Raw genomic sequence first — 47,001 nt, 5'->3', positions numbered from 1 at the left:
ATCCGTAGCCTCATCCGCCAGGCCTGGACCCTCTACCGCTGGAACACCCGCCCCACCCGCCGCCCATGAAACCACCTACTTGCGCGATCTCTAAGGAAGGGCCCCTTCTTATCGCTTTTGGTAGAGGAAGGGCCCCTTCCTAACCGCGGGGCTGAGGACTGTCGGACCGGCCGGCTACCGTGCGGGGGTAGCGAGACGGAGGTCAGGTGTCCGAAGAAGCCATTTCTCAGCAGGTCAGCCCGGCGCAAGAGGCTGCCGCCGGTGCCGAGCCGACGGTCGGGGCGCGGGAGCGGCACGCCACCCTGAGTCAGGAGCTGACCGACCACCAGTACCGCTACTACGTACTGGACGCTCCGGTGATCTCCGACGCCGAGTTCGACAAGCTGCTGCGTGAGCTGGAGGCGCTGGAGGAGGAGTTCCCCGCCCTGCGCACCCCCGACTCACCCACCCAGCGGGTCGGTGGGACGTTCTCCACGCTCTTCACCCCGGTCACCCACGCCGAGCGGATGATGTCGCTGGACAACGCCTTCGACGACGAGGAGTTGGCCGGCTGGGCCGAGCGGGTGGAGCGCGAGGCGGGCGGCCCGGTGTCGTACCTCTGCGAGCCCAAGGTCGACGGCCTGGCCATCAACCTCACCTACGAGCGGGGGCGGCTGGTCCGGGCGGCGACCCGGGGTGACGGCCGCACCGGCGAGGACGTCACCGGGAACGTCCGCACCATCCGCGAGGTGCCGCACGAGTTGACCCCGGCGGACGGGTTCGGCGTGCTGCCGGACCTGCTGGAGGTACGGGGCGAGGTCTACTTCCCGGTCGAGGCGTTCGCCGATCTCAACGCCTCCCTGGTCGAGCAGGGCAAGGCGCCGTTCGCCAACCCGCGCAACGCCGCCGCCGGCAGCCTCCGGCAGAAGGACCCCCGGGTGACCGCCTCCCGTCCGCTGCGGATGGTGGTGCACGGCATCGGCGCCCGGGACGGATTCCGCCCGGTGGCGCAGTCCGAGGCGTACGCGGCGTTGACGGCGTGGGGTCTGCCGACCAGCGAGCGTTGGCGGGTGGTCCCTGACCTGGCCGGTGTCCGGGAGTACATCGCCTACTACGCCGAGCACCGGCACGACGTCGAGCACGAGATCGACGGTGTGGTGGTCAAGGTCGACCCGGTCGCCATCCAGGGCCGGCTCGGCTCGACCAGTCGCGCGCCGCGCTGGGCGATCGCCTTCAAGTACCCGCCGGAGGAGGTCACCACCAAGCTGCTCGACATCCAGGTCAACGTCGGGCGGACCGGCCGGGTGACCCCGTTCGCGGTGCTGGAGCCGGTCCGGGTGGCCGGCTCCACCGTCGCGTTGGCCACCTTGCACAACGCGCGGGAGGTGGCCCGCAAGGGGGTGTGGATCGGCGACACGGTGGTGCTGCGCAAGGCCGGTGACGTGATCCCCGAGGTGCTCGGGCCGGTCATCGACCTGCGGCCGGACGAAGCGTATCCGTTCGAGATGCCGACCACCTGCCCGGACTGCGGTTCGCCGCTGGCGCCGGCAAAGGAGGGCGACATCGACATTCGGTGCCCCAACTCACGTACCTGCCCGGCGCAACTCCGGGAACGACTTAGCCATCTGGCCGGTCGGGGAGCGCTGGACATCGAGGTAATGGGGGAGAAGGCCGCCGCGGCGCTGCTCGACTCCCAAGTGATCACCGACGAGGGCGATCTCTTCTTCCTCGACGCCGAGCGGCTGACCCAGGTGCCGTTCTTCGTCAACAAGGACGGCAGCCTGGGCAGCAACGCCGGCCGGTTCCTGGACAGCCTCGCCGAGGCCCGGCAGCGTCCCCTGTGGCGGGTGCTGGTCGCCCTGTCGATCCGGCACGTCGGTCCGACCGCCGCGCAGGCGCTGGCCCGGCACTTCGGCTCGATCCCGGCGATCGAGGCGGCCACCGAGGAGGAGCTCTCCTCGGTGGACGGGGTCGGCCCGACGATCGCGGCGAGCCTCAAGGAGTGGTTCGCCGTCGACTGGCACCGCGACGTGGTGGAGAAGTGGGCCAGGGCCGGCGTACGGATGGCCGAGGAGCGGGCCGACGAGGGGCCCCGACCGTTGGAGGGGGCGACGGTCGTGGTCACCGGCACCCTCGCCGGCTTCTCCCGGGACCAGGCGGCCGAGGCGGTGCAGTCGCGTGGCGGTAAGGTCAGCGGCTCGGTCTCCAAGAAGACTTCGTTCGTGGTGGTGGGGGAGAACCCCGGTTCCAAGGCGGACAAGGCAGTCAGCCTGAAGCTGCCGGTGCTGGACGAGGCGGGGTTCCGGGTGCTGCTGGAGGAAGGGCCCGAGGCGGCCCGTGCAGTCGCCCAGAGTGACCAGGATGCTGCGGAAAGCGACGCCGGATAAATATGGATCTTGTCGGGAAGTCGCCGCGTATACCAAGTTAATTACGACTACGTCCTATTCGCGGCTGTCGTACCGCACAAGGCGCCGTTCGCAGCGTTTGATGGGGGCAACACGGCGCGGCACCCGCCGCGCCCCGGACCGCTGCGTCGGGAGGTCGGATGGAGCCGGCGGCCGTGCGGAACGTCGTGCCCCGAGGTCGGGTCATGTCGTTCTTCGGCTTCGTCAGCGCGGTGGTCGCGGTGGCCGCCATCTCGGCCGGCGGGCCGCTCGCCGCGCTGCCCGACCGACTGCCCGACCTGCCACCGGCATTCTGGACGATGGCCGCCCTGGCCGCCATCTGCGACATCCGGCCCTTCGCCGCGCCCGGGCGGCGGCAGAGCGCGGCGGTCCTTCCGTCGATCTGCTTCACCTTCGCGATCATGCTGGCCTGGGGCCCCGGCCCGGCCATCGCCGTGCAGGCGCTCACCGTCGGAGTCTCGGGATGGCGGCTACGGCACGCCCCGGGGCGGATCGGCTTCACCATCGCCCAGTACGCCTGCGCGTTCGCCGCCGCCGACCTGGTGCTCCGGCTCGCCCCCGGTGGCCCGTTCCGGGTCGACGGCCGTCCCGGCTGGCAGGACGTGGCGGTGATGACCGGCGCCGCGGTCACCTGGTTCGTGGTCCGGTACGGCACGGCGAGTGTCGCGGGGCGACTGCGGTTCGGCGGTCCATGGTGGCCGGAGTTCCGCCAGGGGCTGCCGTTCGAACTCTTCTCCACCGGCTCACTGCTGCTGCTCGGCCCGGTGCTGGTGGCTGCCGCGCAGGTCAGTGCCGCGCTCATCCCGTTGATGCTGGTCCCCCTCGTCGCGGTCTACCGGATGATGCGGCTCTCCACCGAGCAGGCCCGACTGGCGGCGCTGGACCCGCTCACCGGCCTGCCGAACCGCAAGGCGCTGCTGCAGGAGGTCGCCGAGCAGGTACGCCGGCACGCGGCCCTGGCGGCGAAAGGGCTGCCCGACGCCCACCTGGCCCTGCTGCTGATCGACCTGGACCGCTTCAAGCACGTCAACGACGCACTCGGACACGCGGTCGGTGACCGGCTGCTGATCGAGGTCTCCGGCCGGCTGACCAGCGTGGTACGCCCCGGTGACCTGGTCGCCCGGCTCGGCGGCGACGAGTTCGCCATCGTTGTGCCCCGGTTGCGCGGCACCGGGGACGCCCGGCGCCTCGCCGACGAGGTGGTCGCCGGGCTGGCCGAGCCGGTCGCCCTGGACGGGTTGCCGCTCGACGTGGGCGGCTCGATCGGGGTGGCCCTCTACCCCTGGCACGGCGAGGACTTCGAGACCCTGATGCGCCATGCCGACGTGGCGATGTACGAGGCGAAGCACCGGGGGGACACGGTGGCCGTGTACGCGGCCGAGTCCGACCACAACTCCCCGGAGCGGTTGAGCCTCCTGGCCGACCTGCGCCGGGTCCTGGAGCAGGGGCAACCGGCCGACGCGGTGACGCTGCCCGGCGCCGCCCCGGTCCCGAGCCCGGCCGGCGCCGGGCAGCGGGGCGGACGCAGCGGGAACCGGCGGTACTGGTCCGGGTGGCGCCGGTCGCCCGCCGGGCCGGACGTGCCGGCCGACGAGCTGATCAGCAGGATCATCGCCGGTGCCGACCCGACCGGGCGGGGCGCGGCGCACCGGCGGTTCGCCGCTGTGGGCGGCACGGCCGCGCCACCGGCTCCGGCATCGCCGGAGGGGCCGCCGACCCTGTCCGACCGGCGGGGCGAGGATTCGCCAGCGGGCCCGGGTGCCCCGCCCGCCCCGGGCGTACCGGTCCGGGACGCGTCGCCGGACGGGCCGTCGGCCCGGGACCGGTCGCCGGGTCCGGCAGGCCGGCCGGTACCGGCCCGAACCGGGCGGTCCGTCCACGCCGAGCCCGGCTCCGTCGCGGACGTCGGCGAGATCACCATGTACTACCAGCCGCAGGTCGCCGTGGCGACCGGTGAGGTGGTCGGGGTGGAGGCGCTGCTGCGCTGGCGTCACCCGGTCCGGGGCATGGTCGACCCGGGGGAGCTGATCCGGGTCGCCGAGCAGAGCGCGGTGATGCGGCTGCTCACCCGGCGGGTGGTCGACGACGTGCTGGCGCAGCTGGCCCGCTGGGACATGGCCGGCATCACCCTGCGGGCGGCACTCAATGTCAGCGTCCGGGACCTGCACACCGGTGAGATCGCCGACCGGATCGCCGAGCTGCTGGACCGGTACGGCGTACCGCCCGGCCGGCTGCAGCTGGAGATCACCGAGGGTGCCCTGATGGCCGACCCCCGGCGGGTGCTGGCCACCATCTCCCGGCTGCACCAGATCGGGGTGGCGATCGCCCTCGACGACTTCGGTACCGGGTACTCCTCGATGCAGCACCTGCGCCGGCTGCCGCTGTCCGAGGTGAAGGTCGACCGGTCGTTCGTACTCGGAATGGCCGACGACCCCGACGACGCCGCGATCGTCCGGTCGATGATCGAGCTGGCCGGCGCCCTGGGTCTGCGGGTGGTCGCCGAGGGGGTGGAGGACGAGCGCACCTGGCGGCTGCTGCACGCGGCCGGCTGCGAGGTGGCCCAGGGGTGGTTCTACGCCCGGCCGATGCCGGCCGGGGAGCTGACCGCCTGGCTGGCCCGGTACCGGCCGCTGCGCCCCGCCCCGGCGCCCGGGGTGCGGGGCTGACGCCAGCCCGGCACCGGGTCACAAATAGACTCGCTCGGGTCACCGGCCGCACCGCATGCGACGGTTGACACGCAGACGACGCACGAGGCACGCCAGTCATGAAGGGGGCACCGATGGCCGCCATCTCCCGCGAGGAGGTCGCGCACCTGGCGCGACTGTCGCGGCTCGCCGTGACGGAGGAGGAGCTGGATACCTTCGCCGGCCAGCTCGACGTGATTCTCCAGGCGGTCGCGCAGGTCGGCGAGATCACCGCCGCCGACATCCCGCCCACCTCACACTCCGTGCCGCTGACCAACGTGCTCCGCGAGGACGTGGTGGTACCCGGCCTGACGCCGGCCGAGGCGCTCTCCGGTGCGCCGGACGCCGAGGAGCAGCGCTTCCGCGTACCGCGGATCCTGGATGAGGATGTGGCTTCATGAGCGACTCGACTGACCTGACCAGAATGACCGCGACCCGGATCGCGGCGCTGGTGGCCAGCGGTGAGACCTCGGCGGTCGAGGTGACCCGGGCCCACCTGGACCGGATCGCCGCCGTGGACGACCGGGTCAACGCATTCCTGCACGTCGACACCGAGGGCGCGCTCGCGGCGGCCGGCGAGGTGGACGCCCGCCGCGCGGCCGGCGAGGAACTGGGGCCGCTGGCCGGCGTGCCGGTCGCGGTCAAGGACGTGCTCACCACCAAGGGCGTGCCGACCACCGTCGGGTCGAAGATCCTCGAAGGTTGGCGTCCGCCGTACGACTCGACGATCGTCGAGCGGCTGCGCGCGGCCGGCACGGTGATGCTCGGCAAGACCAACATGGACGAGTTCGCCATGGGCTCCTCCACGGAGTACTCCGCGTACGGCCCCACCCACAACCCGTGGGACCTGGGCCGGATCCCGGGCGGCTCGGGTGGTGGCAGCGCCGCCGCGCTCGCCGCGTACGAGGCTCCGCTCTCCATCGGCTCGGACACCGGCGGCTCGATCCGCCAGCCCGCCGCGGTCACCGGCACGGTCGGCGCGAAGCCGACCTACGGCGGTACCTCCCGGTACGGCCTGGTGGCGTTCTCCTCGTCGCTGGACACCCCCGGCCCGTGCGCCCGTACCGTGCTCGACGCGGCGCTGCTGCACGCGGTGATCGGCGGGCACGACCCGCGTGACTCGACCTCCATCCCGGCCCCGGTGCCGGACGTGGTGGCCGCCGCGAAGATCGGCGCGACCGGTGACCTGACCGGGGTGAAGCTCGGTGTGGTCACCGAGTTCTCCGGCGACGGCGGTGAGCCGGGCGTGCAGGCCGCGTTCCGTGAGGCGGTGGAGGCGCTGACCAAGATGGGCGCCGAGATCGTCGAGGTCTCCTGCCCGAACTTCAGGTACGCGCTGCCGGCCTACTACCTCATCGCGCCGAGCGAGTGCTCCTCCAACCTGGCCCGCTTCGACGGCGTGCGGTTCGGTCTGCGGGTCGGCGACGACGGCAACCGGTCGCTGGAGGAGGTCATGTCGATGACCCGGGAGGCCGGCTTCGGTCCCGAGGTCAAGCGGCGGATCATGATCGGCACGTACGCCCTCTCCTCGGGCTACTACGACGCCTACTACGGGCAGGCGCAGAAGGTCCGGACCCTGATCACCCGGGACTTCACCGCCGCGTTCGAGCAGGTCGACGCGCTGATCTCGCCGACCACCCCGTTCGTGGCGTTCCCGATCGGCTCGCGTACCTCCGACCCGTACCAGATGTACCTGGCCGACCTCTACACCATCCCGACCAACCTGTACGGCGGGCCGGGCATCTCGGTGCCCTGCGGGCTCTCCGACGGGCTGCCGGTCGGTCTGCAGATCATGGCGCCGACGATGGCGGACGACCGGATGTACCGGGTCGCCGCCGCGCTGGAGAGCGCCGTCGGCACCCTCACCCCGCCGGCCCTGTGAGGTAGGAGCTACCGATGACCACGACACTGCCCGCGTACGACGAGGTGGTCGCGCGCTACGAGCCGGTGATCGGCCTGGAGACCCACGTCGAGCTGGGTACGAACACCAAGATGTTCTGCGGCTGCCCGACCGACTTCGGTGGCGACCCGAACACCCGGGTCTGCCCGGTCTGCCTCGGCCTGCCCGGCTCGCTGCCGGTGGCCAACAAGGCGGCCATCGAGGCGACCATCCGGATCGGCCTGGCGCTGAACTGCTCCATCGCGCAGTGGTGCCGGTTCGCCCGGAAGAACTACTTCTACCCGGACATGCCGAAGAACTTCCAGATCAGCCAGTACGACGAGCCGCTCTGCGTGGACGGTTACCTGGACGTCGAGGTCAACGGCGAGCTGGTCCGGATCGGCATCGAGCGGGTGCACCTGGAGGAGGACACCGGCAAGACGCTGCACGTCGGTGGCGCCACCGGCCGGATCCACGGCGCGACCGAGTCGCTGGTGGACTACAACCGGGCCGGCATTCCGCTGGTGGAGATCGTCACCAAGCCGGTGCCGGGCACCGGGGCGCTCGCCCCGGACGTGGCCCGCGCGTACGTCACCGAGCTGCGGGACGTGATCCGCTCGCTGGGCGTGTCCGACGTCCGGATGGAGGAGGGTTCGCTGCGCTGCGACGTGAACACGTCGCTGAACCCGGTGGGCTCGTCCGAGTGGGGCACCCGGACCGAGACCAAGAACGTCAACTCGCTGCGCTCGGTGGAGCGGGCGGTCCGCTCGGAGATGCTCCGCCAGGCGATGGTGCTCGACGCCGGTGGTCGGATCACCCAGGAGACCCGGCACTTCCACGAGGACACCGGGGAGACCACGTCCGGCCGGTCCAAGGAGACCGCCACCGACTACCGGTACTTCCCGGAGCCGGACCTGGTGCCGCTGGCGCCGGACCCGGCCTGGGTCGCCGAGCTGAAGGCGGCCCTGCCGGAGCTGCCCCGGCTGCACCGCCGTCGGCTCCAGCAGCAGTGGGGCCTGTCCGACCAGGACATGCAGTCCGTGCTCAACGCGGGTGCGGTCGAGCTGATCGAGCAGACCGTGGCGGCGGGCGCCAGCCCGGCTGCGGCCCGTAAGTGGTGGCTCGGTGAGCTGTCCCGGCGGGCCAACGAGACCGGCATGGAACTGGCCGACATCGGCGCCACCCCGCATCAGGTCGCCGAGCTTCAGGGTCTGGTCGACGCGGGCAAACTCAACGACAAGCTGGCCCGTACGGTGCTGGAGGGCGTGATCGCGGGCGAGGGTACGCCCACCGAGATCATGACCAACCGGGGTCTGGAGGTGGTCTCGGACACCGGTGCGCTGACCGCCGCCGTGGACGAGGCGATCGCCGCGAACCCGGACATCGCCGAGAAGATCCGTAGCGGCAAGGTGGCGGCGGCCGGTGCGCTGGTCGGCGCGGTCATGAAGACGACCCGTGGCCAGGCCGACGCCAAGACGGTCCGCGAGCTGATCCTGGCCCGCCTCGGCTCCCAGGACTGAGATGTAAGGAAGGGCCCCTTCTTAACGCTTTCGGTATAGGAAGGGGCCCTTCTTAACACCGCCCCGCCGCACCCCGCACCCCGCCCCGCCGTACCCCGCACCGCCCCGCCGCATCGCACCCCCGCACTCGTACCCCCACCCCCACCCCCTACCGGTACCACCGCTGCGCCACTCGCCCCTTCGACGGGCCGTCAACGGCGACGGTCCGGCCCTTGGAGTCCGACGTGACCGAACACCCGCCCCGCCCCGACCTCAACCTCGACGTACTCGACGAGATCCAGCGGCGGGTGCTCTGGCTCGCCACCCGGATCGTCGACGCGGCCAACCACGGCCGGGTCACCGGTGACGGGGTCAAGGTCGGTGGGCACCAGGCGTCCAGCGCGTCCCTGGCCACCGCGATGACCGCGCTGTGGTTCGCGCACCTCGACCAGGCCGACCGGGTCGCGGTCAAGCCGCACGCCTCGCCGGTCTACCACGCGGTGCAGTACCTGCTCGGCAATCTGGACCGGTCCTACCTGCCCCGGTTGCGCGCCCGGGGCGGCCTCCAGTCGTACCCGTCCCGGACGAAGGACCCGGACGGGGTGGACTTCTCCACCGGCTCGGTGGGGCTGGGTGCGGCGGCGCCGCTCTTCGCCGCCGTGACCCGCCGGTACGTCGACGCGCACTTCGGCGAACGGCCCCGGTCCCGGTTCGTCGCCATCATCGGCGACGCCGAGCTGGACGAGGGCAACATCTGGGAGGCCGTCGCCGACCCGGCCACCACCGGTCTGGGCAACGTCATGTGGCTGGTCGACTTCAACCGGCAGTCGCTGGACCGGGTGGTGCCCGGGGTCCGGATCAACCAGTGGCGCCGGCAGTTCGAGGCGGCCGGCTGGCACGTGGTCGAGGTCAAGTACGGCAGGAAGCTGGCTGTGGCGTACACCCGGCCGGGCGGGGAGCACCTGCGGGCCTGGATCGACCGGATGCCCAACGAGCAGTACCAGTCGCTGTTCGGGTTGACCGGTGCTGCGCTGCGCCGACAGTTCCTCGACGGGGCACCGGCCGAGGTGGCGGAGTTCGTCGCCGACATCAACGACGACGAACTCGGGCCGCTCGTCACCGACCTGGGCGGGCACGACCTGACCGCCATGCTCGACGCGTACGCCCAGTGTGACGCGGTCACCGACCGGCCCAGTGTGGTCTTCGCGTACACGGTCAAGGGGTGGGGCCTGCCCATCGCCGGCAACCCACGCAACCACTCCGCGCTGCTCAGCGTCGAGCAGATCGACGCCCTGCGCGCCGTGCACGGGCTGACCCCCGACACCGAGTGGGACCGGCTCGACCCCGCCTCGCCCGCCGGGGTCTGGGCGGCGTCGCGCCGCGAGACCCTGACCCGGCCGCCGCGCGAGCAGGCACTGCCGATCGCGGTGCCGGAGACCACCCGGGTACGCGCCAACAAGCCGATCTCCACCCAGGAGGTCTTCGGACGGGTACTGGTCGACCTGGCCCGGGACGAGCAGGTCGCGCCGTACCTGGTGACCACCGCGCCGGACGTGGCCACCTCGACGAACCTGGCCGGGTTCATCAACAAGACCGGCGTCTTCGCCCCCAGCGCGCAGCGCTCCTGGTCCGAGGACCGGATGCTGCGCTGGACGGAGGGTCCGTCGGGCCAGCACATCGAGCTGGGCATCTCGGAGATGAACCTCTTCCTGCTGCTCGGTCAGCTCGGTCTGTCCTGGGACCTGTCCGGTCAGCCGCTGCTGCCGGTCGGCACGGTCTACGACCCGTTCGTGCTGCGCGGTCTGGACGCGTTCCTCTACGGCACCTACTCCGGATCCCGGTTCGTGGTGGCCGGTACCCCGTCGGGTGTCACGCTCGCCCCGGAGGGCGGCGCCCACCAGTCGACCATCACCGCGTCGGTGGGGCTGGAACTGCCCGGCGTGACCTTCATCGAGCCGGCGTACGCCACCGCGCTGGACTGGCTGCTCTGTGACGCGCTCGGGCAGATCGCCGGCGGCCCGGCCCGGACCACCACGGCCGCGCCGACCGAGGACGGGGCGTACTACTTCCGGCTGACCACCCGGCCGATCGACCAGGCGCCGTTCGAGGCGGCCCGCGCCCGGATCGGGGACGCGGTGCTGCGCCGGCAGGCGGTCGCCGGGGCGTACCGGCTGGTGGACGCGCATCAGGCGTACCCGGAACTGGTGGACGCCCCGGTGGTGCACCTGGCCGCCTCCGGCGCGGTGCTGCCGGAGGTGCTGGCGGCGGCGGCCGAACTCGCGGACGAGGGTATCGCCGCGCACGTCGTTGACGTGACCTCGCTGGACCGGCTCTACCGGGCCTGGCAGCGGACCCTGCGCCAGGGGGTACGGACGGCGACCGTGCCGAGCGTGCCCGGGGTACTGCGCGCGGCGTTCGCCGAGCGGGCGCCGGTGGTGACCGTGCACGACGCCGCGTCGCACGCGATGGCCTGGCTCGGGTCGGCCCTCGGGGTGCCTGCGGTACCGCTCGGGGTGGACGAATTCGGCCAGTCCGGCACCGTGCACGAGCTGTACGAGTTGCACGACCTGCTGCCCGGCAGCATCGTCAACGCCGCTCTGGCGGCGCTGTCGCTGCGCTGACCTGGTTGCCGGTGCGCTGACCTGGTTGCCGCTGCGCTGACTTGTTTGCCGCTGCGCTGACCTGGTTGCCGCTGCGGGCCTCGCTGCGTCGGCCGGCAGACCCTTACCACGCCCCTTTGCTCTGCTTCAGTCACGGCAACACTTCAGGCAGCTGAGTGTGTTGCCTTCACTGAAGCAGAGCAAAGGGCGCAGGCGAACCCCTCGCCGTCGGCCGCTGCCCGGTTGCGTCATGACCCAGCCATCGCGCCAGCCCCGTTGATCATGAAGTTGTTGTCATCACGACCGGCGTGTCGCGACAACAACTTCATGATCAACGGAACGGGGCGGAACGGAACGGCAACGGAACGGAACGGGGCGGAACGGAACGGGCGGGGCGGGGCTCAGCGGGTCGGGGTCGGGGTGACCGGTGCCGGCGCGCCGGCCTTCGGGTCACGGACCAGGTGCCGTTCCAGGTTGACCTGGGACTGGCCGGTGCCGCCGACGGTAATGTCGTCGTACGCCTGGAGCAGCTTCTGCTGGTCGAAGTAGAGCACCGTCATGCTGAGCGGGGTCGGCTGCTCGCCCTCCAGACCACGTAACCCGGCGCCACCGGTGGAGCCCTGTGTCATCAGCAGGGTGGGGGTCTTCCCGGGCACCTCGGGCAGCTTCGACACCTGCCGGTTGTGGGTGTGCCCGGAGAGCACCAGCGGGCAGGCGCCGGAGAGCGGTCCGGCCGACGAGGGGTCGTGCACGAGCGCGATGTTCACCGGTACCGCCGAACCCCTGGCCGTGGTGGCCAACCGGTCACCGGCCCCGATCAGCTGGTCGGCACCCTCGCGGGTCAGCCCGGAGCCGTTCGGTGAGGTGCTCTTGTCCGGGGTGAACCGGGGATCACCGATGCCGGCAATGGTCAGCCCGGCGACCGAGGTGACCTGGTTGTCCAGCACGATCGCGTTCTGCTGCCGGGCGACGGCGGCGGCCGTCGCCGGTGAGTCGTGGTTGCCCCGGATGAACACGTACGGCTTCTTGAGCAGCCCGATCGAGCTGGTGAAGGAGGCCTCCGGCTCGCTGCCCCAGTCGGTCATGTCGCCAGTGTCGATCACCACGTCGATGTTGAACTGTTCCACCACGGTCCGGATCAGCTGCCAGCCGGTGGGGTTGAGGTGCATGTCGGAGACGTGCAAAACCCGCGTGGTGCCCGGGGTCGGCTCGTACACCGGCAGCGCGGAGACCGTGGTGTAGAGCTTGCCGACGTTGCCGACCAGCCGCTGGAGCTGTTCGGAGTACTTGCCGAAGTCGGTGGCGATCTTCCGGGCGTCACCGACGATCGCCGGGGCGTTGACCAGCAGCCCTTCGTACCGGGGTTCCTCGATGGACTGGGGTCGGACGGTGAGCGCGGCCCAGCCGAGACTGCCGGCGGTGATCAGCAGGGCCAGACCGCCGGACCAGGCGACCGGGCGGCTGTCCCGGAACGCCAGGGCGGCCAGCAGCAGCGCGGTGAGGACCGCGACGCCGACCGTGCGCAGACCCAGCCGGAGTACCCCGGCGCGGACGTCGGAGACCGCCGACTGGCTGGCCTGGGCCAGCCCGGCCGGGTTGTCGATCAGCGCCTCGGTGCGGCGCTGGTCGAGGGCGCCGAGCCGGACCGTCAGGTGGGTCGGCCCGGAGTGGCTGTCGAGCAGGAGGGCGCCCAGTGGGGGAATGGCGACGGTGGTGCCGCCGTGGGTTGCCGGGGTGATCGACAACTCCGCCCGGAACGGCCCGATGTCGGTCTCGGTGTGCCCGGCCAGCAGCACCCCGACGACGATGCCGGTGAGGCTGACCACGAGTACCCCGAGGACGCGTAGCACCCACCGGAGCCGACGGCGGACGGCACCGGCCCCGGGGGTCCGTCCGACCCGCGGGGTGCACTCCTCGTCCGCCTGCCCGTCCATACTCAGATTCTCACCTGCCCGATCGGGGATCTTGGTAAACCTGCCGGAAACGCGCGTCGTGCGCTCAGCTCCGGCCGGCACCACCGCCGGAGAAGACCAGCCGCAGGATGCGGTCGTCCTCCGGCTTCGCGTTGCCCCGCCCGTCGTGGTTGGAGGTGGTCAGCCAGACCGAGCCGTCCGGCGCGGCGACGACGGTACGCAGCCGACCGTACTGACCGTTGAGCAGGGCACTGGGCTGGCCGAGTACCCCGCCGTTGGCGGTCAGCTCGACGAGCCAGAGCCGTTGGCCACGCAGGCAGGCGGTGACCAGTACCCGTTCGACCATCGCCGCCCCTGAGCAGGACGCGTCGGAGGTCTTCCACTGCACGATCGGATCGGTGAACCGGTCGTTGTTGCCGCCGGCCTGTCCCTCCACCGTCGGCCAGCCGTAGTTCTTGCCGGGCTGGATCAGGTTGATCTCGTCCCAGGTGTTCTGCCCGAACTCGGTGGCGTACATCCGCTTGTCGGCGTCCCAGGCGAAGCCCTGGACGTTGCGGTGGCCCAGCGACCAGACGGGGGAGTCCTTGACCGGGTTTCCGGGGGCCGGATTCCCGTCGGCGGTGATCCGCAGGATCTTGCCACCCAGGTTCTTCGGATCCTGGGACAGACCCCGGTCCGAGGCGTCACCCGTGCTCGCGTAGAGGAACCCGTCCGGGCCGAAGCCGAGCCGGCCGCCGTTGTGGATGCCGGAGCGTGGGATGCCGGTGACGATCGGGGTCGGCTCGCCGCCGAGGGTCAACCGGGCGATGCGGTTGTCCTGCTCCGTGGAGTAGTAGACGAAGACCGACCTGTCCTTGTCGTAGGTGGGGGAGACCGCGATGCCGAGCAGCCCGCCCTCGCCTGCGGCGTCGACCTCGTCGAGGGTCTGCACGGTGGTGACCTTGAGCCCGGAGGTGTCCGACTCCGGGCCGACCTGCAGGATCTTCGCGCTGTCCCGCTCGGTGACCAGGGCGCCCCCGTCCGGCAGGAACGCCAGCCCCCAGGGCACCCGTAGCCCCTTGGCCAGCACCGTCGCGGCGACCTGCTGGCCGCCGCCACCGCTGGCCGACGCCGACGGGGTCGGCAGGTTGGGCGGCTGACCGGCCGGGTCCGGCTCCGGGGGACCGAAGCTGCATCCGGCGGTGCCGAGCAGGGCCGCCGCGCAGAGCACGGCCACCGCGCGGTGGCGGGTGGTCCGGGGGTACCGGGGACGCACGTTCATCCCACCCAGCCTAGTCGGGTACGCCCCACCGACCGATATCGTCGACATCCGTGAAGGTGTGGATTCCGCACGAGCGGGGCCGGGCGCTGCTCGGCGAGTTGCCGACCGGGTTGACCGTGCAGGTCGCCGAGGCCCTGGACCGGATCCCGTCGGATTCGGCGGGGGTGGCGTTCTGGGTACCGCCGTTCCTGTCCAAGGGGACCACCGCGCGTCTCGCGGGCGAGATGCCGGACCTGCGGGTGGTGCAGCTCCTCTCCGCCGGGGCGGACGCCTGGATCGGCCGGCTGCCCGACCGGGTGGTGCTCTGTGACGCCCGGGGGGTGCACGACTCGGCGACCGCCGAGTGGGTGCTCACCGCGATCCTGGCCCATCTGCGGGCCTTTCCGGCGTTCGCCCGGGCCCAGTCCCGCGGCGAGTGGGCGTACGACGGGTTCACCCCGACCGACGAACTGGCCGGCAAGCGGGTGCTCATCGTGGGTGCCGGGTCGATCGGCGCGGCGGTGGCGGCCCGGCTCGCCCCGTTCGAGGTGACCGTGACCCTGGTGGCCCGCACCGCCCGGCCGGAGCAGGGGGTCCGGCCGGTGGAGAAGCTGCTGGAGCTGCTGCCGACCGCCGATGTGGTGGTGGTGCTGGTTCCGCTGACCGACGCGACCCGGGGGCTGATCGACGCCCGGTTCCTGGCCGCCATGCCGGACGGCGCGTTGCTGGTGAACGCGGCGCGCGGGCCGGTGGCCCGGATGCCGGAGCTGACCGAGGCGCTGGCCGGCGGGCGGATCTGTGCGGCGATGGACGTCACCGACCCCGAACCGTTGCCGGCCGACCATCCGCTCTGGGCGATGCCGAATGTGTTGATCACCCCGCACGTCGCCGCCTCGGTACGTGGGCTGCTGCCCCGCGCCTACCGGCTGGTCGGCGCCCAGTTGCGCCGGTTCCTGGCCGGTGAGCCGCTGGTCAACCAGGTGATCGACGGCTACTGACGGGGCTACCGTCCGGCGCTCACCGTCCGGCGCTTACCGGTCGGTGCCGGACAGCGGTCGGCCGCTCGCGGCGACCAGCCGGGGCAGGTCGGTGGTGCGTACCGCGGGCAGGACGGCGACCTGACCGTCGTCGAGCCGGGCCACGGCCCGGCCCCGGTCGTCCCCGGCCAGCTCGACGATCTGCGGCCAGGCGATGCGGCGTTGCCCGGTGAGCGCCCGCAGGCGCAGCCCACTGCGGTCGGCGTCGGTGCCGGCCCGCCAGGCCCAGACGCCGACCGCGAGGGGGACGAGCAGTACCGGTGCGAGGTACCAGCGGGCGGAGGCCAGCGGCAGGGCGCCGATGAAGGCGATCACCGCGGCGACCAGGATCGCCTGGTTGTGCCGGAAGTGGACGGTGTCGGCGGGACTCATCCGCAGATTTTCGCACCCCAGGGGCGGTGGACGGGCGGTGGGCGGCGGGCGTCGTCCGAGCCGGTGTGCGAGCCTTGTCCGTGACGGCCTGCAAGTGATCCAGATCACTGTGTGATCATCGATCGGGGCGTAACCGAAGGGGTGGCCGGTCGTTTCCGGGATAGGCGTCACCGGCCCCTCATCCGGGACACCCGACCACCGCCCCAGTGCCCCCTCACGAAGGCGAACCGCCGTGTCCGTCGCGCACCCCGCCCGCGATCCCGCCCGCCGACGTCCCGCCCCCGTCGACCTCGCTGTCGGCGCGACCGGACTCGGCCTGCTGCTGGCCGGGGTCTCCGGGATCCTGCCCCCGGTGGCCGCTCTCGCGCTCGCGGTCGGGGTCTCCGCAGCGGTCGCTGCCACCCGGCTGGTGCTGGCCTCCCGGTGCCGGGCCGCCGGTCGGGGCGGCGGCACCAGTCGCAGCGCCGAGCGGTTGGACGCCCGAGCCTTCGGGCGGGCGGCCAACCTGCTCGACCTGGCGGTCTTCACCACCGGGCTGAGCGTCGCCGTGCTTCCGCTGGTGCCACCGGCCGACCGGCCCGCCCCGGCCCTCGCGGGTCTGCTGCTGGCCACCGGACTCCATCTCGGCGGCCTGCTGCTGCTACCCGGTGCGGCCCCGCCGGGCCCGGCCCGGCTGCGTCAGGTCGTGGACGCGACGAGTCTCGGGGTCAGCCTGGCCTTCGCCGGCTGGGTGGCCCTCCCCGTCGGGCCGGTGCCGCCCTCGGCCCGGGCTGCCGCCCTGCTCGGTGCCGCCGCGCTGGCGGTGGCCACGGTGACCGCCCTGGCGAACTGGGGGCCACGGCGGGGTGCCGCGCTCTGCGGCCTCGGCGCGGCGGCGACCCTGTTCGGGCTCACCGTGCTCGCCGTGCTGGTCGACTACGACCGGTCCGGTGTCGTCCTGCTGGTGCTGCTGCCGCCGCTGGTTGTCGGGCCGCTGCTCACCGCGGCCGGCGCGGAGGTGGCCTCCCGGGCGGTCCGGTCGGGCCTGGTCGAGCGGCCGGCGCCAGCGTACCCGTTGCTGACCGTGCCGGCCGTGGTGGCCACCCTCGCCGCGGTGTACCACCTGCTGGTGGTGGGGCGTTTCGACACCGGAGCGGCGCTGCTCGGGCTGGCGGTGATCCCGCCGCTGGTCCTCCGCGAGGTGCTCGCCGCCCGGGACATCCGCCGGTACGCGCGCCGACTCGCCACCCAGGAGGCGTACTTCCGGTCACTGGTGTCCGGCGCGAACGACCTGACCCTGGTGGTGGGGGAGGACCTGTTGGTCCGTTGGCAGTCACCGGGTGCGGCCCGGCTGTTCGGGCTGACCGACGCCGAGGTGCTCGGCCGGCCGTTCGGAGAGCTGATGCACCCGGACGACGCGTCCCGGGTGGTCGGGGTACTCGGTGCGGTGCTTGCCGGGCAGCGGCCCCCGCTGGTCGCCGCCCGGCTCCGGGACGGGCGGGGTACCTGGCGGGACACCGAGTCCACCGTGACCGACCAGCGCAGCGTGCCCGAGGTCGGGGCGCTGGTGATCCACGTTCGGGACGTCTCCGAGCGCCGCCGGCTGGAGCGGACCGTGCAGCAGCTCGCCGTCACCGACCAGCTCACCGGGCTGGCCAACCGCCGGGAACTGATGCGGGCGATCGCGGTCCGGCGGGTGGCCCGGGGTCGGGGTGCGCTGCTGGTGATCGATCTGCACGGCATGGCCGGGGTCAACGACGACCACGGGCGGACGGCCGGTGACGAGGTACTGGCCGAGGCGGGGCGCCGGCTACGGACCGCCGCCGGACCGGACGACGTGGTGGCCCGGTTGGCCGGTGACGAGTTCGCGGTGGCCGCGGTGCAGGGGCCGGTGCTCGCGTACGCCCTCGGTACCCGGCTGCTCGGCGTGCTCACCGAGCCCTTTCCGCTGCCCGGCGGTGCGGCCCGGCTCCAGGTCAGCATGGGGTTGGCCGAGTTCTCTGGCGGCACCGACGTCGATGACGTGCTCCGTCAGGCCGACCTGGCCCGCCGCCGGGCCCGGCAGCTCGGGCGCAACCGGGTCGAGTGGTACGACGCGGGTCTGGAGGAGCAGCTGGTACGGCGGCTCGACCTCGAACGGGAGCTACCCGGCGCGGCGGCCCGAGGTGAGTTCGACCTGGTCTTCCAGCCCGTGCTGGGGCTGGCCGATCGGTTCCCGGTCGGCACCGAGGCGCTGCTGCGCTGGCGCAGCCCGGTGCTCGGCACCGTGCTACCGGCGGAACTGCTGCCGGTGGCCGAGGATCTCGGGCTGATGGAGGAGGTGGGGCAGTGGGTGCTGCACCGGGCCTGCCGTCAGCTCACCGTCTGGTCGGAGCACAGCCGGGAGCTGTGGATGTCGGTCAACGTCTCGCCCCGGGAACTGGCCGCGCCCGACTTCACCCACCGCGCGTCGGGCATCCTCGCCGAGCTCGGCCTGGCCGCAGACCGGCTGGTGCTGGAGGTGTCCGAGCCCCGGTTGGGGGCGGATGTCTCCCCGCTGGCCGGCCCGCTCGCCGGCCTGCGAGCCCTCGGGGTACGGATCGCGTTGGACGACTTCGGTGGCGCGCAGACATCCCTCGCCCAACTCCGGCGGCTGCCGCTGGATCTGCTCAAGGTCGACCCCCGGCTGCTCAGGGAAACATCGGGTGACGGCGGTCGGCTGATCGACGTGGTGGTGGGTCTCGGTCGGCGGCTCGGGGTGGAGATCGTCGCCGAAGGGCTGGAGTCGCCGGACCAGGTCGACCAGGCCGACCGGGCGGGTTGCCGGTTCGGGCAGGGCTTCGCGATCTCCCGGCCGGCCATCGCCGAGCGGGTCGAGGCGTACCTTGAGGACTTCCCGTCGGCGCCGCGCTGATTGAGGTCTGGCCCTGGTGGACGGTCAGCCTGTCGAGCTGCTCCGTCTGCGCTAGCGCAGACAGGTTGGCCGATGCTGCGGCCCGTTGGCCCGTTGGCCCGTTGGCCCGTTGGCCCGTTGGCCCGTTGGCCCGTTGGCCCGTTGGTCCGTTGGCCCGTTGGCCCGTTGGTCGGCCACGGCTGCGGCCACCCCGTGATCCGCTCGTTTTCCTGAAAGTCGCGGTGTCCTCCCGGCCCGATAGCCCCGACTTCCTGAGAACCGAGTGGATCAAGGCGCGGCCCCGATCAGGAAGTGGGCAGGCACCCGCCCACCTGATGAGCTGCCGGCGGCGGTGTGGGCAGCCCGATCAGCCGAGGGTAGACCGGCCAGCGCCTCGACGCTGATCGCTTGACCGGCTTACCTGATCCGGGGCGGCGCCGTGCTGCCACGCGGCGTGAGGTGTGCGGTCTCGGCCTGGAAGGCGCTCATCTTCTCGCCGGTGATGGCGGACAGCAGGTGGCGGGCGGCATGTGCACCGTAGGCCGGGATGTCCCGGCCCAGCGCGGTCAGCGGTGGGTGCACCAACTGGCAGAGCGGTGAGTCGTCCCAGGCCACAATGGACAGGTCAGCCGGTATGGCGAGTCCCATCTCCTGGGCCACCGAGAGGCCGGCGATCGCCATCACGTCGTTGTCGTAGATCACCGCGGTCGGCCGCTGTGCCGAACTGAGCAGCCGGCGGGTGGCCCGGGCGCCCTCCTCGCCGGTGTAGTCGGACGGCACGGTGATCGCCCCGGGCAGCCCGAGCCGGTCGCAGACCTCGGCGAAGGCCCGGGTACGGATCTCGGTGTGCAACAGCCCCGGTAGCCCGCCCACCCGGGCGACCCGGCGGTGCCCGAGCGCCACCAGGTACTCCACCGTCTCCACCAGCGCGGCCGCGTCGTCCGACCAGATGCTGGGCAGGTTGCCGGTGTGGCCCGGGCCGCCGATCACCACGGCCGGCAGTTGCAACTCCTCGAGGACCGGGATCCGGCGGTCGTCGATCCGGAGGTCGCAGATGAAGACGCCGTCCACCCGGCGTTCTCCCCACCAGCGCCGGTAGACCGCGATCTCGGCGTCCTGGTCGGCGACCACCTGGAGGGTCAACGCGTACGACCGGGCGGCGAGTTCCCCCTCCACCCCGCTGATCAGCTCCATGAAGAACGGCTCGATGCCGAGTATCCGGGCCGGGCGGCAGAGTGCCAGGCCGACCGCCTTGGCGGTGGCGCCGGAGAGCGCGCGGGCCGCGCTGCTCGGGCTGAACCCGATCTCGGCGGCGATGGCCAGGATGCGCTGTCGGGTGGCCTCGGAGACCCCCGGCTGACCGTTGAGGGCGTACGAGACCGCCCCCTTGGACACTCCGGCCCGCCGGGCCACGTCGGCGATCGTCGGCCGTTTCACCGGCGCTCCTCATCCTGCTCGGCCCTGGCGGGCGTTCCACCTGCCGTCGTCCGGAGTTGTCGGCGACGGCGCACACGCTACCCGGCACTGTCCCGGGCGCCGGGACGCCCTGTCAGGGTGTGAACCCCGATCAGGCAGCACGCTTGTGCGGTTAAGCGTACGCGCCGTAGTGCCGCCGCGACCCGACCGGGTGAGGCGTTGACGCGGACTTCTGCGTCAGAGAGCGGTCTACCCCGCGCTATACGCGTGCGGGGCGACAGGTGATGACGGGATGGCGTCAGCGTCAACCCGCCATTGACACTGCCTGGGGTCAACCGTGCCGTGGCTGCACTTACCCGGTTCAGTCAACGTTCCTCGATCTCGGGAGCGGGATCCAGCGGTGCTGGCCGACGCCGGGGCATCCTGATCTGGGTCAGCCCGGGTACCAATGACCTGGACTACCTCCGCGCCGAATGAGGTGTAAGGAAGGGCCCCTTCTTAACACCGGTCCACCTGACGCGGACAAGGTCCGCCGCGCCAGGTGGACCGGTCCCGACCGGTCGTCGGCCGGCCGGGGCTGGCGACGTCCGCCGGAGGGCGCGCCGGCCCTGTTAATAAGGGGCCCTTCCTCTACCGGAAACGTTAAGCGGGGGCCCTTCCTTACATCTGGGCGGCGGCGAGGACCTGACCGACCAGGGCCGCCGAGGTGCCGGAGCGTTCGTACTCGGGGCGGTGCAGCACCCCGCCCATCAGCGGGGCCGGGTTGCGGTGTACGGCCGGGCTGTTTGACTTCACCAGCGCGGCGAAGTGGTACTCCTCGGCGTTGGTCGCCTCGATGATCCGCGCGATGTTGCGCGGGGTGATGCCACCGCCCGGCATGACGATGATCCGGCGGTCGGCGCGCCGGACCAGTTCGGCGATCAGGGGCGCCCCCTCCAGCACGCTCACCTCCTGTCCGGAGGTGAGGACCCGGTCCACGCCCAGTTCGATGAGCTGCTCCAGCGCGGCGAACGGGTCGCGCACCATGTCGAACGCCCGGTGGAAGGTGATGCTCGCCCCGCCGGCCGCCTCGATGAGCCGCCGGGTGGTCGGTACGTCGATGTCGCCCGCGGCGGTCAACGCGCCGATCACCACGCCGTGCGCGCCGGCTGCCACGGCCGCCGTGACGTCCCGCACCATGGCGTCGATCTCGGCGGGCGAGTAGATGAAGTCACCGGCGCGGGGCCGGACGATGACGTGCACCCGGATCCGGGTGACGGTACGCAGCGCCGTCTCGATGGTGCCGATGCTGGGCGTCAACCCGCCTTCGAAGAGCGCGGAGCAGAGTTCCACGCGGTCGGCGCCGGCCTCCTCGGCGGCGACCGCGCCCTCCACGCTGTCGATGCAGATCTCGAATGTGGTCATCAGTCTGTCCTCTGGGTCGATCGGGGTGTGGTCCAGTCGATGGCGGCGGTGACGACACCGATCGGCTCTCCGCCGCCCAGCACCGGTACCTGCCGTAGCGTGTCGGCGCCGTCGACGGGCACGCCGGCCGCGTCGAGCGCGGCCAGGGCGATCACCGTGGTGGCCCGGGGGCTGCCGTCGATGACCTTCACCGCGACCGCGTGGCCGTCCGGGGTCGCCACCCCGAGTACGCCTTCGGCGCCGCCCTTGGCGAGCACGCCGGGCCGGGCCCGCATCAGGTCGGTGTTGGGGTGTCCGTGCCAGCCGCCGACGTACTCCGGGTGGGCGCGCATCGCGTCGGCCACCTGCGCCTCAGGGCTGCCCTGCGGGGCCAGCACCAGGGCCTGGAAGGTACGGGCCAGCCCGGTCAGTGGCAGCCCGAGCAGCGGGGCGCCGCAGCCGTCGACGGTGACCGGGCCGACCGGCGTACCGGCCAGCCGGGTGACGGTGTCGGCGATGTGTTGCTGCAACGGGTGCGCCGGGTCGAGGTAGCCCTGTGTGGGCCAGGACCGGGCGACGCAGGCGACCAGCATCGCCGCGTGCTTGCCGGAGCAGTTCATCCGGACCCGTTCCCGCTGCGCACCGGCCCGGATCAGCCGCTCCCGGGTCGGCTCGTCCTCCGGCCAGTCCACCGGGCAGCCCAGCGCCTCGTCGGTGAGCGAGGCGGTGGCCAGCAGTTCGCGTACCAGGTCGACGTGCCGGTCGTCGCCGGTGTGGCTGCCGGCCGCGATGGCCAGCGCCGGCCCGTACCGCAGTGCGTCGGACAGGCTCGCCGCACCGGTACCGGCCGGATCGCCGTCGGCGGAGGCGGCGGCCAGGCAGGCGAGCGCCTGGACCGGCTTGAGGGTGGAGCGCAGCAGTACCGGCTCATCGGGTACCCCGGCGGCGAGCCGGACCGCCCCGGTCGGGTCGAGGACGACCACGCTGCCGAGGTGCCGGCTCTCGATGAAACCGCCCCGGGTGACCCGGGCGAGTTCGGCGTAGCGGGAAGCGGTCACCGGGCGGTGCTCCCTTCGGTCGAAGATGGCGACGTGGGGTCGGGCGATGTGGATGGCGACGTGGGGTCGGGCGACGATGCGGTGGACGTCGACGTGGCAGATGTCGACGGGGCGGACGTCGCCGGGGTGGGCGCGTCCGGGCCGGCGGCGACCCGGCCCCGGCCGGTGAGCCGGCCGTTGCGGGCCTGGAGTACCCGGGCGAACTTCGACAGCGAGGCGTTGACCGCCAGGTAGATCAGCGACACCACCAGGAAGGTCTGGATCAGCAACTGGGTGTACGTGGAGAGCACCTGGCCGCTGTAGAGCAGTTCGGTGTAGCTGACCACGAAGCCCAGCGAGGTGTCCTTGAGCAGCCCGACGAGCTGGCTGACCAGGGACGGGGCGAGCTGAAGAAGGGCCTGCGGCAGTACCACCAGCCGCATCACCTGACTCCGGCGCAGCCCGACCGCGAGCCCCGCCTCGGTCTGTCCCCGGTCGAGGGCCTGGATGCCGGCCCGGAAGATCTCCGCGAAGGCGGCCGCGTTGGAGACCACCAGCGGTACCACGAGTTTCCAGAACAGCGGGAAGTTCAGCCCGTACGCGGGCAGCGCGAAGAGCGTCACGTAGATCAGCAGCAGGGCCGGTACGGTCCGGAAGATCTCCACGTAGGCGCCGGCCAGCCAGCGAAGCGGCCGGTTGGGGGAGAGTCGGCCGAGCGCCAGCAGCAGCCCGAACGCGCCGCTGAGTACGGCGGTCGCGGCGGCGGCCTTCAGGGTGGCCCAGAGGCCGTTGAGCAGGTACCGCCAGATCGGCCAGGTGGTGAAGGGCTCCCAGCGGGACCAGGCCAGCTCGCCGTGGCTGGCGAACTGCTGCACCGCCGCGATCAGCGCGCCGACCAGGGCGACCGCACCGATCACGGTGGCGATCCGGATGCGGCGCCGGGCCCGGGGGCCCGGTTCGTCGAAGAGGATCTGTTGGGTCTGGTTCATCGGACGATCGCCAGCCTTCGTTCCAGCAGGCCGGTGAACTGGCCGATGATCAGTGCCAGCAGCATGTAGGCGAGGCCGGCGCCGGTGAAGATGAGGATCGGCTGGGCCTCGACGAGGTTCACGTTGTTGGCGGCCTGGGTGAGTTCGACCACCCCGACGGCGGCGGCCAGCGAGGTGTTCATCAGCAGCGCGATACAGATGTTGCCGATCGGCTGGATCACCGCGCGCAGTCCCTGCGGCAGGATGACGTACCGCAGGGACTGGCTGAAGGTGAGTCCGATGGCGCGCGCCGCCTCGGCCTGCCCCTTGCCGACGGTGTTGATCCCGGCCCGGATCGCCTCGGCCAGGTACGCCCCCTGGTAGGCGGCGATCACGATGGCGGCCGAGGTGAAGAGTGGGAACTGGATGCCGATCTGTGGCAGTGCGAAGACGAAGAGCACCAGCAGGGCGAGCAGTGGCAGGTTCTGCAGCACCTCGACGTAGAGGGTGCCGATGGTGCGCAGCAGCGGGACCGGACTGATCCGCAGGGTCGCCACGACGATGCCCAGCAGCATCGCGCCGATGGTGGTCACGACGGTCAACTGGACCGTCGTGACCAGCCCGTGGCCGAGTACGCTCAGGTGTGCGGTGAGGGCGTCCATCGGTGCGTACAGATCCTCAGGAGCCTTCGACGGAGCCGATCACCGGCGGGGTGGGGGCGTCGCCCTCCACGACCGAGCCGAGGGTGGCCTTCCACACCTTGGCCCAGGTGCCGTCGGCCTGGATCTTCTTGAGCCAGTTGTTGACGAACTCCTTGAACTGGGCGTCCTCGCGGTTGATCCCGATCCCGTAGGGCTCGCTGGTGAACGGCTCGCCGACCACCTTCATCCCCGGGTTGGACTTGGCGCCCGAGGCGAGCAGCGTGAGGTCCTGCACGTACGCGTCACCGCGGTTCTGCAACAGGGCCTGGATGGCCTGCGGGTCGGTGGCGAAGGCGACCTGCTTGGCGTCGGGGGCGACCTGCGGCAGCGCGGTGACCGCAGGGGTGTTCGCGCCGACGATGACCGTCTTGCCGTTCAGGTCCTTGGCGCTCTTGATCGAGGTCTCGTCCTTGCGGACCGCGACCGCCAGGCCGGAGGTGAGGTACGGGCCGGCGAAGGCGACCTGGGTGGCCCGCTGCGGGGTGATCGTGTAGGTCTGGAACACCGCGTCCACCGACTTGGCCTGGAGTATCGCCTCCCGGGTCTGGGTGCCGATGGTCACCGTCTTCACCTCGGGCTTGCCGATGATGTACTTGGCCAGCAGCTTGGCCAGGTCGGCGTCGAAGCCCTCGATCTGGCCGCTGACCGGGTTCTGCTGGGCGAGCAGCGGGGCGTCCAGCGAGCCACCGATGATCAGCTCACCGCGCTTGCGGATCGCCTCCATCGTCGAGCCGGCCGGGATCTCCGCGTCCGTGGCGACCGGCGCCGCGTCGATGACCGCCTGGACCGAGTCGCCGCCAGCGGCCGGCTTGCCGGGCAGGGCGGGCGCGGACGTGCTGTCGCCGCCGCAGGCGGTCGCGCCGAGCGCGACGGCCAGCGCACCGGCGGCCAGCGCCAGCGAGCGCCGCCGGGTCAGGTTGTTGTGCAGGATTGACATGCCACCCTCCGTCGGGGGTCGAAGCTGAACGATCTCGGGGTCGTGCGGAGGTTCTCGGGTACTGCGTTTCAGTGCTGGAGGAGCTTGGTTCAGTGCTGGAGGAGCGTGGTTCAGTGCTGGAGGATCTTGGAAAGGAAGTTCCGCGCCCGCTCGGTGCGGGGCGCGGCGAAGAACTCGTCCGGGGGAGCGGTCTCGACGATCCGGCCGTCGTCCATGAAGACGACCCGGTCGGCGGCCCGGCGGGCGAAGCCCATCTCGTGGGTGACCACGATCATGGTCATCCCCTCCGCGGCCAGCGAGACCATCACGTCGAGCACCTCGTTGACCATCTCCGGGTCGAGTGCCGAGGTCGGCTCGTCGAAGAGCATCACCTTGGGCCGCATGGCCAGCGCCCGGGCGATCGCGGCCCGTTGCTGCTGGCCACCGGAGAGCTGGGCCGGGTACCGGTCGGCCTTGTCGGCGATGCCGACCCGGTCGAGCAGGGCCAGGGCCTGTTCGCGGGCCTCGGCCCTGGCGATCCGGCGGACCTTGACCGGGCCGAGGGTGACGTTGTCCAGGATCGTCCGGTGCCCGAAGAGGTTGAACGACTGGAACACCATGCCGACGTCGGCCCGGAGCCGGGCCAGTTGACGCCCCTCGGCGGGGAGCGGCTCCCCGTCGATCTCGATCTGGCCCGCGCTGGCCACCTCCAGCCGGTTGAGGCAGCGGCACAGCGTCGACTTGCCGGACCCGGAGGGACCGACGACCACCACCACCTCACCTGCCGCCACGGTGAGGTCGATGTCCTTGAGCACGTGCAGTGGACCGAACCGTTTGTGCAGGCCCTGGACGGTGACCATCGGCCGCTCGGGCCGCGACGGCCCGGTCCGGCCGACGCGATCGGGTGCCGTTGTCGGTGCCACCACTCTCCTCACTTTCTGCGATACTCGAACTAAGTCGGCTATCCAGCGAAGCAACGACGCCATCTAAAGCTAGCCCAAAAATTAAGTCAACGGCTTGCCGGGACAAAGTTGGGATGCTAAGAACCACCCGTGACGATTGACGACGCGCAGCGCGACACCCTCCGGGGCAGCCCCCGCGACCTGCTCCGGCTGGTGGCCAGCGGAGCGGCGGTCAGCCGCGCGGACCTGGCCCGGCTCTCTGGGCTCTCCCCGTCGACCGTCTCCCAGCGCGTCGAGGTGCTGATCAGCCAGGGGCTGCTCCAGGAGACCGGCGCCGGCAAGTCCCGAGGCGGCCGCCGGCCCCGGCAACTCGCGGTGCCCACCGGTGGCGCCGTGATCGGTGCGATCGACCTCGGCGCCCACCACGCCCGGATCGGCACCCTCGACCTCGCCGGCCAGGTCGTCGCGGTGCGCTCCCGACCGGTACGCATCGACGACGGTCCAGAGGTGGTGCTCGGTGAACTCCTCGCCGAGGTGACCGACCTGGCCGCAGCGGACGCCGGCACAGCCGGTAGCGCGCTGCGCGGGATCGGCCTCGGCATCCCCGGCCCGGTCCAGCACCCCACCGGCCGGATCGTCAGCCCGTCCCGGATGCCCGGCTGGAACGGCTTCGACGTCGCCACGTTCTGCCGGAACCACACCGACGTGCCGGTCATCGTGGACAACGACGCCAACCTGATGGCCCTCGGCACCCACCGCGCCGTGCACTCCGAACTGGACCACGCCGTCTACATCAAGGCCGGTACCGGAATCGGGGCCGGGGTGATCTCCGGTGGACAGTTGCACCGGGGCGCCCAGGGCTCTGCCGGGGACATCAGCCACTGCCGGGTCGTCGCCACCGACCCCGCACCCCTGTGCAGCTGCGGCAACACCGGCTGCCTGGAGGCGGTGGCCAGCGGCGCGGCACTCGTCCGGGCCCTCGGCGAGCAGGGCGTACCCGTCGACGACCTGACCGGGGTGATGCGCCTCATCGACGACGGCGACCGGCACGCCACCGCCCTGGCCCGGCAGGCCGGCCGCTCGATCGGGGAGATCCTGGCCGTGGTGGTCAACTTCTTCAACCCACAGGTCGTCGCGATCGGCGGCCGGCTCGCCGAGTGCGAGCCGCTGCTGGCCAGCATGCGGGCCACCCTCTACGAGCGCTGCCTGCCGCTGGCCACCCAGACCCTGCTCATCGAGCGGGTCACCGTCGGCCCCGACGTCGGCATCATGGGCGCCGCGCAACTGGTCATCGACCGGGTCGTCAACCCGGCCTGACGGTAAGGAAGGGCCCCTTCTTATCGCTTTCGGTATAGGAAGGGCCCCTTCCTAACACCTGCGTCAACCGGGACCCCCGCCGCTATCGTCGGTCGGCATGGACAACCGACCGGACCAGGGCCCGCATCCGCGCCAGCCGGGCGTCGCTGCCGCGCCCGTCCGACGCGACGAGATGGTGGACCGGGAGCGCGCCGTACCAGCCAGCCTCGCCGAGTACGCCGACCAGCTCCGCGCCTTTGCCGACGAACGGGACTGGCACCCGTTCCACACGCCGAAGAACCTGGCCATGGCGCTCGCCGGGGAAGCCGGTGAACTGCTCGCCGAGTTCCAGTGGCTCACTCCGGAGGAGTCGGCGCAGGTGATGGCCGATCCGGTGGCCGGTGCGCGGGTACGCGCCGAGATGGCCGACGTGCTGAGTTACCTGGTCCGGTTGGCCGACGTACTCGGAATCGATCTTCTGGCGGCGGCGAGCGAGAAGATGGTGGAGGTCGCCCGCCGCTACCCGGTGCCGACGGACCGGGTGTGGACGGACCCGGTGCCGACGGACCCGGCATCGACCGACCCGTCGGTGACCGACGGGTAGAGCCGGCGATCCGCGTTCAGGCTGCCTTGAACACCTCGTCGAGATGCCATTCCAGGAACTCGCGGTTCGGTCTGTCGTGCCGTGCTGCCGGCACCGAGATCTCCGTCCCGGCCCGCGAGTAGAACTGCTCCCCGTTGCCGAACTCAGCCCGCAACCGGGGACTGACCAGCAACCGGTGCTTCGGGTCGACCGCCAGGTACCCGTGGTCGTAGAGGGTGTGCACATCCGACCGGAGCAGGAGACCGTTGTCGAGGCGGTGTTCACCGCCGGCCGGTAGCGGTCTGATGTGTGCGGCCTGCAGGACCGGCTGGATCCGGTCTCCGGTGATGGCACAGCGACGGCCGTACGCGCTCAGCACGACCGCCTTGAACGACTGCTGTCCCAGCCGGTACGGCGCCAGGCGCGGATCGCCGAACGCCGGTCCTGGCCGGTGCCACGGTTCGGTGGTGTCGATGTCGACTGCGGCTCCCAGCAGGCGGCCGACCAGGATCTCGAAATACGCCGCCGTCGACCTGTCGGCCATGTCGTAGCCCTTGCCCTGCACCACGTTCGGCGCGAAGCCGGGTGGTGGCGCCGAGGGTTCGTCGTATGGGAAGAACACCGTGTCCCGGATGAGGACGCAGCCGATCGTCGGGTCCTCCGCAACGGGGATGGGCGACAGGCGGTAACGGCCGACGATCCGACGCATGGCGGCCAGGCCGGGCACGCCGTTGCCCTCGCCGAACATCTCCCACGCCTCAGAGATGCGGAGCTGGACGAAGCCACTGAAGAAACCGCCGCCGACCACCCTGTTGTGCGGGTGGTGGGTCTTGAAGAAGAAGGGTTCGCCGGGAGTCAGCGCGCGGAAGGCGCGGTCTCCGGCCGGGCGCCAGAAGTTCACTTCGGACAGGTCCGGACGCTCGGCGAGGAAGCGGAACCAGTCGCCGTCCGTCACTCCGACGTACGCCTTCACACCGGGATTCTGCATTCCCCGTGCCGATCCCGCCATCCCGGCCCATGCCGGCTCGGTCGGGCCAGGTCCGCCGCGGTGGGCGGAACGCGACGTGTCCCCGGCGGCGGGTCCGCCGGGGACACGCTCCTTTGCGGGTACGCGGTCAGCGGCGCCCGGTCGACCGGATGAAGTCGGCCCAGGCGGCCGGGGTGAAGGTGAGCACAGGGCTGGCGGCGTCCTTGCTGTCCCGCACGGCGACCACGCCGATCACGTCAGCCATGATGAACCTCCCCAATGCTCGGCGTCGGCCAGGAGCTTCCGGAGCTGGTCGGCCATCGTGGCCGTCATCCGGAGCAGGGCGGCCTCGGCGAGGACGACGTCCAGTTGCGGGGCCGGTGGCAACCGCCGGTCCAACAGCCCCTGGCGCGGCAACCGCACCTCGACCAGCCGTTGCCGTTCGGCCCCGGTCACCTCCGCGCGGTGCCGGTGCACCGCGTTGGCCTGGCCCCGGCTCTGTAGCAGGCCAGGAATCAGCGCTTCGTCGAATCGGCTGAAGTGAAGCATCCGCATCTGTGAATATCTATTTTACGAACCGGCTCCGGGCGGCCGGGGGTGGCGGGCGCATCGGGGTCGGTCGGCGGCCCTCGCCGGAGCGTGGTGAGCAGAAGCCCTGTTCCATCCTGGCCCGGCCGGTGCGTGACCCCTGTGCCCCGGTCGGGCCGGTGCGTCGGCGGCGTACCCAGCCGCAGCGGAGGCACCGGCCGGCAGGCGTTAAGAAGGGCCCCTTCCTCTACCGAAAGCGATAAGAAGGGGCCCTTCCTTACACCTCAGTCGGGGACGCGGCGGTAGGCGCCGTCGCTGGCCGAGGTGGCCATCGAGGCGTACGCACGCAGCGCGGCGGACACCGGCCGCTCCCGGTCCAGCGGGGTGTACGGCTTGTCGCGCTTCTCCTGGGCGACCCGGCGGGCGTCGAGCACGTCGGCCGGCACGTTCAGCTCGATGGACCGGCCGGGGATGTCGATGACGACCTCGTCGCCGTCCGCCACCAGGGCGATCAGCCCACCCGAGGCGGCCTCCGGGGAGACGTGCCCGATGGAGAGTCCGGAGGTGCCACCGGAGAACCGGCCGTCGGTGAGCAGGGCGCAGGCCTTGCCCAGCCCCCGGCCCTTGAGGAACGAGGTCGGGTAGAGCATCTCCTGCATGCCCGGCCCGCCCTTCGGCCCCTCGTACCGGATCACCACCACGTCTCCGGCGACGACCTGCTTGGCCAGGATCGCCTCGACGGCGGCGTCCTGCGACTCGTACACCTTGGCCGGGCCACGGAAGGTCAGGCATTCCTCGGATACTCCGGCGGTCTTCACCACGCAGCCGGCCGGGGCCAGGTTGCCGTGCAGGATGGCCAGCCCACCGTCGGCGGAGTAGGCGTGCTTCCGGTCCCGGATGCACCCGCCGGCCGCGTCGGTGTCCAGCGTCGACCAGCGGTTGGTGGTGGAGAACGGCTCGGTGGTGCGTACTCCGCCGGGCGCGGCGTGGAACAGTTCGACCGCCTCCGGCCGGGCGGAACCGCCCCGGACGTCCCAGTCGGCCAGCCACTGCGTCAGGTTCGGCGCGTGCACGGCGTGTACGTCCCGGTTGAGCAGCCCGGCCCGGTCCAGTTCACCGAGGATGGCCGGGATGCCACCGGCCCGGTGCACGTCCTCCATGTGGTAGTTCGGCGAGTTGGGCGCCACCTTGGCCAGGCAGGGCACCCGGCGGGAGATGGCGTCGATGTCGGCGACGCTGAAGTCCAGCTCGGCCTCGCGGGCGGCGGCGAGCAGGTGCAGCACGGTGTTGGTCGAGCCGCCCATCGCCACGTCCAGGGCGACCGCGTTCTCGAACGCGGCGCGGGAGGCGATCGCCCGGGGCAGCACCGAGGCGTCGTCTCCGTCGTACCAGCGCTTGGCGATCTCCACGACGGTGCGGCCGGCGTCGACGAAGAGCGACCGGCGGGCGGCGTGGGTGGCCAACGTCGAGCCGTTGCCGGGCAGCGCGAGCCCGATCGCCTCCGTCAGGCAGTTCATCGAGTTGGCGGTGAACATGCCGGAGCAGGAGCCGCAGGTGGGGCAGGCGGAGCGTTCGATCTCGCCGAGCTGCGAGTCGGTGACCGCGTCGTTGGACGAGGCGATCATCGCGTCGATCAGGTCGATCTTGGAGTGCACGATGCCCTCGATGGCGACCGTCTTGCCCGCCTCCATCGGCCCGCCGGAGACGAAGACGGTGGGGATGTTGAGCCGCAGTGCGGCGAGCAGCATCCCGGGGGTGATCTTGTCGCAGTTCGAGATGCAGACCAGGGCATCCGCGCAGTGCGCGTTGACCATGTACTCCACCGCGTCGGCGATCAGCTCCCGGCTGGGCAGCGAGTAGAGCATCCCGCCGTGGCCCATGGCGATGCCGTCGTCGACCGCGATGGTGTTGAACTCCCGACCCACGCCGCCGGCCTCGGCCACCGCGTCGGCGACCAGTCCGCCCATGTCCTTGAGGTGTACGTGCCCCGGTACGAACTGGGTGAAGCTGTTGGCGATGGCGACGATCGGCTTGCCGAAGTCGTCGTCGGTCATCCCGGTGGCCCGCCACAGGGCCCGGGCACCGGCCATGGTCCGGCCGTGCGTGGAGGTCTTCGACCGCAGGTCAGGCATGGGCCCAGTGTGCCACCGCCGGTGCCGTGCAACCGGCGCCCCACCGGTTGCGTCCCAACAGTTGCACACCCGGTCCGGCGGCGGCTTGCGGTATCCGGCACAGTTGATGCGTGCACCTCACCCCGGGGATGATGGTTGTCGCGTCGACGAGCGGGGCCACCGCCGCCTTTGCCACCGTGCTGCTGGTCATCTCAGCGCGCCGCCGGGGCGGGGCGTACGGGCTGCTGGCAGCCGGTGCGGTGGCCGGGCTCCTCACCCTGCTGCTCGGCCTGCTCGGCACGATCGTGCTGATCAACGGCGGTGAAGGGCACCAGGATCCGCGTACCGACCTGGCCACCGTGGTCGCGGTCGGCATGTCGCTGAGCGGTCTGCTCTCCTGCGCCGGCCTGCTGCGCCTGCCGGGTGTCGTCGGTACCCGGGCCGCCGCGCTCCGGCTGGTGCTGGACGGCCTCATCATGGGCACCGCGCTCTGGTTCGTCGGCTGGGTGCTCTTCACCGAGCCGACCCGGCTGCTCGGCGACGTCACCCCGATGGCCTGCCTACCCATTCTGCTGGCCACGGCGACCACGGCGCTCGCCGCCGGGCTCACCCTGATCATCGTGTTGCGGGCCGCCCGGCCCCGGCGCCGGCTGGCCTGGCTGGCGGTCGGCATCACCGCGGTCAGCGCCGGTGGGCTCGGTCTCGCCTCCGGGCTCTGCCAGGGCGGCCTGGCTCTGGCCTGTACCGGTGCGCTGCTGCTCGCCGGGGGCCTGCTGACCTGCGCGCTGGTCGGGCACGACCCGGGGCCGCTCGGCTCGGTGGACGTCGACGAGGTCCGGCGGGACAGCGGGTACGCCTTCGTGCCGATGGTCGCCATGGCGCTGTCCGCCATGTACCACCTGCTGCGGCAGGGCGACTTCGACGGGTACGGCATCGTCGCCGGCAGCCTGGAGGGGTTCGCGCTGGTGGCCCGGCAGCACGTCACGCTGCGGGACCTGCGCGACTACGCGGGCCGGCTGGTCGAGCGCGAGGCGCACTTCCGTGAACTGGCGCACAGCGACCCGCTGACCGGGCTGGCCAACCGGCGGGGACTGCTGCGCGCCCTGCACCACGCCATCGGCGACCGGGGCCCGTGTGTGCTGCTCGCCCTGGACCTGGACGGCTTCAAGAACGTCAACGACCTGCACGGCCACGACGCCGGTGACGCGGTACTGGTCGAGGTGGGCCACCGGCTGCGGGGCAACCTGCGTCCCGGTGACCTGCCGGCCCGACTCGGCGGTGACGAGTTCGCGGTGCTGATGCGGGCCCGGCCGGAGGAGGCACAGCGGGTCGCCGAACGGCTGCTCGGGGTGCTCAGCCGCCCGTACGACCAGCCCGGCGGGCCGGTCTTCCTCTCGGTGAGTATCGGCCTGGCCGGCGACGCGGGGGAGTCCGACGTCGAGGTGCTGCTGCGCAACGCGGACCTGGCTCTGCGCTACGCCAAGCAGAGCGGCAAGAACCGGGTCGAGCGGTACGACGTGGCCTACGACACGATGCTGCGCCGCCGGACCACGCTGGAGCACGAACTGCGCGGCGCGATCGAGCGGGACGAGCTGCGGCTGGCCTTCCAGCCCGTGGTGGCGGTCCCCTCGGTGCGGCCGGTCGGCGCGGAGGCCCTGCTCCGCTGGCACCATCCGGAGCTGGGCAACGTCCGTCCGGACGAGTTCATCCCGTTGGCCGAGGAGTGCGGGATGATCGCCAGGCTGGGCAACTGGGTGCTGCACCAGGCCTGCCACCAGCTCTCCCGCTGGCTTGCCGAGGGCCACGACGTCTGGCTGTCGGTCAACGTGTCCCCCCGGGAACTGCACGCCCCGCAGTACGTCGACCAGGTCGCCGACGCGCTGCGGGCGCACCGGGTACCACCGCAGCGGCTGGTGCTGGAGGTGACCGAGCACACCGTTGCCGACGACGTGGACGAGCTGATCGAGCGGCTGTCCGCGCTGCGGCTGACCGGCGTACGGATCGCCCTGGACGACTTCGGTGCCGGTTACTCCTCGCTCGGCCAGCTACGCCGGCTGCCGATCGACATTCTCAAGATCGACCACAGTCTGGTCGCCGAACACGAGCCGGTCCGGCCGGTGGACCGGGACGGCCCGGCCTTCGCGCCGATGGTGGACGTGGTGATGCGCCTGGGACACCAGTTGGGCCTTGAGGTGATCGCCGAGGGCGTGACGAACCCCACGGAACTGGCTGCGGTGGTGGCCGCCGGGTGCCGGTTCGGTCAGGGGCAGCTTTTCGGCTGGGGCGTACCGGCCGAGCACCTGGAGGCGATGCTGGAGGCGGCCACCTCGCCGGGGGCCCGTCCGGCACCCCTGCGTCCCGCGTTGCCACCGGCCCCGGCACCCCGTAGCCCCTCCACGTCCGGACCGGCATCGGACCAGGTCAACCGGGCTGCCGAGGGCGATCAGTCGACGTCCGGAGTGATTCCCCCGTCCAATATTTGAGATCAGTTGACTCATCGCTTGAGATGGGGCAGTCTTGACCTCATGTCGTCGAGCCGGTCGTTCCGAGTACTTACCTGAGCGCACTCTCCCCGTTGAGAGTGCGCTGGCCCCGTGCATCTGCACGAGGGCCGTTTTTATTGCCGCTGGACCTGTCGGGGCGGGCGTCGCCCGCATTGCATCGCTTGAAGAGTCACCACCCGAGCCGAAGGCCTGAACCGTCATGACGAGACCCACGCCCGAGACCCTCGCCCATTCCGCCCGGCGGTCGCGGTCGGTCGCCGACCCGGCCCGCGAGGCCGACCAGCCCGCCGCGGCCGCGCTGCGCCCGTCCACCGTCGCCCCCAACGGGGTACGCACCGAAGCGCCGATCGAGGTCTCCGGCGCGGGCTCGCTGGTCCGTTCCCTTGAGGCGCTCGGCGTCGACGTGGCGTTCGGCATCCCCGGTGGGGCGATCCTGCCGGCGTACGATCCGCTCTACGACTCCACCGTCCGGCACATCCTGGTCCGGCACGAGCAGGGCGCCGGCCACGCCGCCACCGGATACGCACAGGCGACCGGCAAGGTCGGCGTCTGCATCGCCACCTCCGGGCCGGGTGCCACCAACCTGGTCACCCCGATCGCCGACGCGTACATGGACTCGGTGCCGATCGTCGCGATCACCGGCCAGGTGGCCCGGCCGTCGATCGGTACGGACGCCTTCCAGGAGGCGGACATCCAGGGCATCACCCTGCCGATCACCAAGCACAACTTCCTGGTGCAGACCGCCGAGGAGATCCCGCGGGTGCTCGCCGAGGCGTTCCACCTGGCCTCGACCGGCCGGCCCGGCCCGGTGCTGGTGGACATCCCCAAGGACGTGCTCCAGGCGCAGACCACCTTCAGTTGGCCACCCACCCTGGACCTGCCCGGCTACCGGCCGACCGTGCACCCGCACGGCAAGCAGATCCGCGAGGCGGCCCGGCTGATGACCGCCGCCCGCCGACCGGTGCTCTACGTCGGCGGCGGTGTGCTCAAGGCCGGCGCCACCGAAGGGCTGCGCCAGCTCGCCGAGCTGACCGGCATCCCGGTGGTCACCACGCTGATGGCCCGGGGTGCGTTCCCGGACTCGCACCCGCAGCACCTGGGCATGCCGGGCATGCACGGCACCGTGGCGGCGGTCTACGGCCTGCAGAAGTCGGACCTGATCGTGGCGCTGGGCGCCCGGTTCGACGACCGGGTGACCGGCAACCTGGACTCCTTCGCCCCGGGCGCGGCCGTGGTGCACGCCGACATCGACCCGGCGGAGATCGGCAAGAACCGGCCGGTCGACGTGCCGATCGTCGGTGACGCCAGGCAGGTGATCGAGGAGCTGATCGGGGCGGTCACCGCCGAGCGGGCCAACTCCGGTGGCCGGGTCGGTGACCAGACCGACTGGTGGGCCCAGCTCGACGACCTGCGCGAGCGTTACCCGCTCGGCTACGACGAGCCGGCCGACGGCACCCTCGCCCCGCAGTACGTGATCAAGCGGTTGGGCGAGATCGTCGGCCCGGACGCGATCTACGCCGCCGGGGTCGGCCAGCACCAGATGTGGGCCTCGCAGTTCATCTCCTACGAGAAGCCGCACACCTGGCTCAACTCCGGTGGTCTCGGCACGATGGGGTACGCCGTTCCGGCGGCGATGGGCGCCAAGGTCGGCATGCCGGACACCACCGTCTGGGCGGTGGACGGCGACGGCTGCTTCCAGATGACCAACCAGGAGTTGGCCACCTGCGCCCTGGAGGGCATCCCGATCAAGGTGGCGCTGATCAACAACGGCAACCTCGGGATGGTCCGTCAGTGGCAGACCCTCTTCTACGGTGAGCGCTACTCCAACACCGAGCTGGGCACCCACAAGCACCGCATCCCGGATTTCGTCAAGCTCGCCGAGGCACTCGGCTGTGTCGGTCTACGCTGCGAGAACGCCGCCGACGTGGACAGGACCATCGAGGCCGCGATGGCCATCAACGACGCCCCGGTCGTGATCGACTTCGTGGTCGGCAAGGACGCCATGGTCTGGCCGATGGTGGCCGCCGGCACCAGTAACGACGAGATCATGTTCGCCCGGGGCGTCCGCCCCGTCTTCGACGAGGACGACATCTGAGATGACGATGCACACGCTTTCGGTGCTGGTGGAGAACAAGCCGGGTGTCCTGGCCCGGGTCTCCGGGCTCTTCTCCCGGCGGGGGTTCAACATCGACAGCCTGGCCGTCGGTGAGACGGAGAACCCGGACGTCTCCCGGATCACCATCGTGGTCAACGCCGAGTCGTCCCCGCTGGAGCAGGTGACCAAGCAGCTCAACAAGCTGGTCAACGTACTCAAGATCGTCGAGCTGGACTCGGGGGTCTCGGTGGCCCGCGAACTGCTCCTGGTCAAGGTGCGGGCCGACCGGGTGGCCCGGTCGCAGGTGCTGGAGACGGTCAACCTCTTCCGGGCCCGGGTGGTCGACGTCGCGCCGGACACGTTGACCATCGAGGCCACCGGTACGCCGGACAAGCTGGACGCGCTGCTGCGCGATCTGGAGCCGTTCGGCATCAAGGAAATGGTCCAGTCCGGGCTGGTGGCGATCGGTCGGGGCTCCCGGTCGATCACCGCCGGCCCGGCGCTGCGCGCCGCCTAGTTTTTCCCGGCCGTCAGGCCACACAGTCCACGACGGGCCGCAGCAGGACCGCCGTACGAAAGGGAAGTCAATGAGCGTTGAGGTGTACTACGACGACGACGCCGACCTGGGCCTGATCCAGGCCAAGAAGGTCGCCGTGCTCGGTTACGGCAGCCAGGGCCACGCGCACGCCCTGTCCCTGCGTGACTCCGGGGTCGACGTGGTGATCGGTCTGCCGGAGGGCTCGAAGAGCCGGGCCAAGGCAGAGGAGCAGGGCCTGCGGGTGCTCACCCCGGCCGAGGCGGCGGCCGAGGCCGACGTGATCATGGTGCTCGCGCCGGACACCGCCCAGCGGGCGCTCTACGCTGAGGCGATCGAGCCCAACCTGACCGCGGGCAAGGCGCTCTTCTTCGGCCACGGCCTCAACATCCGGTACGGGCTGATCACCCCGCCGGCCGACGTGGACGTGGCGATGGTGGCCCCGAAGGGCCCCGGTCACCTGGTCCGTCGCCAGTACGTCGACGGCAAGGGCGTGCCCTGCCTGGTCGCCGTCGAGCAGGATGCCAGCGGCACCGGCCTGGCGCTGGCCCTGTCGTACGCCAAGGGCATCGGTGGCACCCGGGCCGGCGTGATCCGGACCACCTTCAAGGAGGAGACCGAGACCGACCTCTTCGGTGAGCAGGCGGTGCTCTGCGGCGGGGCGTCGGCACTGGTGCAGACCGGTTTCGAGGTGCTGACCGAGGCCGGGTACGCCCCGGAAGTCGCCTACTTCGAGTGCCTGCACGAGCTGAAGCTGATCGTCGACCTGATGTACGAGGGCGGCATCGCCCGGATGCGCTACAGCATCTCCGACACCGCCGAGTACGGCGACTACTCGCGTGGCCCGCGCGTGGTCGACGCCCGCGCCAAGGACGAGATGCGCAAGATCCTCAGTGAGATCCAGTCCGGCGAGTTCGCCCGGGAGTGGATCGCCGAGGACGACGCGGGCCGGCCGAACTTCGCCAAGTGGCGGGCCGAGGGTGCCGCGCACCCGATCGAGGAGACCGGCAAGAAGCTGCGCGACATGATGAGCTGGGTCGACCGGCCGATCACCGAGACCGCCTGACTGTTGCCGGACACCGGTCCGCAGCCGACGCTCTCCCCGGCGCCGGCTGCGGACCGGTGTTGTCTCTGGGCCCGCTGTCGTCTCTGGGCCCGCTGTCGTCTCTGGGCCCGCTGTCGTCTGTGGGGCCGCTGTGGCGGTGGGCCGGTGTGGGTGCTGCGGACCGCCGGCGGCTTACCGGCGCGGTCGGGGCGTAGATGTGGTCGACGCGCTGTCGAGCTGCACCGGTTGTGCGTGCAAACCGGACCGTGTCGCAGGTCTCTCCCGACGTGGGCGGGCAACCGGACGCATGTCCCGGTTTGGGTGCGGCACCCATAAACACGCCCCCGGTTGGGGGCGGTAACCCGACGCAGGTCCCGGTTGGGGGCGGCAACCGGACGTAGGTCCCGGTTGGGGGCGGTAACCAGAAACACGTGCCCGGTTGGGGGCGGTAACCCGACGCAGGTCTGCGAATGGGGGCGATAACCGGACGTAGGCCTCCCGGCATGGGCGGCAACCCGGTGCACGCATGGACGGTGCAGCTCGACAGCGCGCGGGACAGACATCCGAGGCACCCCGCCGATCCCGATCGGGTGAGGTCTGGTGAGGTCGGGCGGTGCCGGGGTACGGCTCGGAAGGTGATCAGTGCCTTAGGTCTGATTTGTGAGGGCACTCACCCGGGTCCGCTGACCATCTCCCGCGACCCGCACCCTACGATCGCTCATAGGTGTGCAACTGGCACCGACGGCCATCATCCGGCCGAGCGCAGGGCGCAGAGCGGCGCCCCGCCGTCGCGCCCCATCGCTCTGACGACATCTACGAGGACCAATGACTCCTGTCGTACTGATCGCCGAAGAACTCGCTCCCTCCGCCATCGAGGTGCTCGCGCACGACTTCGACGTACGCCACGTCGACGGCACCGACCGCCCGGCGCTGCTCGCCGCGCTCGCCGAGGCCGACGCGGTCATCGTGCGCAGTGCCACCCAGATCGACGCGGAAGCCATCGCTGCGGCCTCCCGGCTCAAGGTGGTAGCCCGTGCCGGCGTCGGCCTGGACAACGTCGAGGTGCCGGCGGCCACCGCCCGTGGGGTCATGGTCGTCAACGCGCCCACCTCCAACATCGTCTCCGCCGCCGAGCAGGCGCTCGCGCTGCTGCTCGCGGTGGCCCGCAACACGGCCAGCGCCAGCGCCGCGCTGAAGGCGGGGGAGTGGAAGCGGTCCAAGTACACCGGTGTGGAGATCCAGGGCAAGACCGTCGGTGTGGTGGGGCTCGGCCGGATCGGCGTGCTGTTCGCCCAGCGGATCGCCGCCTTCGGCACCCGGCTGATCGCGTACGACCCCTACATCCAGCCGGCCCGCGCGGCCCAGCTCGGGGTCCGCCTGGTGGGGCTGGAGGAGCTGCTGCGGGAGAGCGACTTCATCTCGATCCACCTGCCCAAGACCCCGGAGACCGTCGGCCTGATCGGCGAGAAGGAACTGGCGATCGTCAAGCCGGGCGTGCGGATCATCAACGCCGCCCGTGGTGGGCTGGTCGACGAGCAGGCGCTCGCCGACGCCCTCGCCGAGGGCCGGGTGGCCGGTGCCGGCGTCGACGTGTACGTCAAGGAGCCGTGCACCTCGTCGCCGCTGTTCGCCTTCGACAACGTGGTGGCCACCCCGCACCTGGGTGCCTCCACCGGTGAGGCGCAGGACAAGGCCGGTCTCGCGGTGGCCAAGAGCGTCAAACTGGCCCTCCAGGGTGAGTTCGTCCCGGACGCGGTGAACGTGCAGGCCGGCGGCGTGGTCGCCGAGGACGTCCGGCCGCTGCTCGCGCTCGCCGAGAAGCTGGGCCGGGCGTTCACCGCGGTGGCCGGCGGCGTCGCCGCCAGCGTGACCGTCGAGGTGCGCGGCGAGGTGGTCGCCCACGACGTGTCGGTGCTCAAGCTGGCCGCGACCAAGGGGCTGTTCAGCTCGGTGGTCGAGGAGCAGGTCACCTACGTCAACGCCCCGCACATCGCGGCCGACCGGGGGGTCGAGGTCGCCCTGACCACGCACACCGACACGGTCGAGCATTCCAACCTGGTCACGGTCCGGGGCGCGCTGCCCGACGGCCGTACGGTGAGCGTCTCCGGCACGGTGGTCACCGCCGGCGGTCGGGACGTCATCAAACTGACCGAGGTCGACGGCTTCGCCGTCGAGATCGGTGCGGAGGGCATCCTGCTCTTCCTGCGTTACGTCGACCGGCCCGGCGTGGTGGGTACCGTCGGCACGATCCTCGGCGAGGCCGGGGTCAACATCGCCGCGATGCAGGTGGCCCGTCGGGAGGCCGGCGGCGAGACGCTGATGACCCTCACCGTCGACTCGGCGGTCAGCGCCGACCTGCTGACCTCCGCCGCGGACTCGATCGGCGCGGGTGCCGCCAGCGCCGCCGACCTGCGCGACGAGTAGGTCGCCGAACCGCGTACCGCGGTGACGGACGGTTTCGCGCACCGGTGTCCGGTGTGCACAGGGCCCGGCCTTACGGCCGGGCCCCTGCCGTTTCCCGGGAGCACCCCTGTTCATCCCGTGGCCCCTGGGAAGCGGACCGCCGGGCTGCTAGCTTGATCGATATGATGACATCTATCAATGCAAAGCGGCGTGGGCGGTCGATAGCCGTCCTGGTGGCGGCGGTCGTCGGCCTGGTCGGCACGCTGCCCGGGGTGGCGCAGGCGTACGCCGACTCGGCCACCGGCACCATCAACACCGCCGGGACGGCGCTCAACGTCCGGTCGGGGCCCGGCACCGGGTACGACTCCTGGCGGACGGTGGCCGACGGGGCGACGGTGACCCTGCTGTGCCAGACCACCGGTGAGACGGTGACCGGCACCTACGGCACCACCAACCTGTGGGACCTGCTCTCCAACGGTGGCATGGTCTCCGACGCGTACGTCCACACCGGATCCGACGGTCAGATCGTCAACAGCTGTTCGTTCGTTGGAGCGGAGCCGTCGTCGAAGACCAACCCGCGCTCCACCAACGGCGCGATCGACTGGGCGTTCCAGCGTTACCGCTCGACGTCCTACGAGAACCTCTGTCTCGCGTTCACCGCCCAGGCGTACGGCTGGGGCGGGTCCGGTTGGTACAGCGCCGAGGTCGGTGGTGACTGGATCGCCAGCCACGGTTACCTGAAGACGACCGGCATCCCGCCGCGCGGCGCACTGGTCTGGTACCACAACTCGGCCGGCACCGGACACGTCGCGATCAGCCTGGGCGAGGGCAAGGTGATCGGCACCTCGGTCAGCGGTGGCGTCGGGGTGGCCGGTTACCTCGACCACGTCTCCTACCGGGGCTGGTCGGTGCCCTACTACCCGGCGGCCTGGTGAGCGGGTCCGGACCGGTCCGGCAGTGTGCACGCCGCGCGGTACCCGCGCGGCGTGCACACTGCTCCTCGGTTTGCAGGGGTGCTACGTCGGCCGGCCGCCGGACCGGTGTGGCCGGTCAGCCGCGTACCGGCGTGGGTGGGTAGACCGAGCCGTCCTGTGGATCGAAGAGCAGCAGACCGCACTCGGCGGCGAGCCGTTCGATGTCCAGGAGCACCTGGTCCGGGCAGGTCTCGTGCAGGTTCATCTCAATGTGGTCGGCCGCCGCGTGCAGCGGAGCCACCTGCCACGGGGTGTCCGGACCGGCCGGTCGATCCGGATAGCTGGCGGTGATCGCCCGGTAGAAGCGGACCAACCGGGGGTCCGGCTGGCTCTGGACGTGCATGCCCTGCCGGCACCGCCCATGAGCCGCCCGCACTTCCGCTGACGTGGCCCTGTCCGGCAGAGCCCACACGATCAGATCGAAACTCACGGCGGACAGCGTGCCATCCCGCATTCGTGTTTGCGCACGTACCCCGGGTCGACGCGCGGGTGGAACGGCAACCGGGGTCCGCAGTGGAGACTCTTGCGGTGTCTCACGACGGTTCGCTAGCGTGACGATGCGGTTACGGTCCTACCAGGCGTCGACCCGTCTTCGGGTGACGAGGTGTGTCGCCCGGCCGGCCGGTCCGCATCCCCTCGCGTGCGCGAGCCACGTGCACTCGTCGCTGACCGGTCCCCATGGTCGTTGCCGCGGCTGTGGGGACCGATCGCGGCCAGCTCGGCGAGGTGTCCGTCCAGTCCGGCGGGGTGCGCCGTCAGCGGCGGGCGGCCAGCAGTGCCCGGCAACCGTCGGCGGTCGGGAACCAGTCCAGGCCGGTCGGTCCGGCCGCGAAGAGCGCCGTGGCGTACGCGTCGGCCGCCGCGAGGTCCGGTCCGACCACCGTCGCGGCGACCAGCTGGTCGGCGGGTTGCCCGGTGTGCGGGTCCACGACGTGCCCACGTCGTCCGGCCACCCCCGAGGTGCCCAGGGCCCCGGCGGTCATCTCCAGTACCAGTGGTGCCTGCCGCCCGTCGGTCGGGTGGTGTACCGCCACCCGCCACGGCCCGCCGTGCGGGGCGTTCCCGCGTACCGTCAGGTCGGCGCCCTTGACCACGGCGTAGTCGGAGACGCCGGCGGCGCGCAACCGGGCCGCCGCCCGTTCGACGGCCCAGCCGCCGAGCAGCCCGGCTGGGTCGAATCCGCCCGGCACCGCCCACGCGTCGAACCAGCCGTCGGTGGCGGCCCGCATCCCGGCGCACCGGTCGACCAGGTCGGCCAGCGGTGGATAGGAGTCGACGGCAATCTCGTCCCGGCGCAGCCGGGATACCAGGCTGCCCGGGCGGGCCGGGCTGAAGGTCAGGTCCACGGCGCGCAACTCGGCGACCGCGTCGCGCAGCGCGTCCCCGAGCACCCGCCGGCCAATTTCCATCGAGCCGTTGAGCACCAGCGTGTACTCGGCCATCGAGGTGCGTACCGTGTGGCTCACCACGATCCGGTCGGGTCGGGCGGTCGGGATGCTGGCCCGGCGTCGGCCCATGGCGCCGAGCCGCAGGTCGGGCCGGCGCCACCAGCCGGGTCGACTCACGCGCGGCGCCTGTGCCGCCTCGTGGACCAGCATGAACGGCTCCCTCCGACCGGCGGGCCGGACTCCCCGCCCGCTCGGTCCCCACGATAGGCAGTCAGGATGACTGCCAGGTGAATCTGCCCTGAGAAGCTCCTGTGCGCTGATCTTTCCCATATGGTAGGAGTTTTGTACCGGGGGGCGGGACGGGGCGTACCGTGGCGACAACGACGAGCGGCAGAGGAGCGCAACGTGGCGGTGGCTCGGATCGCGGTGGTGGCCGGTGACGGCATCGGACCCGAGGTGGTCGCACAGGCCCGGAAGGTGATCGATGCGGTGCTGCCCGGGGTGGAGGCCACCGGGTACGACCTGGGCGCGGCCCGCTACCACCGGACCGGCGAGGTGCTGCCGGACTCGGTCCTGACCGAGCTGGCCGGGCACGACGCGATCCTGCTCGGCGCGGTGGGTGACCCGACGGTACCGCCCGGCGTGCTGGAGCGCGGCCTGCTGCTCAGGCTCCGCTTCGCCTTCGACCAGTACGTCAACCTGCGCCCCTCCCGGCTCTGGCCCGGCACCACCGGCCCGCTGGCCACCGTCAAGCCCGGCGAGGTCGACCTCGTGGTGGTCCGGGAGGGCACCGAGGGGCTGTACGCCGGCGCCGGCGGCTCGCTGCACCGGGGTACCCCCGCCGAGGTGGCGACCGAGGAGAGCCTGAACACCCGGCACGGGGTGGAGCGGGTGATCCGGGACGCGTTCGCCCGTGCCCAGCGGCGCGAGCGCCGCAAGGTGACCCTGGTGCACAAGACCAACGTGCTGACCCACGCCGGCTCGCTCTGGGCCCGCGCCTTCGATGCGGTCGCCGCCGAGCACCCGGACGTGACCACCGAGTACCAGCACGTGGACGCCGCCGCGATGTTCCTGGTCACCCAGCCCCAGCGGTACGACGTGGTGGTCACCGACAACCTGTTCGGCGACATCCTCACCGACATCGCCGCTGCGGTCACCGGTGGGATCGGGCTGGCCGCCAGCGGCAGCATCAACCCGGACGGGACGTACCCGTCGATGTTCGAACCGGTACACGGCTCCGCGCCGGACATCGCCGGTCGCGGCGTGGCCGACCCGGTCGCCGCCGTACTCTCCGCGGCGCTCCTGCTCGACCAGCTCGGCCACGCCGACGCCGCCGCCCGGGTGAGCCGGGCGGTCGCCGCCGAACTCGCCGGACGTACCCCGGGCGCGCCGCTGCACACCGAGGAGGTGGGCGACCGGCTCGCCGCGCTCGCCGCCGGCTGACCGTCCAGCCCATCTGATCCGTCGACCACCCGGCCGGTGGCCCTCCCGGGCCGCCGGCCGGCATCCCGTGTCCCCGCAGTCGTTTCCCGGGCAGGTGCCCACCGGGCGCTCCCGGTGAACGACCGTTCGGGGTAAGTTTCTCAGCACCTGCTACCGGCGTCCCAGCCCCGGACGCCCACCCATACGGAGGTCAGCGCGATGAGCGGTGGTGACAAGCTCGAATTCGAGATCCGTCCGAATCCTGCGCCGGTATCCGTTGCCGACCGTGCCGCGCTGCTGGCCAACCCGGGTTTCGGTCGGGTCTTCACCGACCACATGGTGACCATCCGGTACGCGGACGGCAAGGGGTGGTACGACGCCCGGGTCGAGGCGCGGGCGCCGATCCCGATGGACCCGGCGAGTGCCGTGCTGCACTACGCGCAGGAGATCTTCGAGGGGTTGAAGGCGTACCAGAGCGTCGACGGCGGGGTGACGCTGTTCCGCCCGGAGGCGAACGCCGCCCGGTTCGCCGCCTCGGCCCGCCGGATGGCCATGCCCGAGCTGCCCGAGCAGGTGTTCCTGGAGTCGCTGCACCACCTGGTCGACATCGACCGCGAGTGGATCCCCTCGGTCGAGGGCGGCAGCCTCTACCTGCGACCGTTCATGTTCGCCAGCGAGGTGTTCCTCGGGGTCCGACCGGCCAACGAGTACCTCTACGTGCTGATCGCCTCGCCGGTCGGGTCGTACTTCCCCGGCGGGGTGCAGCCGGTGACCGTGTGGGTGTCGCCGGACTACACCCGCGCCGCCCCCGGTGGCACCGGGGCGGCCAAGTGCGGCGGTAACTACGCCGCCTCCCTGGTCGCCCAGGCCGAGGCCATCGAGCACGGCTGCGACCAGGTGGTCTTCCTGGACGCGGTGGAGCGTCGGTGGGTCGACGAGCTGGGCGGCATGAACGTCTTCTTCGTCTACGACGACGGCACCCTGGTCACCCCGCCGCTGACCGGCACCATCCTGCCCGGCATCACCCGGGAGTCGGTGTTGAGGTTGGCCGAGCGGGCCGGGCACACCGTTGCCGAGCGCCCGGTCAGCTTCGAACAGTGGCAGGCCGACGCGGGCAGCGGCCGGCTGCGCGAGGTCTTCGCCTGCGGTACGGCGGCTGTCATCACCCCGATCGGCGAGGTGCGTCACCCGGGTGGTTCGTTCACCGTCGGCGACGGTGGGCCGGGGGCGGTCACCCTGAGCGTGCGGCAGCAGTTGGTCGACATCCAACGTGGTGCAGCCGACGACGAGTACGGCTGGGTGCGCCGGGTGCGCTGAGCCCGGCTGGCGGCCCGGGTTCACCCCAGCAGGTGGTCGCGGAGACCGGTGAGCTGGTCGGCGGTCAGTCCGCCGGTCATCAGGTACTCCTCCACCGAACCGTGCCGGTGGCGCAGCTCGGCGAGGAACAGTGCCATCGCCTCGGGCGGGCAGGGCAGCGGTACCCCCAACGGGTTCGTGTCCGGCCCGGCAATGGTCGACGCCAGGTAACGCGCCATCCCCTCGTCGGTCAACGCGTAGTCGGCGACGATGTCGTCGTCGGCCACGCCCAGTGCCGCGAGGGTCAACGCGCAGACCAGACCGGTGCGGTCCTTGCCGGCGACGCAGTGCACCACCACCGGGGCGGCAGCCGGTTCGGCGATCACCCCGACCGCCCCGGCCAGTCCCCGGGCGCCGGTCTCGGCCAGGTCGCGGTACCGGTCGGCCAGGTAGCGGGCCAGGTCCGTCGCGCCGTCGTACCGCGACTCGGCCCATTCCCGGTGCTCCGGGTGGATGTGCCGGTAGGCCAGCCCGTCGAACTCGGGGACCCGGCCATCGCGGGTCACCTCGTAGGGGCGACGCAGGTCGACGACGGTACGGACACCGAGGGCCGCGAACGCCTGGGCGTCGGCACCGGTCAGCCGGTGCGGGGAGTCGGAGCGGTAGAGCCGGCGCCAGCGGACGATGCGGCCGTCCCGGGTGGCGTAGCCACCGACGTCGCGGAAGTTGAACAGGGTGGTGAAGGGGTACGGGTTGCGGCGGTTCTCCTGGGTCGCGTCCACCTGGGACAAGATAACGGCGGGCGGGACACCGCAGTGTCCCGCCCGCCGTCGTTGTCGCCCCCGCCGCCGTTACCGCAGCGGCGTGGTACTGCCCGTCGTCACCGCAGCGGGTCCGGCGGCAACGCCGAGTAGGTGTCGTTGTAGTACCCACCGAGCTTCTCCCGGTACACCGGGTCGGCGTGGCTCTCCTCGTCGTACTCCGGAGCGGCCTTGATCTGGTCCTTGCTCCGGTCCACGAAGACCTTGCGGTCGTCGTGGTCGACGTGGTTGACCACGCCGGCCGGGATCATCACCTTCTTGCCGAAGATCCACGGCCCGGTGTCGACCACGAGGTAGCTGGAACCGACCTCGTGGCTGGCGGAGTCGACCTTGCCGATTCCGCCATCGGTCGCCTCGACCTTGTAGCCGGCCAGGTCGACGCCACCGACAGTGGTGTCGTCCCGGTACCGCCAGGGGTCGAAGGATCCGGTGGGTGCACCGCCGGGGAAGGCGCCCTGACCACCGTGGGTGAGAGGCCCGGTGGTGGCGTGCGTCGTCTGAGGATCGAGCCGGTCCATTGGACTGTTCCTCCTCTTCTCGACCAGTTCGTTCGGGGATGGTGCTCTGTCCCGAACCTTCCTACCCCCGGTTGCGCCTCCTACACACCGGCTACCGGAATGTCGGGTCAGCGCAGGGCGGCCTCGGCGTCCAGCGCCACCGCGGCGGCGTGTACGACGGCCGCGATCCGCAGCCCCTCGTGCACCTGCTCCCGGGTGAACCCGGCGCCGCGCAGGGTCTTCTCGTGCGACTCCAGGCAGACGCCGCAGCCGGTGATCGCCGAGACGGCCAGGCACCAGAGTTCGAAGTCACCCTTCTCCACCCCGGGCCTGGCGATGATCTGCATCCGCAGCCGGGCCGGCATCGAGGCGTACTGCTCGTCGCCGATCAGGTGCTTGGCCCGGTAGTAGATGTTGTTCATCGCCATGATGGTGGCGGCGCCCTTGGCTGCCTCGACCGCCTCCGGCTTGAGGTGTTCGGCCGCCTCGGCCGCGATCTCGGCGAGCACCACCGGGTTACGGGCCGCCACCGCGCAGGCCAGCGCGGTGCCCCAGGCCTGGTCCTTGGTCAGGGTCGAGGTGGCGACCGTGGAGCCGAGGTTCAGCTTGATGTCCTTGGCGTACTCCGGCAGTGCCGCCTTGATCGCGTCGAGTCCCATGGCTCAGACCCCGGCCATCAGCTTCGTGGCGTCGAGGGTGTCGCCGCCCTTGTTCCAGTTGCACGGGCAGAGTTCGTCGGTCTGCAGGGCGTCGA

Annotated in this window: 38 protein-coding genes (1 of these 38 only partly in view); 18 read left to right on the top strand and 20 right to left on the bottom strand. The window is 71.6% G+C overall.

Going from position 1 to position 47,001, the window contains the following annotated elements; genetic code table 11:
* Positions 1-206: 206 nt before the first annotated feature.
* From ligA to V6U90_RS15850, 6 genes are all read left to right on the top strand, one after another.
* Positions 207-2,366 carry an NAD-dependent DNA ligase LigA gene (gene ligA / locus V6U90_RS15875; RefSeq protein ID WP_334436418.1) on the top strand — a complete coding sequence of 720 codons (2,160 nt, stop codon included), beginning with the start codon at positions 207-209 and terminating at the stop codon, positions 2,364-2,366.
* A gap of 158 nt (positions 2,367-2,524) precedes the next feature.
* The gene (locus V6U90_RS15870; protein ID WP_334436415.1) at positions 2,525-5,050 is read left to right on the top strand and encodes a putative bifunctional diguanylate cyclase/phosphodiesterase; all 2,526 of its coding nucleotides are present in this window, start codon (positions 2,525-2,527) and stop codon (positions 5,048-5,050) included.
* Between the two features lie 113 nt (positions 5,051-5,163).
* Positions 5,164-5,469 (top strand): Asp-tRNA(Asn)/Glu-tRNA(Gln) amidotransferase subunit GatC, encoded by a 306-nt coding sequence (gatC, locus tag V6U90_RS15865; protein ID WP_334436413.1) that lies wholly within the window; start codon positions 5,164-5,166, stop codon positions 5,467-5,469.
* On the top strand, positions 5,466-6,950 hold the full coding sequence (gene gatA, locus V6U90_RS15860) for an Asp-tRNA(Asn)/Glu-tRNA(Gln) amidotransferase subunit GatA (protein WP_334436412.1): 1,485 nt from the start codon (positions 5,466-5,468) through the stop codon (positions 6,948-6,950). Before gatC ends, gatA begins: the two co-directional genes overlap by 4 nt.
* A 14-nt stretch (positions 6,951-6,964) precedes the next feature.
* Positions 6,965-8,467, top strand: coding sequence for an Asp-tRNA(Asn)/Glu-tRNA(Gln) amidotransferase subunit GatB (gene gatB, locus V6U90_RS15855; protein WP_334436409.1), 1,503 nt, complete (start codon positions 6,965-6,967; stop codon positions 8,465-8,467).
* A 224-nt stretch (positions 8,468-8,691) separates the two neighbouring features.
* On the top strand, positions 8,692-11,067 hold the full coding sequence (locus V6U90_RS15850) for a transketolase-like TK C-terminal-containing protein (protein WP_334436406.1): 2,376 nt from the start codon (positions 8,692-8,694) through the stop codon (positions 11,065-11,067).
* A 380-nt stretch (positions 11,068-11,447) separates the two neighbouring features.
* Here V6U90_RS15850 and V6U90_RS15845 read toward each other — a convergent pair whose 3' ends face one another.
* The gene (locus V6U90_RS15845) at positions 11,448-12,980 is read right to left on the bottom strand and encodes a metallophosphoesterase (RefSeq protein WP_334436404.1); all 1,533 of its coding nucleotides are present in this window, start codon (positions 12,978-12,980) and stop codon (positions 11,448-11,450) included.
* Positions 12,981-13,044: 64 nt separating this feature from the next.
* On the bottom strand, positions 13,045-14,220 hold the full coding sequence (locus V6U90_RS15840; protein ID WP_334436400.1) for a PQQ-dependent sugar dehydrogenase: 1,176 nt from the start codon (positions 14,218-14,220) through the stop codon (positions 13,045-13,047).
* Positions 14,221-14,270: 50 nt separating this feature from the next.
* On the opposite strand from V6U90_RS15840, the gene V6U90_RS15835 reads away from it, so the two are divergent.
* Positions 14,271-15,197 (top strand): 2-hydroxyacid dehydrogenase, encoded by a 927-nt coding sequence (locus V6U90_RS15835; protein WP_334436397.1) that lies wholly within the window; start codon positions 14,271-14,273, stop codon positions 15,195-15,197.
* 33 nt (positions 15,198-15,230) lie between these two features.
* On the opposite strand, the gene V6U90_RS15830 is transcribed toward V6U90_RS15835, so the two are convergent.
* Positions 15,231-15,608 carry a PH domain-containing protein gene (locus tag V6U90_RS15830; protein WP_334436394.1) on the bottom strand — a complete coding sequence of 126 codons (378 nt, stop codon included), beginning with the start codon at positions 15,606-15,608 and terminating at the stop codon, positions 15,231-15,233.
* 232 nt (positions 15,609-15,840) lie between these two features.
* Between V6U90_RS15830 and V6U90_RS15825 the strand changes: the two genes are divergently transcribed.
* Positions 15,841-18,480 carry a putative bifunctional diguanylate cyclase/phosphodiesterase gene (locus V6U90_RS15825; protein ID WP_334436392.1) on the top strand — a complete coding sequence of 880 codons (2,640 nt, stop codon included), beginning with the start codon at positions 15,841-15,843 and terminating at the stop codon, positions 18,478-18,480.
* A gap of 396 nt (positions 18,481-18,876) precedes the next feature.
* Here V6U90_RS15825 and V6U90_RS15820 read toward each other — a convergent pair whose 3' ends face one another.
* The 7 genes from V6U90_RS15820 to V6U90_RS15790 form a co-directional block, all read right to left on the bottom strand.
* Positions 18,877-19,896, bottom strand: coding sequence for a LacI family DNA-binding transcriptional regulator (locus V6U90_RS15820; RefSeq protein WP_334436389.1), 1,020 nt, complete (start codon positions 19,894-19,896; stop codon positions 18,877-18,879).
* A gap of 639 nt (positions 19,897-20,535) precedes the next feature.
* Positions 20,536-21,279: a copper homeostasis protein CutC gene (locus V6U90_RS15815; RefSeq protein WP_334436386.1), complete on the bottom strand. Its 744-nt coding sequence runs from the start codon at positions 21,277-21,279 to the stop codon at positions 20,536-20,538.
* The gene (locus V6U90_RS15810; protein WP_334436384.1) at positions 21,279-22,316 is read right to left on the bottom strand and encodes an asparaginase; all 1,038 of its coding nucleotides are present in this window, start codon (positions 22,314-22,316) and stop codon (positions 21,279-21,281) included. The genes V6U90_RS15815 and V6U90_RS15810 overlap by 1 nt, the downstream gene beginning before the upstream one ends.
* Positions 22,313-23,284, bottom strand: coding sequence for an amino acid ABC transporter permease (locus V6U90_RS15805; RefSeq protein WP_334436381.1), 972 nt, complete (start codon positions 23,282-23,284; stop codon positions 22,313-22,315). The genes V6U90_RS15810 and V6U90_RS15805 overlap by 4 nt, the downstream gene beginning before the upstream one ends.
* Positions 23,281-23,925 (bottom strand): amino acid ABC transporter permease, encoded by a 645-nt coding sequence (locus V6U90_RS15800; protein ID WP_208814537.1) that lies wholly within the window; start codon positions 23,923-23,925, stop codon positions 23,281-23,283. Before V6U90_RS15800 ends, V6U90_RS15805 begins: the two co-directional genes overlap by 4 nt.
* Before the next feature lie 16 nt (positions 23,926-23,941).
* Positions 23,942-24,901: a glutamate ABC transporter substrate-binding protein gene (locus V6U90_RS15795; protein WP_334436376.1), complete on the bottom strand. Its 960-nt coding sequence runs from the start codon at positions 24,899-24,901 to the stop codon at positions 23,942-23,944.
* Positions 24,902-25,011: 110 nt separating this feature from the next.
* Positions 25,012-25,740, bottom strand: coding sequence for an amino acid ABC transporter ATP-binding protein (locus V6U90_RS15790; protein ID WP_334436433.1), 729 nt, complete (start codon positions 25,738-25,740; stop codon positions 25,012-25,014).
* A 192-nt stretch (positions 25,741-25,932) separates the two neighbouring features.
* Here V6U90_RS15790 and V6U90_RS15785 point away from each other — a divergent pair, with 192 nt between their 5' ends.
* Both V6U90_RS15785 and V6U90_RS15780 read left to right on the top strand, forming a co-directional pair.
* Complete coding sequence (locus tag V6U90_RS15785) at positions 25,933-27,099, top strand: ROK family transcriptional regulator (protein WP_334436374.1); 1,167 nt, start codon at positions 25,933-25,935, stop codon at positions 27,097-27,099.
* A 97-nt stretch (positions 27,100-27,196) separates the two neighbouring features.
* A complete protein-coding gene (locus tag V6U90_RS15780; protein ID WP_442933593.1) occupies positions 27,197-27,682 on the top strand; it encodes a nucleotide pyrophosphohydrolase in 486 nt (161 codons plus the stop codon).
* A 16-nt stretch (positions 27,683-27,698) separates the two neighbouring features.
* Here V6U90_RS15780 and V6U90_RS15775 read toward each other — a convergent pair whose 3' ends face one another.
* The 4 genes from V6U90_RS15775 to ilvD all read right to left on the bottom strand — a co-directional run bounded on the left by V6U90_RS15775 (position 27,699) and on the right by ilvD (position 31,288).
* Positions 27,699-28,634 carry an HNH endonuclease gene (locus V6U90_RS15775; RefSeq protein WP_334436372.1) on the bottom strand — a complete coding sequence of 312 codons (936 nt, stop codon included), beginning with the start codon at positions 28,632-28,634 and terminating at the stop codon, positions 27,699-27,701.
* A gap of 142 nt (positions 28,635-28,776) precedes the next feature.
* On the bottom strand, positions 28,777-28,893 hold the full coding sequence (locus tag V6U90_RS15770) for a DUF397 domain-containing protein (protein WP_442933592.1): 117 nt from the start codon (positions 28,891-28,893) through the stop codon (positions 28,777-28,779).
* Positions 28,881-29,183, bottom strand: a complete 303-nt coding sequence (locus V6U90_RS15765) for a Scr1 family TA system antitoxin-like transcriptional regulator (RefSeq protein WP_442933591.1) — start codon at positions 29,181-29,183, stop codon at positions 28,881-28,883. Before V6U90_RS15765 ends, V6U90_RS15770 begins: the two co-directional genes overlap by 13 nt.
* A 257-nt stretch (positions 29,184-29,440) precedes the next feature.
* Positions 29,441-31,288 carry a dihydroxy-acid dehydratase gene (gene ilvD, locus V6U90_RS15760; protein ID WP_334436370.1) on the bottom strand — a complete coding sequence of 616 codons (1,848 nt, stop codon included), beginning with the start codon at positions 31,286-31,288 and terminating at the stop codon, positions 29,441-29,443.
* 128 nt (positions 31,289-31,416) lie between these two features.
* On the opposite strand from ilvD, the gene V6U90_RS15755 reads away from it, so the two are divergent.
* From V6U90_RS15755 to V6U90_RS15730, 6 genes are all read left to right on the top strand, one after another.
* Entirely contained in the window at positions 31,417-33,750 is a 2,334-nt protein-coding gene (locus tag V6U90_RS15755; RefSeq protein WP_442933596.1) for a putative bifunctional diguanylate cyclase/phosphodiesterase, read from the top strand.
* A gap of 220 nt (positions 33,751-33,970) precedes the next feature.
* Positions 33,971-35,866 carry an acetolactate synthase large subunit gene (locus V6U90_RS15750; protein ID WP_334436364.1) on the top strand — a complete coding sequence of 632 codons (1,896 nt, stop codon included), beginning with the start codon at positions 33,971-33,973 and terminating at the stop codon, positions 35,864-35,866.
* 1 nt (position 35,867) lies between these two features.
* Positions 35,868-36,383, top strand: coding sequence for an acetolactate synthase small subunit (gene ilvN, locus V6U90_RS15745; protein ID WP_334436361.1), 516 nt, complete (start codon positions 35,868-35,870; stop codon positions 36,381-36,383).
* Between the two features lie 70 nt (positions 36,384-36,453).
* A complete protein-coding gene (ilvC, locus tag V6U90_RS15740; RefSeq protein ID WP_334436358.1) occupies positions 36,454-37,467 on the top strand; it encodes a ketol-acid reductoisomerase in 1,014 nt (337 codons plus the stop codon).
* Positions 37,468-38,271: 804 nt separating this feature from the next.
* A complete protein-coding gene (gene serA / locus V6U90_RS15735) occupies positions 38,272-39,870 on the top strand; it encodes a phosphoglycerate dehydrogenase (protein WP_334436355.1) in 1,599 nt (532 codons plus the stop codon).
* Between the two features lie 161 nt (positions 39,871-40,031).
* Entirely contained in the window at positions 40,032-40,784 is a 753-nt protein-coding gene (locus V6U90_RS15730) for a hypothetical protein (protein ID WP_334436353.1), read from the top strand.
* A gap of 115 nt (positions 40,785-40,899) precedes the next feature.
* Here V6U90_RS15730 and V6U90_RS15725 read toward each other — a convergent pair whose 3' ends face one another.
* Positions 40,900-41,253 (bottom strand): hypothetical protein, encoded by a 354-nt coding sequence (locus V6U90_RS15725; RefSeq protein WP_334436351.1) that lies wholly within the window; start codon positions 41,251-41,253, stop codon positions 40,900-40,902.
* A 325-nt stretch (positions 41,254-41,578) separates the two neighbouring features.
* Complete coding sequence (locus V6U90_RS15720) at positions 41,579-42,421, bottom strand: FAD:protein FMN transferase (protein ID WP_334436348.1); 843 nt, start codon at positions 42,419-42,421, stop codon at positions 41,579-41,581.
* Positions 42,422-42,622: 201 nt separating this feature from the next.
* On the opposite strand from V6U90_RS15720, the gene V6U90_RS15715 reads away from it, so the two are divergent.
* Both V6U90_RS15715 and V6U90_RS15710 read left to right on the top strand, forming a co-directional pair.
* The gene (locus V6U90_RS15715; protein WP_334436425.1) at positions 42,623-43,654 is read left to right on the top strand and encodes a 3-isopropylmalate dehydrogenase; all 1,032 of its coding nucleotides are present in this window, start codon (positions 42,623-42,625) and stop codon (positions 43,652-43,654) included.
* A gap of 198 nt (positions 43,655-43,852) precedes the next feature.
* The gene (locus V6U90_RS15710) at positions 43,853-44,950 is read left to right on the top strand and encodes a branched-chain amino acid aminotransferase (protein ID WP_334436346.1); all 1,098 of its coding nucleotides are present in this window, start codon (positions 43,853-43,855) and stop codon (positions 44,948-44,950) included.
* 20 nt (positions 44,951-44,970) lie between these two features.
* Here the strand turns inward: V6U90_RS15710 and V6U90_RS15705 are convergent, their stop codons facing one another.
* The 4 genes from V6U90_RS15705 to V6U90_RS15690 form a co-directional block, all read right to left on the bottom strand.
* A complete protein-coding gene (locus tag V6U90_RS15705; RefSeq protein ID WP_442933590.1) occupies positions 44,971-45,720 on the bottom strand; it encodes a tyrosine-protein phosphatase in 750 nt (249 codons plus the stop codon).
* Positions 45,721-45,809: 89 nt separating this feature from the next.
* Positions 45,810-46,268, bottom strand: a complete 459-nt coding sequence (locus V6U90_RS15700; RefSeq protein ID WP_334436341.1) for a PRC-barrel domain-containing protein — start codon at positions 46,266-46,268, stop codon at positions 45,810-45,812.
* Positions 46,269-46,375: 107 nt separating this feature from the next.
* Positions 46,376-46,906, bottom strand: a complete 531-nt coding sequence (locus tag V6U90_RS15695) for a carboxymuconolactone decarboxylase family protein (protein ID WP_334436339.1) — start codon at positions 46,904-46,906, stop codon at positions 46,376-46,378.
* Between the two features lie 3 nt (positions 46,907-46,909).
* A protein-coding gene (locus tag V6U90_RS15690) for a peroxiredoxin (RefSeq protein ID WP_334436336.1) crosses the window boundary here: on the bottom strand, positions 46,910-47,001 show its final stretch. The gene runs 463 nt beyond the window's last position; only the last 92 of its 555 coding nucleotides appear in the window; its start codon lies beyond the right edge, outside the window; it ends in the stop codon at positions 46,910-46,912.

Source organism: Micromonospora sp. CPCC 206060 (genome assembly GCF_036906895.1).
GTDB lineage: Bacteria > Actinomycetota > Actinomycetes > Mycobacteriales > Micromonosporaceae > Micromonospora.
This window is presented reverse-complemented; position numbering and strand designations above follow the sequence as displayed.

Excerpts from the sequence above, each read along its gene's own strand:
- V6U90_RS15870 (WP_334436415.1), top strand. The coding sequence starts at position 2,525 with ATGGAGCCGGCGGCCGTGCGGAACGTCGTGCCCCGAGGTCGGGTCATG.
- gatC (WP_334436413.1), top strand. The coding sequence starts at position 5,164 with ATGGCCGCCATCTCCCGCGAGGAGGTCGCGCACCTGGCGCGACTGTCG.
- gatA (WP_334436412.1), top strand. The coding sequence starts at position 5,466 with ATGAGCGACTCGACTGACCTGACCAGAATGACCGCGACCCGGATCGCG.
- gatB (WP_334436409.1), top strand. The coding sequence starts at position 6,965 with ATGACCACGACACTGCCCGCGTACGACGAGGTGGTCGCGCGCTACGAG.
- V6U90_RS15845 (WP_334436404.1), bottom strand. The coding sequence starts at position 12,980 with ATGGACGGGCAGGCGGACGAGGAGTGCACCCCGCGGGTCGGACGGACC.
- V6U90_RS15840 (WP_334436400.1), bottom strand. The coding sequence starts at position 14,220 with ATGAACGTGCGTCCCCGGTACCCCCGGACCACCCGCCACCGCGCGGTG.
- V6U90_RS15830 (WP_334436394.1), bottom strand. The coding sequence starts at position 15,608 with ATGAGTCCCGCCGACACCGTCCACTTCCGGCACAACCAGGCGATCCTG.
- V6U90_RS15815 (WP_334436386.1), bottom strand. The coding sequence starts at position 21,279 with ATGACCACATTCGAGATCTGCATCGACAGCGTGGAGGGCGCGGTCGCC.
- V6U90_RS15805 (WP_334436381.1), bottom strand. The coding sequence starts at position 23,284 with ATGAACCAGACCCAACAGATCCTCTTCGACGAACCGGGCCCCCGGGCC.
- V6U90_RS15800 (WP_208814537.1), bottom strand. The coding sequence starts at position 23,925 with ATGGACGCCCTCACCGCACACCTGAGCGTACTCGGCCACGGGCTGGTC.
- V6U90_RS15795 (WP_334436376.1), bottom strand. The coding sequence starts at position 24,901 with ATGTCAATCCTGCACAACAACCTGACCCGGCGGCGCTCGCTGGCGCTG.
- V6U90_RS15790 (WP_334436433.1), bottom strand. The coding sequence starts at position 25,740 with ATGGTCACCGTCCAGGGCCTGCACAAACGGTTCGGTCCACTGCACGTG.
- V6U90_RS15780 (WP_442933593.1), top strand. The coding sequence starts at position 27,197 with ATGGACAACCGACCGGACCAGGGCCCGCATCCGCGCCAGCCGGGCGTC.
- V6U90_RS15770 (WP_442933592.1), bottom strand. The coding sequence starts at position 28,893 with ATGGCTGACGTGATCGGCGTGGTCGCCGTGCGGGACAGCAAGGACGCC.
- V6U90_RS15765 (WP_442933591.1), bottom strand. The coding sequence starts at position 29,183 with ATGCGGATGCTTCACTTCAGCCGATTCGACGAAGCGCTGATTCCTGGC.
- ilvD (WP_334436370.1), bottom strand. The coding sequence starts at position 31,288 with ATGCCTGACCTGCGGTCGAAGACCTCCACGCACGGCCGGACCATGGCC.
- V6U90_RS15755 (WP_442933596.1), top strand. The coding sequence starts at position 31,417 with ATGATGGTTGTCGCGTCGACGAGCGGGGCCACCGCCGCCTTTGCCACC.
- V6U90_RS15750 (WP_334436364.1), top strand. The coding sequence starts at position 33,971 with ATGACGAGACCCACGCCCGAGACCCTCGCCCATTCCGCCCGGCGGTCG.
- ilvN (WP_334436361.1), top strand. The coding sequence starts at position 35,868 with ATGACGATGCACACGCTTTCGGTGCTGGTGGAGAACAAGCCGGGTGTC.
- ilvC (WP_334436358.1), top strand. The coding sequence starts at position 36,454 with ATGAGCGTTGAGGTGTACTACGACGACGACGCCGACCTGGGCCTGATC.
- serA (WP_334436355.1), top strand. The coding sequence starts at position 38,272 with ATGACTCCTGTCGTACTGATCGCCGAAGAACTCGCTCCCTCCGCCATC.
- V6U90_RS15730 (WP_334436353.1), top strand. The coding sequence starts at position 40,032 with ATGATGACATCTATCAATGCAAAGCGGCGTGGGCGGTCGATAGCCGTC.
- V6U90_RS15720 (WP_334436348.1), bottom strand. The coding sequence starts at position 42,421 with ATGCTGGTCCACGAGGCGGCACAGGCGCCGCGCGTGAGTCGACCCGGC.
- V6U90_RS15710 (WP_334436346.1), top strand. The coding sequence starts at position 43,853 with ATGAGCGGTGGTGACAAGCTCGAATTCGAGATCCGTCCGAATCCTGCG.
- V6U90_RS15700 (WP_334436341.1), bottom strand. The coding sequence starts at position 46,268 with ATGGACCGGCTCGATCCTCAGACGACGCACGCCACCACCGGGCCTCTC.
- V6U90_RS15695 (WP_334436339.1), bottom strand. The coding sequence starts at position 46,906 with ATGGGACTCGACGCGATCAAGGCGGCACTGCCGGAGTACGCCAAGGAC.